Genomic DNA, 57671 nt, shown 5'->3' with positions numbered 1-57671 from the left:
GACGGCGTGCTTATTGATCCCCGTCTTCGCCTTCTTGCCCGGCAGCGTTTCAGGGGCACCGCGGCACACGGCCAGAATTTTCATCGCTCAATCGCCCCTTCCGTGATTCCGTTCTTGGGGCTTATGGGCTAAAAGCCTCCCATGGCAAAGCGAGTCACCGGCCCCGAAATCGAAAAACTCATCCAGCTTCTGGCGAAGGTGCCGGGCCTCGGGCCGCGCTCTGCGCGCCGCGCGGCGCTGCACCTGATCAAGAAAAAGGACCAACTGCTCGGGCCTCTCTCCCATGCCATGGGCGATGCCTATGACAAGGTGAAGATCTGCTCGCGCTGCGGCAATGTCGATACCGTCGACCCCTGCACTGTCTGCACCGACGATCGCCGCGACCAGTCCGTCATCATCGTCGTCGAGGACGTCTCCGATCTCTGGGCGCTGGAGCGATCAGGCGCGATGAACGCCGCCTACCATGTCCTCGGCGGCGTGCTATCGCCGCTCGATGGCGTCGGGCCTGATGGTCTCAACATTCGTGGGCTGATCGCGCGCGTCAGCGAAGGCGGCATTCGCGAGATCATCATCGCCGTCAATGCGACGGTCGAGGGGCAAACAACAGCGCACTATATAACCGACCAGCTTGATGGCCTCGAGGTTAAGATCACTCGCCTTGCCCATGGCGTGCCCGTCGGCGGCGAGCTCGATTATCTCGACGAAGGCACGCTGGCGGCGGCGCTGAGGGCGCGGACGGCGATTTGAGAGCCGCAACAAAGGAAAGAGTATGAGGAGAGTTTTTACCCCCCTCTGTCAGCTTTCGCTGACATCTCCCCCACAAGGGGGGAGATTGGTCGCTCGTAGCACCGTCTTCGACAAACAATTTGGCACTGCAATCGCAGAAACTTCAGACCTCCGGTATGGCGCAAAGCCCACCGCCAACAATCTCCCCCCTTGTGGGGGAGATGTCCCGAAAGGGGCAGAGGGGGGTATCTCGCGGCACGTTCTGCGACTGCTCATCCTCCTCCTCACCCTCCTTCCCCTCCCCGCGCTCGCCGCCTCCAAGGCCGATGTCGAAGCGCAGTTTCAAACCTGGATTCAGAAGGATCTCTGGCCGGAAGCGCGAAAGGCCGGGATTTCGGAAAAGACCTTCCAGGCCGCCTTTGCCGGCGTGATGCTGAACTGGGATCTGCCCGACCTCGAGCCGCCGGGTTTCCCGAAGCCGAAGGAGCAGGCACAGACACAGGCGGAATTCTCCTCGCCCGCCCCCTATTTCAACGAGGCACGGCTGCAGAAGCTCACCGCGACCGGGCGGAGCCTCGCCTCGCAATATGGGCCGGTGCTGCGGCGGATCGAGAAGACCTATGGCGTTCCGGGACCGATCCTGCTTGCGATTTGGGGCCGCGAAACCGGCTTCGGCGCCGCCAAGCTGCCGAATTCGGCGATGCAGGTGCTGGCGACCAAGGCCTTCATGTCGACGCGCAAGGATATGTTCCGCACCGAAGTGATCGCGGCACTGCGCATCCTCGACCATGGCGATGTGACGCCGGATCAGTTCAAGGGCTCGTGGGCCGGCGCGCTCGGCCAGCCGCAGTTCATGCCGACCAACTATCTGAAATATGCCGTCGATTTCGATGGCGACGGCCATCGCAACATCTGGACCTCAGTGCCGGACACTTTGGCCTCCATAGCCAACTATATGGTTCAGAAGGGCTGGCAGCGCGGCCGTGGCTGGGGATACGAAGTGACCATTCCGCAGAATGTGTCCTGCGCGCAGGAAGGACCTGATCTAGCGAAGCCGATCTCGCAATGGGCTTCGCTTGGGATCAAGCCGGTTTCCGGCAAGGCCTTCCCAGCGGACGAAATGCGCGCCAGCGGCATGATGTTGGTCCCGGCCGGCCGCGATGGACCTGAATTCATCGTCACGCCGAATTTCTACGTGATCAAGGAATACAACAATTCCGATCTCTACGGCCTCTATATTGGCAATCTTGCCGACCGCATTGCCAATGGCAGCGGCGCTTTTCAGGAAAAATGGGGCGATGTCGGCAAGATGCTGCGCTCGGATGTCGCCAATATGCAGAAGGTTCTGGAGCACAAGGGCTACGATGTCGGCGGCACGGACGGCCTGCCCGGCTACAAAACCCGGCGCTCGATCGGTCAATGGCAGGAAAAGAGCGGCATGAAGCCCACCTGCTATCCCGATAGCTCCATGCTCGGCGTGCTGAAATAGCTGCGGAAAAGGCTTTCGGCGCGAATGCCTTGCAATTTGCCGGAAAGAGGCTTATATCCGCATCAAATTCTTGATCGTGTGATGAAGAGTGGGCCGCAAGGACCCGCTCTTTTTTATTAGCGCGATCTCCCAATGCATGAACAATGCGGAGTGAATGCTTGTCGGACGTGACAAACGCAGACAATACCAATGAACCCCGGCTGATCGTCGAAACCGGCCTTGATCAGCGCGTCGCCGCGATCATCGAGCCCGTGCTTGTGGGCATGGGCTTCCGTCTGGTGCGCGTGCGCCTCCTCAATCTGAACGGCCTGACACTGCAGATCATGACCGAGCGCAACGACGGCACCATGACCGTCGAGGACTGCGAAGAGGTCTCCATGGCCATTTCTCCGGTCCTGGATGTGGAAGATCCGATCGATAAGGCGTATCATCTCGAAGTGTCTTCGCCGGGTATCGACCGCCCGATGGTGCGAAAGTCGGATTTTCAGCGCTGGATCGGCCATATCGTCAAGTGCGAAACCTCGATCCTCGTCGATAACCGCAAGCGTTTCCGCGGCAAGATCGCCGCCGTCGACAATGACGGCTTCACGATCGAACGCGACCAGGTCGCCTATGGCGAGGAGCCCAAGGTGACCATTCCGTTCAGCACGCTGGCCGAGGCCAAGCTGATCCTGACGGACGATCTCATCCGCGACGCGCTGCGCGCCGATAAGCTGGCGAAAGCCGAGGCAGCGAACCAGAACGAAGCGGACGACCAGGAATAACCGATCAACGAACCGCCTGACGGAACGGGAAACCTGAAGGCAGGAAGACGGAGACTAAGAACAATGGCAGTCAGTGCGAACCGGCTAGAACTTCTGCAGATCGCAGATGCAGTGGCGCGCGAAAAGGTCATCGACCGCGAGATCGTGCTTGCCGCAATGGCGGATGCGATCCAGAAGGCCGCGCGCTCGCGTTATGGCACGGAATCGAATATCCGCGCCGATATCAATCCGAAGACGGGTGAAATCCGCCTCCAGCGTCTGCTCGAAGTGGTCGAAAAGGCCGAAGACTATTCCACGCAGATCCCGCTGGAACTGGCCCGCGACCGCAACCCGGACGCAGCCCTCGGCGATTTTATCGCCGATCCGCTGCCGCCGATGGATTTCGGCCGCATCGCCGCCCAGTCGGCCAAGCAGGTCATCGTGCAGAAGGTGCGCGAAGCCGAGCGTGACCGCCAGTTCGACGAATTCAAGGACCGTGTCGGCGAAATCGTCAACGGCACCGTCAAGCGCGTCGAATACGGCAACGTCATCGTCGACCTCGGCCGTGGCGAAGGCATCATCCGCCGCGACGAAATGATCCCGCGTGAAAACTTCCGCTATGGCGACCGCGTCCGCGCCTATGTCTACGACGTGCGCCGCGAGCAACGCGGCCCACAGATCTTCCTGTCGCGCACGCATCCGCAGTTCATGGTCAAGCTCTTCACCATGGAAGTGCCCGAAATCTACGACGGCATCATCCAGGTGAAGTCGGTCGCCCGCGATCCGGGTTCGCGCGCCAAGATCGCCGTCATCTCGAACGACTCGTCGATCGATCCGGTCGGCGCCTGCGTCGGTATGCGCGGTTCGCGCGTTCAAGCCGTCGTCGGCGAACTGCAAGGCGAAAAGATCGACATCATTCCCTGGTCCAGCGAGCCGGCGAACTTCGTCGTCAACGCGCTGCAGCCGGCCGAAGTCGCCAAGGTCGTTCTCGACGAAGATGCAGAGCGCATCGAAGTCGTGGTGCCGGACGAGCAGCTTTCGCTCGCCATCGGCCGCCGCGGCCAGAACGTCCGCCTCGCTTCGCAGCTGACCGGCTGGGACATCGACATCATGACGGAAGCCGAGGAATCGGAACGCCGTCAGAAGGAATTCAACGAGCGCACCAACCTCTTCATGGACGCGCTCGACGTCGACGAAATGGTCGGCCAGGTTCTGGCTTCGGAAGGCTTTGCCGCCGTCGAGGAACTGGCTTACGTCGATCTCGACGAAATCTCCTCGATCGACGGTTTCGACGAAGACACCGCCCAGGAAATCCAGACGCGCGCCCGCGAATATCTCGAAAAGCTCGAAGCGGAGATGGACGAGAAGCGCAAGGCGCTCGGCGTTTCCGACGAGCTTCGCCAGATCAACGGCATGACCGCACAGATGATGGTCGCCCTCGGCGAGGACGGCATCAAGACGATCGAGGACTTTGCCGGCTGCGCCGCCGACGACCTCGTCGGCTGGAGCGAACGCAAGAACGGCGAAACGAAGAAGTTCGAAGGCCTGTTCTCCAAGCTCGAAGTCTCGCGCGTCGAAGCCGAACAGATGGTCGTGCAGGCCCGCCTGCTGGCCGGCTGGATCACCGAAGCCGATCTCGCCGCCGAAGCCGAAGAGGCATCGGAAGGTGAAGGCGAGGCCGAGCAGGAAGCATGATGAGCGCAGAGGGGCCGAAGGCCGCGCCCGAAGACAACGATCTTTCGGGTGACGGCGCAAATGGCCGTATGTGCATTGTAACACGCGAAAGCGGATCGCCGGATGAGCTGATCCGCTTCGTCGCCGCTCCGGACGGAACAGTCGTTCCGGATCTGAAGCGGCAGCTGCCGGGGCGCGGATGCTGGGTCAAGATCGACCGGGCGCTCGTGGACAAGGCAGTAGCAAAGAAGTTGTTCTCCCGCGCCCTGAAGGCGGAGGTGGCCGCGCCGAGCGATCTCGGCGCCACCGTCGACCGCCTTCTAGCGGCGCAACTGGCCGGGATGATGAACATGGCACGCAAGGCGGGCCAGTTCGTATCCGGCTCGTCGAAGGTGGATGGCGCCGTTCGCAACGGCTCGGCACTTGCCGTGTTCCATGCGATGAACGCCGCCGCCGATGGCGTGCGCAAGATCGATCAGGCAAGGAAGGCCTGGCATCTCGGCATGGAGACCGAAGCGGAAATACCGTCCTTCCGTGTCTTTACGGAGGCGGAAATGGACGAACTGATGGGCCAGAATGCTTTTATCCATGCCGCAGCGCTTGCAGGGCAGGCGGGTGAGGGTGTAGTGAAGCGCGCAAACCTGCTCGAACGGTACCGCAACGGCGGTCAGTCCCGGGCAACGGGCGGCGCTGGCCGGCGAAAACAATGACGCGGTCACCGGCCTTTGCCGGACGCCTCATTAAGGTACATGCATTGAACGACAGGGTCTGACGGACGTTTCCGTGCCCTGTCCGAAGGAACAGGAACGGAATGACCGACAATCAAGACGACAAGACGCTGAGTGTTTCGGGTAAGAAGACCCTCACCTTGAAGCCTTCAGGCGTAAACCAGGGCACCGTGCGCCAGGACATGGGCCGCGGTCGCACCAAGGCGGTCGTGGTTGAGACCCGTAAGCGCCGCCCGCTACGTCCTGAAGACGAAAAGCCAATCACGCCGGTAACGACATCGGCGCCCTCGGTGACGCGCGTCGCCGAACCGACGCCGCAGCCGCCGCGCCCGCCGCAGCCGGCTCCGCGCATTCATCAGCCTGGCGGCCAGCAGCAGCGGCCGGCACAATCCAACCAGGGCTATCAGCAGCGCCCGCAGCAGGAGCGCTCGTCGCGTCCGGTGGTTCTGAACCATCTGTCGGCCGACGAGATGGATGCTCGCCGCCGCGCGCTGGCTGACGCACAGGCCCGCGATGCGGCAGACGCCGTTCGTCGCGCCGAGGAAGAAGCTCGCCGCCGCCAGGAAGAAGAAGCACGCCGCGTCGCTGAACAGGCCGAAGCTGCCCGTCGTGCTGCAGAAGAGGCCGCTCGCGCCGCAGAAGCAGCCAAGGTCGCCGAACAGACCCCGGCAGCTCCGGTCGAGGCGAAGGTTGAAGCTCCGAAGCCGGCTACGCAGCCTGCTCCGGCGCCGGCCGTTGTGCGCCGTCCGGATGCTTCCGCTCCGCAGTCTGCCCGCCCCGGCGCAGCCGCCGCGGAAGCGCCGGCCAATCGCCGTCGCCCGGGCAACGAGGATGAGGAAGGCCGTGGCCCGTCCCGCGGTGCTCCGGTCCGTGGCAAGATCACCCGGCCTGAGCCGGCAAAGCCGGTCACCACGCGTCCGAAGACCGACGAAGAACGCCGCCGCGGCAAGCTGACGGTCACCACCGCCGATGTCGACGAAGACGGCAACGCACGCGGCCGCTCGCTTTCGGCCATGCGCCGCCGCCAGGAAAAGTTCCGCCGCAGCCAGATGCAGGAAACACGCGAAAAGATCTCGCGTGAAGTCGTGCTGCCCGAGACCATTACCATTCAGGAACTGTCGCAGCGCATGTCTGAGCGCGCCGTCGACGTCATCAAGTACCTGATGAAGGAAGGTCAGATGATGAAGCCGGGCGACGTCATCGACGCCGATCTGGCAGAACTCATCGCCGGCGAATTCGGCCACACGGTCAAGCGCGTTTCGGAATCCGACGTTGAACAGGGCATCTTCAATGTTGCCGACGAGGAAGGCGAACTGGTTTCGCGTCCGCCCGTCGTCACCATCATGGGCCACGTCGACCACGGCAAGACCTCGCTGCTCGACGCCATCCGCCATGCGAACGTGGTCGCCGGCGAAGCCGGTGGCATCACCCAGCATATCGGCGCCTATCAGGTCGAGCAGAACGGTCAGAAGATCACCTTCATCGACACGCCCGGCCACGCCGCCTTCACGGCGATGCGTGCTCGCGGCGCCCAGGCGACCGATATCGCGATCCTCGTGGTGGCGGCTGACGACAGCGTGATGCCGCAGACGATCGAATCGATCAACCACGCCAAGGCGGCGGGTGTTCCGATCATCGTGGCGATCAACAAGATCGATAAGCACGAAGCCAATCCGCAGAAGGTCCGCACGGAACTGCTGCAGCATGAAGTCTTCGTCGAATCGATGGGTGGTGAAGTGCTCGACGTGGAAGTCTCCGCGAAGAACCGCACCAACCTCGACAAGCTGCTCGAAGCCATCCTGTTGCAGGCGGAAATCCTTGACCTCAAGGCCAATCCGAACCGCACGGCGGAAGGCACGGTCATCGAAGCGCAGCTCGACCGCGGCCGCGGCTCCGTCGCCACCGTGCTCGTGCAAAAGGGTACGCTGCGTCCCGGCCAGATCGTCGTCGCCGGCGATCAGTGGGGCCGTGTTCGCGCGCTCGTCAACGACAAGGGCGAGCATGTGAAGGAAGCAGGGCCGGCCATGCCGGTCGAACTGCTCGGCCTTTCCGGTGCACCGCAGGCCGGTGACAAGTTCGCCGTCGTCGAAAGCGAAAGCCGCGCCCGCGAAATCTCGGAATACCGCCAGCGCCTCACCCGCGACAAGGCAGCCGCTCGCCAGTCCGGCCAGCGCGGCTCGCTGGAGCAGATGATGTCGCAGCTGCAGACCTCGGGCATCAAGGAGTTCCCGCTGGTTATCAAGGGCGACGTGCAGGGCTCGATCGAAGCCATTGCCGGCGCGCTGGAAAAGCTCGGCACCGACGAAGTGCGCGCCCGTATCGTCCATTCGGGCGTCGGCGGCGTGACCGAATCCGATATCTCGCTCGCCGGTGCATCCGACGCGGCGATCATCGGCTTCAACGTCCGTGCCAATGCTCAGGCCCGCACGCTGGCGGAGCGCGAAGGCATCGAGATCCGCTACTACAACATCATCTACGATCTGGTGGATGACGTGAAGGCAGCGATGTCGGGCCTGCTCTCTCCGGAACGCCGCGAAACCTTCCTCGGCAATGCCGAGATCCTCGAGGTGTTCAACATCACGAAGGTCGGCAAGGTCGCGGGTTGCCGCGTCACCGAAGGCAAGGTCGAGCGTGGTGTCGGCGTTCGCCTGGTTCGCGACAACGTCGTCATCCACGAAGGCAAGCTCAAGACGCTCAAGCGCTTCAAGGACGAAGTCTCGGAAGTCAACATGGGCCAGGAATGCGGTATGGCCTTCGAAAACTACGAAGACATCCGCGTCGGCGATACGATCGAATGCTTCCGCGTCGAGCACATCACGCGCACGCTGTAAGCAATCCTTCGATTTGCTAGATATCAAAACCGCCGGCCGAGACCGGCGGTTTTTTTTAGATGCCGCCGAATGGGGTATGCCATTGAGATGATGACAGAGCTTGCAGGCGATCAGTCCCTCACCGTCTTCTTCGTTCGCCAGCCCGCGGAACATGTCGCCGTGATGCGCCAGGCGGGACAGCGCTTTGCCCTTCGCCGCCCAAGGAACGCACAGAGCGAGACGGCCTGGTTCTTTGTGTCGGCGATCGTGGTCGGCGTAGCGCTTCCCGTCTTTTTCCATCTTCTTCGGGAATATGTTTTCATTCCCGTATTCGGGCTGTCGCGATCGATCGGCCTCGGTGAGATGGCGATCATTTGGCTCGTACCGACACTGATCTGCTACGCACTGATCTTGCTCTATTTTAGGTGGGCCACACGCCGACGCCTAAGGGTGATGCAATCGCGCCTGCGCCCTGATGTCATCGTCACTGTCACGATCACCCCCGAAGGTGCCGCCTGGAATTCGGCACAGACATCGATTTGGCTTGGCTGGAGCGAGATCTTGAATATCAGCCGCCGCAGCGGACGGATTGAATTCGATACCGAAACCTTTGTCACCTACATCCCGGCATCCGCCTTTGCCAATCAGGACGCTCAGGATGCCGCTTTTGCAAGGATTCTCGGCTTCTGGCAGGCCGCAAACTCTCTCCAGCCTTGACCTTTGCGCCGGATCGAGTCATTTGACCCGCTTTATCGCGTCCAGAGGACGCTGCTAACGGAACAACCATGACCAGACCAACTTCTTCCGCGCCTTCGCAGCGCATGCTTCGCGTGGGCGAGCAGGTGCGCTCAGCGATCACGCAGGTTCTGCAGCGCGGCGAAGTGCGCGACGACCTGATCGAGCGCACCGTGATCTCCATTTCCGAAGTGCGCATGTCGCCCGATCTGAAGATCGCGACCGCCTTCGTGACGCCGCTTGGCGTTTCCGACCACGGCGCCGTCATCGAAGCGCTGAACCGCCATGCGAAATATATCCGCGGCCGTCTCGGCCCGCAGCTTCGCCAGATGAAGTACATGCCGGAAGTCCGCTTCCGCGACGACACGAGCTTCGATAATTACAAGAAGATCGACGCGCTGCTGCGCTCGCCCGAGGTCAGCCGTGATCTCGACGACGATAACGACCAAGATCAATAACAGAGACAGAGAATGTCCAAGCCACGCAAGCCTAAGGGCCGTCCGATTTCGGGCTGGCTCATCCTCGACAAGCCGGTGGATTTCGGCTCGACCGAAGCCGTTTCCAAGATCAAGTGGCTGTTCAAGGCCCAGAAGGCCGGCCATGCCGGCACGCTCGATCCGCTCGCCTCCGGCATGCTGCCGATTGCGCTCGGCGATGCCACCAAGACGGTTCCCTACGTCATGGACGGCCGCAAGATCTATGAGTTCACCGTGACCTGGGGCGAGGAACGCGCTTCCGACGACCTTGAAGGCGAAGTTACCGCCACCTCCGACAAGCGTCCGAGCGAAGAAGATATTCGCGCGCTTCTGCCGAAATATACCGGCGTCATTCAGCAAATCCCGCCGCAATTCTCCGCCATCAAGATATCAGGCGAACGCGCCTATGACCTCGCCCGCGAAGGCGAGACGGTCGAGATCCCCTCGCGCGAAGTTGAGATTTTCCGCCTGACGCTGCTTGCCTGCCCGGATGCCAATACGGCGCATTTCGAGGTCGAATGCGGCAAGGGCACCTATGTGCGTGCGCTCGCCCGCGATTTCGGCCGTGATCTCGGCTGTTACGGCCATATTTCCGGCCTGCGCCGCAGCTTCGTCGCTCCCTTCGCCGAAGAGACGATGGTGCCGCTTGCCGATCTCGTGGCGCTGGAAGAGATCGAGGATGCGGACGAGCGACTTGCAGCCCTGGACGCACTGCTGATCGATACGGCCGAGGCGCTGTCTTCGCTGCCACATCTCGTCATCAGCGACGATCAGGCACACCGCCTGAAAATGGGTAACCCGATCCTCGTGCGCGGCCGCGATGCGCCGGTTGCCGAAACCGAGGCCTATGCCACGGCGCGCGGCAAGCTGATCGCGATCGGCGAGATCGGCCAGGGCGAGTTCCGTCCGAAGCGCGTGTTCGGGTGACCTCAATCAACCGCAAATAGCGGCTATTGCGGGTGATGGCTATGCGATATGCTCCCCGACGGGCCAGCATGGCCCGTTCAAAGGGGGCAAACATGCGCAGCGTTGCATTCGGAATAGTTGCATTCCTTTCTCTGTTCCTGACGGTGACGAACGCCCAATCCGCCGAACGGTGGGCCGGGCTACCGCCATTTCCGCCAATGCCGCAGCCGAAAGCGAGCGGCATGGCCGATGTCAACGACATCAAGATGTATTATGCCGAATATGGCGAAGGCGACCCGATCCTCTTCATTCATGGCGGTCTCGGGAATGCCGATGTTTGGGGCGCTCAGGTTGCCGATTTCGCGAGAGATCATCTCGTCATCGTCGCCGACAGCCGCGGGCATGGCCGCTCGACGCGCAGCCAGCAGCCTTTCGGCTACGATCTGATGACCTCGGATTACGCCGCGCTGCTCGACTATCTGAAGGTCGGCAAGGTGACGCTGGTTGGATGGTCCGATGGCGGCATCATCGGCATCGACATGGCGATGAAACATCCCGAAAAGCTGACGCGCGTGGTCGCCCAGGCCGCCAATGTCACCACCGACGGCGTGAAACCCGATGTCATGAGCAACAAGACTTTCAACGACTACATCAACGTCGCCGGCTACTATTACAGGAAGCTGTCGCCGACCCCGAACGAATATGACGCCTTCGTCAAACAGATCTCGAAGATGTGGGAGACGCAGCCGGCATGGATCGCAGCCGACCTCGGCAAGATCACGGTGCCGGTGACACTTGCCATCGGCGACCATGACGAAGCGGTGAAGCTGGACCATACCGAGATGATGGCGAAGGAGATCCCGGGCGCCAAGCTCGTCATCCTGAAGGATGCCAGCCATTTCGCCATGCTGCAGGATCCGGAAGGCTACAATGCCATGATCCGGGATGCCATGGCGGGGCGCTGAAAGGCGCCCCGGGGAGAACCCTCTTTCCATTGGCGCTCATTTGGTTTATAGGCAGCGCCAGCATCAGGCATGCCTGATTGCATTCGCGGCCAATGCTGGACGACATCCCGGCGTTTGGCGACTTCAATCTCCTCTCATAGAAAGGACCATCCGATGTCGATCACTGCTGAGCGCAAGGCTGCGCTGATCAAGGAATACGCTACCGCCGAAGGCGACACCGGTTCTCCGGAAGTCCAGGTTGCGATCCTGACCGAGCGCATCAACAACCTCACGGAACACTTCAAGGACCACAAGAAGGACAACCACTCCCGTCGTGGCCTTCTGACGATGGTTTCCAGCCGGCGCTCGCTTCTTGACTACCTCAAGAAGAAGGACGAAGGCCGTTATACCAAGCTGATCACCAGCCTCGGTATCCGCCGCTAACGGAATTTCCGGCGGGCGTTCACCTGAACGCCCGCCGGATGCTTATGAAGGGTATGAACCCTTGAGACCAGTTTCCCTCGCGCCTTACGCCGGTGCGATACGAAACCGCCGGCAGGCCGGATGGGCCGGTGCTGCCAACAACAACCGTTGACCTGTCATGGGGCAGGATTGCCGGATGCTTTCAGCCGAAGCTTCACGCTTCGGCCGACTTTCGAAAGCCTCTCGTTGTCTTGCCCGTGATGCGTCACATTTCGTGCGGTTGAAGATGTGCCCTGCCGAATTCGTCGGCCTCGGCGCCTTTTCCCGCATAGTGCAAGGACAAGATATGTTCGATATCCATACCGTCGAAATCGAGTGGGCAGGCCGCCCGCTGAAGCTCGAAACCGGCAAGATTGCCCGCCAGGCCGACGGCGCCGTTGTCGCCACCTACGGCGAGACCGTGGTGCTTGCGACCGTCGTTTCCGCCAAGGCGCCGAAGCCGGGCCAGGACTTCTTCCCGCTCACCGTCAACTATCAGGAAAAGACCTACGCAGCCGGCAAGATCCCCGGCGGTTACTTCAAGCGCGAGGGACGTCCGAGCGAAAACGAAACGCTCGTTTCCCGCCTGATCGACCGCCCGATCCGCCCGCTCTTCCCGGAAGGCTACAAGAACGACACGCAGGTTGTCGTCACCGTCATCCAGCATGACCTCGAAAACGATCCGGACATCCTGTCCATGGTCGCGACCTCTGCAGCCCTGACGCTCTCCGGTATCCCGTTCATGGGCCCGATCGGCGGCGCCCGCGTCGGCTACATCAACGGCGAATACGTGCTGAACCCGCATCTCGACGAGATGGACGAATCGAGCCTCGACCTCGTCGTCGCCGGCACGCAGGAAGCCGTTCTCATGGTTGAATCCGAGGCCAAGGAACTGCCTGAAGACATCATGCTCGGCGCCGTCATGTTCGGCCACCGCGGCTTCCAGCCCGTCATCGACGCGATCATCAAGCTCGCCGAAGTCGCCGCCAAGGAGCCCCGCGACTTCCAGCCGGAAGACTATTCCGAGCTCGAGAAGGAAATGCTCGGCCTCGCCGAAGCCGAACTGCGCGACGCCTACAAGATCACGCAGAAGGCCGATCGCTACGCCGCCGTCGACGCCGTCAAGGCGAAAGTGAAGGCACACTTCCTGCCGGAAGAAGGCGAAGCCAAGTACACGGCCGAAGAAGTCGGCGCCATCTTCAAGCACCTGCAGGCGAAGATCGTTCGCTGGAACATCCTCGACACGTCGAGCCGCATCGACGGCCGCGATCTGCAGACGGTTCGCCCGATCCTCGCCGAAGTCGGCCTGCTGCCGCGCACGCACGGTTCTGCGCTCTTCACCCGCGGTGAGACGCAGGCGATCGTCGTTGCCACGCTCGGCACCGGCGAAGATGAGCAGTATGTCGACAGCCTGACCGGCATGTACAAAGAAAACTTCATGCTGCACTACAACTTCCCGCCCTACTCGGTCGGCGAAACCGGTCGCATGGGTTCTCCGGGCCGCCGCGAGATCGGCCATGGCAAGCTCGCATGGCGCGCCATCCACCCGATGCTGCCGTCGGCTGAACAGTTCCCCTACACGCTGCGTGTCGTCTCCGAGATCACCGAGTCCAACGGCTCCTCCTCGATGGCGACCGTCTGCGGCACCTCGCTGGCGCTGATGGATGCCGGCGTGCCGCTGGCAAAGCCGGTTGCCGGCATCGCCATGGGCCTGATCAAGGAAGACGAGCGCTTTGCCGTTCTCTCCGACATCCTGGGTGACGAAGACCACCTCGGCGACATGGACTTCAAGGTTGCCGGCACGGAAGCAGGCATCACCTCGCTGCAGATGGACATCAAGATCGACGGCATCACCGAAGAGATCATGAAGGTCGCCCTGAACCAGGCGAAGGGCGGCCGTCTGCACATCCTCGGCGAAATGGCAAAGGCCATCTCCGAAAGCCGCGGCCAGCTCGGCGAATTCGCACCGCGCATCGAAGTCATGAACATCCCGGTCGACAAGATCCGCGAAGTCATCGGCTCCGGCGGCAAGGTCATCCGCGAAATCGTCGAAAAGACCGGCGCCAAGATCAACATCGAGGACGACGGCACCGTCAAGATCGCCTCCTCCTCCGGCAAGGAAATCGAAGCGGCCCGCAAGTGGATCCACTCGATCGTCGCTGAGCCGGAAGTCGGCCAGATCTACGAAGGTACTGTGGTCAAGACCGCCGACTTCGGCGCCTTCGTCAACTTCTTCGGCGCCCGCGACGGCCTCGTCCATATCTCGCAGCTCGCTTCCGAGCGCGTTGCCAAGACGCAGGACGTCGTCAAGGAAGGCGACAAGGTCTGGGTCAAGCTGCTCGGCTTCGACGAGCGCGGCAAGGTTCGCCTCTCCATGAAGGTCGTCGACCAGGCCACCGGCCAGGAAATCGTTGCCGAAAAGAAGAAGGACGACGCGGCCGAATAAGCCCGCGCCTTCATCCAAGCTCCGGGGCGCGGGATCTTTTCCGCGCCCTTTTTATATTATCGGTGCCGACCGTTTGTAGAAAATGGGTGCCCGGCCCCTCACCCTAGCCCTCTCCCCGCATGCGGAGAGAGGGCTAGGGTAAGGGGCAAGCCCAGAATACGACGATGGTGCATATCCGACAGACGAAACCCATTCCCATAACGAGACCACGCCCATGAGCCGCGATGCCCTGAAGACCCTGTTTCATCCCTTTGCCTCCGGCACCGTCGAGGCGCCCGGCGAGGGTCAGCGGATCCTGTTCCTCGGCGCCGAGGCGGGCTTTGCGCTGCCGGAGGGATTTGCTGCCGAGCTTTCCGCCGTCCAGGGCTTCCGTCCCTTTTATCGCCAGCTGCAGGCGCAGCGCATCAACGTGACGCCGGAGATCGAAGGCGAAGGCTATGACGGCGCGCTCGTGCTTTGCGGTAAGCACAAGGGCGAAAACGAGGATCATATCGCCGAAGCCCTGACGCGCGTGAGAGAAGGCGGCCTCATCGTCGTTGCCGGCGGCAAGGAAGATGGCATCCAGCCGTTGCGCAAGCGCGTCGAGGCCTTCGGTCTTGCGATCGAGCACATGCCGAAATATCACGGCGTTGCCTTCTGGTTTACCCGCCCCGCCGATATCAAGCTGCTGACGGCGCAGCTCGCAAAGCCGGCGACGCTCGTCGACGACAGCTTCACCACAGCGCCCGGCATGTTCTCCCACGACCGTATCGACGCCGGCTCCGAACTTCTTGCCTCGCGCCTGCCGACCGATTTTACCGGCGATGCTGCCGACTTCGGCGCCGGCTGGGGTTACCTCTCCGTCGAGCTGGCAATGAAGTCGCCGAGAATCGAACGCATCGACCTCTACGAGGCCCATTACGGCTCTCTGGAGGCCGCACGCGCCAATCTGCTGTCGCACTGCCCCAAGGTCGCCCAGCGCTTCTTCTGGCACGATCTGGCGAGCGAGCCGGTCAAGGACAAGTACGACCTGATCATCATGAACCCGCCCTTCCATGAGGGCCATGCCGCCGAACCTTCGCTCGGCCAGGCGATGATCAAGACCGCCGCTTCGGCATTGCGCGGCGGCGGACGGCTGATGCTGGTCGCCAATCGCGGCCTGCCCTACGAACCAGTGCTGGCGGAGAATTTCAAGGAGTTCGGCGAGACCTGCCGCAACGCCCGCTACAAGGTGCTTTGGGCGAAGAAGTAAGCAGAGAAGGCGGCCGTCGGCCGCCTTTCTTTTATGCGAGACTCAACCTGCGCCGCTTGGCGCCGCAGAGTACCCGCAGGACTCTTCCTCTACCGTCATCCTCGGGCTTGACCCGAGGATCCACGCACAAGCGTTCCAATCGGACGCATCCGGTTGAGCCACAGAAGAGAGTCCACCGCGGATCGTTGTTACAATGCCCGAGGACGCGGTAACGCATACGGGGCTTGTGTCTGGATCCTCGGGTCAAGCCCGAGGATGACGAAGTGTGGGTATGCTGCGTTGTTGGCGAACAGATCACGCCTCACGCGGCGCCCTCGCGGCCCATTCGCGGCTCAGCACGGCGTAGACGCATTCATCGCCCCAGACACCATTGAAGCGATCGTTTTCAATCAAAAGCGCCTCGCGGCGCAGGCCGAGCCGTTCGACGACACCGACCGAGCCGGCATTTTTCGCATCCAGCCGTGCAAAGATCCGGTGGAAGCCGAATTTTTCGAAACCGAGGGTAATCATGGCTTCCGCCGCCTCGGTGGCATATCCCTTCCTGGCATAGGCTGGGTTGGAGGTATAGCCGAGCTCGGCCTGAAGTGCGGCCTTGCTTGCGAATGTCAGGCTAACGTCACCCACCAAAGCGCCATCCTCCCGCCGTATGACAGCGCATAACAGCGTATCTCCGTCCTCGGAGAAAGGGGAGTTCAGGCGGATATCGAAACGCTCTCGCAACACCTCAGGCGAAGGTGGATCGCGATAAAGAAAACGATAGATCTCCGGCAGGGAGCGATAGGCGCTGTAGGCGACAAAATCCTCCGGCACAAAGCGGCGGAGGATAAGACGGCCGGTCGATGCCAAAGGTTCTGCGTCGTCGATGGACGTCATCGGGAATCCTCTGAAAGGATATCCGGAAATTGATCCTCCCGGCCAAAACCGGGAGGACACGACTGAGATCGGAGGCTTATTCCGTGTCTGCGCTCGACAGCGTTTCCAACGTTGGCATGGAAGTGATGTTGTAGCCAGCATCGACAAAATGGACTTCGCCGGTGACACCTGCTGCCAGATCCGACAGGAGGTAGAGCGACGACGAGCCGACCTGATCGATGGTGACGGACTTGCGCAGCGGCGCGTTGCGCTGGTTCCAAGAGAGGATGGCACGGGCGTCGGAAATGCCGGCGCCGGCGAGCGTGCGGATCGGACCGGCGGACACGGCGTTGACGCGGATGCCGCGCGGGCCGTAATCCGCAGCCAGATAGCGGACGGAAGCCTCGAGAGCCGCCTTGGCGACGCCCATGACATTGTAGTTCGGGATCACGCGCGTCGAACCATTATAGGTCAGTGTGAGCATGCTGCCGCCTTCCGTCATCAGTTCGGCGGCACGCTTGGCGACCTCGGTGAAGGAGAAGCAAGAAATCACCATGGTACGGGTGAAATTCTCTCGCGTGGTGTTGGCGTAGAGTCCCTTCAGTTCGTTCTTGTCGGAAAAGCCGATGGCGTGGACGATAAAGTCCAGCTTGCCCCAGCGCTCCTTGATGGCGTCGAAGACGGCATCGACCGAAGCGAGATCCTCGACATCGCACGGCAGAAGGAAATCCGAGCCGACTTCGCCTGCGAGCGGCTTCACCCGCTTGCCGAGCGCTTCGCCCTGAAAGGTGAAAGCCAGTTCCGCGCCTTCGGCGGCCAGCGCCTTTGAAATACCCCAGGCAATCGAATGGTTGTTTGCGACGCCCATAATGAGGCCGCGCTTACCCTGCATAATTCCCGTCATTGCCTTATCCGTTATAGCGCTGGAATACGAGCGTGGCGTTGGTGCCGCCGAAGCCGAAAGAGTTCGAAAGAGCGATATCGAACTTGGCGTTATCAATACGCTTGCGCACGATCGGCACGCCTTCGAATTCCGGATCGAGTTCGGTGATATGGGCGCTTTCGCCGATGAAGCGCTCCTGCATCATCAGGATCGAATAGATCGATTCCTGCACGCCCGCTGCGCCGAGCGAATGGCCCGTCAGCGACTTGGTCGACTGGATCGGCGGGATCCTGTCGCCGAAGACTTCGCGGATCGCGCCGATTTCCTTGCTGTCGCCCACCGGCGTAGAGGTGCCGTGGGTATTGATATAGTCAATATCGCCCTTCACGGTGGCGAGCGCCTGACGCATGCAGCGTACCGCGCCTTCGCCCGACGGCGCGACCATGTCGTAACCGTCGGAGGTGGCGCCGTAGCCGATGATTTCGGCATAGATCTTGGCGCCGCGGGCCTTGGCATGCTCAAGCTCTTCCAGAACCAGAACGCCGGCGCCGCCGGCGATGACGAAGCCGTCACGCTTGGCGTCATAGGCGCGCGAGGCGGTTTCCGGATGGTTCTCATTGAAGTCCGACGACATGGCGCCCATGGCGTCGAAGAGGTTCGACATGGTCCAGTCGAGATCCTCGTGGCCGCCGGCGAACATGACATCCTGCTTGCCCCACTGGATCATTTCAGCGGCATTGCCGATGCAATGCGCCGAGGTCGAGCAGGCGGACGAGATGGAGTAGTTGACGCCGTGGATCTTGAACCAGGTCGCAAGCGTGGCCGAGGCCGTCGACGACATCGACTTCGGCACGGCGAAGGGACCGATACGCTTCGGGCTGTTGTTCTTGCGGGTGATATCAGCCGCCTCGATCAGCGTGCGCGTCGACGGGCCGCCGGAGCCCATGATGATGCCGGTGCGCTCGTTGGTGATATCGCTTTCCTCAAGGCCGCTATCTGATATCGCCTGCTTCATGGCGACATGGTTCCAGGCGCCGCCCTGTGACAGGAAGCGCATGGCGCGGCGATCCACCAGGTCGGTCGTATCGATCTTCGGCGCGCCCCAAACCTGGCACTTGAAACCGTGCTCGGCGAAATCGGGGGAGAAGGAAATGCCGGATTTGGCGTCGCGCAGCGAGGCGGTCACTTCTTGAGCATTGTTTCCAATCGAAGAGACAATACCCAGACCCGTAACAACTACCCGTCTCATGTCGATGACCTTTTCTAAAACATCTGTCTTTGTGGAGGCGGCGGAGCCGCAGTTCAGGCAACCTTGTCCTTGGACAGGCCCACGCGCAGGTCCGTCGCCTGATAGATGGTCTCGCCATCGGCCTTCAGCCAGCCGTCGGCGGTGCCAAGGACGAGACGGCCGCGCATGACGCGCTTGAAGTCGATGCCGTATTCGAGAAGCTTCGTGTCCGGACGAACCATGCCCTTGAACTTCACTTCGCCAGTGGAAAGCGCCATGCCGCGGCCGGGCTCGCCGAGCCAGCCGAGGAAGAAGCCGGTCAGCTGCCACATGCCGTCGAGGCCGAGGCAGCCCGGCATGATGGGATTGCCGGCAAAATGGCAGGGGAAGTACCAATCATCGGGGCGCACGTCGTATTCGGCGCGAATATAGCCTTTGTCGAAGGCTCCGCCCGTTTCGGAAATATCTGTAATGCGATGGACCATCAGCATCGGTGGCAGGGGAAGCTGTGCGTTGCCCGGGCCGAACAGCTCGCCGCGGCCACAGGACAGGATTTCCTCGTAATTGAAGCTGGATTGTCTCGTCGTCATAAAAATTCCGTTTCCCCCGCATGAATGCCGATGGATGTGAAGCTTTAGTGCAAGATCGACAGAAAATGAAGCGTAACCATCACACTCTCATTCAGCCGTTCGATCGAACACAGTAGCTCCTATGTGGTGGTCGCATACAGGAACGCCAGAGCTGCTACCAGTGCCAAATGCGGCAAAAGCCCGATTTTTCCGGCTTTTGAGCACCTTCCCACCCCATGGAAACTATTGAAAGCAATCAAGGCAAAAGTTATATGGCTTAGTAAAGAATTATAGAGATCAGGAATCCGGAGTCCCTGAATGGCGGAAGAAGCCGAAATCGCGATCGAAACCAGGCTGCGCAATGTCGGCCTGAGACCGACCCGACAGCGGATCGCACTGGGAGACCTCCTCTTCGCCAAGGGCGACCGGCATCTGACGGTGGAAGAACTGCACGAGGAAGCCGTTGCCGCCGGCGTTCCGGTTTCGCTCGCGACCGTCTACAACACGCTGCATCAATTTACCGAGGCAGGCCTGATCCGCGTGCTCGCCGTCGAAAGCACCAAGACCTATTTCGACACCAACGTCTCCGACCACCATCACTTTTTCGTGGAAGGCCACAATGAGGTGCTGGATATCCCGATCAGCAACCTGACGATCGACAATCTGCCCGAACCGCCGCAGGGCATGGAAATCGCCCATGTCGACGTGGTGATCCGCCTGCGCCGCAAGCAGAGGCAATAGGCAATAGGCAATAGAATTGTTTCATAGCGTCCCGCTATTGCCCACTGCCCAATTCCTGATGCCTCGCGTCTACATCACATCGTCCGGATGCCGGCCTGGCTTGTGGTGATAGGTCGGAAAGGTCCAGCCGAACCAGAGCGCGCCGCCGCGCACTGCGAAGGCCGCGATCACGCCCAATCCCGCGGAGGCATAAAGCGGCAGCATCGTTGCATTGGCGGCGGTGAAGACGCCGGCGCCGACGATTGAGGCCGTCACATAGATTTCCGGGCGCAGCAGGACCGAAGGTTCATTCGCAAGCAGATCGCGCAGGATGCCGCCGAAGGTCGCCGTCAGCGCGCCGGTGACGATCGCGACGGTAGGCGAGCCCGTGGCCGCCATACCCTTGGCCGCTCCCATCACGCAGTAGGCCGATAGTCCCACGGCATCGAGCCAGATGAGCAGCCGATAGCGCGATTCGAACAGGTGCGCGGTGAAGAAGACCAGAACGCCGACCATGGCGCAGATAATAATATAGGTCGGATTCAGCACCCAGAAGACCGGCACCCGGCCAAGGACGATATCACGCAGCGTGCCGCCGCCGATACCGGTGACGGCCGCCAGGAACAGGAAGCCGATCAGATCGAGCTGCTTGCGCGAAGCCGCGAGCGCGCCGGTTGCGGCAAAAAGGGCGACGCCGGCATAATCAAGAAACGAGAGAAGCGACATCGAAAACTCCAACGGGAGGCCGGCAATTTTTTCGAAATGAATCACGACGGCAAGGGCCGCGCAAGCAGGCGCGTGCAAAGATGTCGCAGCGGCTGCGGCTGCTATCGTGGCCGTAACGGCGCTTCGAAAAGGAATCCCCCGTGAAATCCCTGCTGATCGTAATCCTCAACCTCTTCGCTCTCGTGATCATGCCTGCCGTGGCCGAGGCGCAGCAATCGATCCTGCAGGACCCCGTGGCCTTCGAGAAGGATCACTTCACCAAAAGCTGCGACGGCCAGGTGAGCTTCGGCGATCATTTCGCTACCCAGCAGGACATCAACAACGACAAGCTGATGGATATCGTCATTAATGAGGGCGAGATCACCTGCAAGGGCGAAAAAGGCCCCTACTGCACGGACGAAGGCTGCCCCTACAATTTCTACGTCCAAGTGGCCGAGGGCGGCTATCTGCTCGTCGCCACGGCGAAGATCTACGGCTACGATTTCATCCAGCGTTTCGGCAACATGGTGCTGGTCATGAAAATGCATCCGCGCTTCTGCGACCGCAAGGATGGCGAAGCCGCTTGCGAAATCACCGTCAGGGTGCGCGGCGTCAAATTCGTCACCATATCTCAGAAATAGAATTTACGGTGCGTGCACGTCATTCGGCCCGGACATGTGGCGACGGTCCGGCCACATAATATTATGGTCCGGGATAGAGTGCCGAGGTCCGGCCGACCGCGTAATAGCCGACCAGACCGACCCATTCGCGCAGGCCCGTCGCCAGCAGTTGGGCATTGCGTGATGGCTGGGTGAAATCGAGGCCGAGGCTTTCCTTGCCGGTGCTGCGGTAATCGACCGGCCAAGGTACGACATCGATGCCCTGTTTGCGGAAGATGCCCATCGAGCGCGGCATATGGAAGCCCGAGGTGATGAGCAGGCAATTCGAAAGACCGTTCTGCGCCAGCAGCTCCTTCGTATTGACGGCATTCTCGAAGGTCGTGCGTGACGTCTTGTCCTCGACCATGCGGCTTGTCGGAATGCCGAGCGCGGTGAAGAAACGCTCGGAAATCACGGCATCGCCCTCATAGGTGCCGCCGATCGAGCCATCGCCGCCCGAGATCACGATGCGTGACTGCGGGTATTTCTGCGCGAGACGTAGCGCTTCGATCAGCCGGTCGCCGGCCGAATCGAGCTCATAGCCGCCTCGGACCGTCGTCACTTCGTTTTGCGTGGCACCGCCGAGAACGATCATGCATTTGAGATCGGCGGGATCGGCTGCGGGGTGCGGAAAACGCTCTTCCAGCGCCTGAACAACATAAGCGCCGGCCGTCGTATACAGCGAGACGAACAGGATCAGCGCCGACAAGAGCGCCGAGATGATAACAGTAGCGCGCCAGCGCAGCAGAGCGGCAATGAATGCCAGCAGGACAAACAGAAAGGCCAGCGACAGCGGCTGACCGAAAATCCAGACAAGTTTCGAAAAAACGAACACGGCACATCCTTACGCTTGTCGGCAAAACGATTCGCTTACTCCCTAGCAGATTTTTGTGCACTGCAATGTGGCTATTTCGCCCGTCGCGCCGTCGGGGCCGCCGCCGCCAACCGCTGGCTGAAGTGGCACTGCAGTGGGCGAGGGATAAACAGAGTGATGAGCGCGACTATTGAAACCAGCGCCCCAAAGGTGCGGGCGAGGAGAGCTCCGATGACGGCGCATGATATCATGCCGCTCCAGGGCACGATCTGGTCATGGGAGATTCGGATGGGTTAAGGAGGATGCGAGGCTAGCATGAAGCTGGGGGATGAAGAGGATTATGACGCCGGTTTTAAATGAAGGGCATCTTTCCAAGCGCGGTTACAATCTCTTCTTGGCAAAGGCGCGACCCGATCCGGATTTGAGATATTTTTCAAACGCGAACGCCTGCGCCTCATCGGAAAAGCCGATATAGGTTTTGAGCGACCACGGCGCATATTTTGATGTATGAGGCACTTCTCTGGCATTATGCTTCGCCAGACGTGTTTTCAGGTCTCCAGTCACGCCGACATAGTAACGATCAGGAAAATCATGGCTTTGAAGGATATAAACATACTTCATACACAGCATGATAGCGCACAGAAGCACAAACACAATCATTGCGCTAATGCCAATAAACAGACAGTGTCTTAGAATTTAACTATTGGTGGGATTCGGGGAAGGTCCGCTTACGTTACTGCGTAACTTCAGCGCGACAGCCTTCGCCATCTTCTCGCCTTCGGATCACCAAGCCTGACGGCTTGCCGAGCCGAAGCTCGGAGAGCGAAGGCTGGTGGAGCTAAGCGGGATCGAACCGCTGACCTCTTGCATGCCATGCAAGCGCTCTCCCAGCTGAGCTATAGCCCCATCAAGATGGTGCCGGTTGACCGGCCCTGGGTCCCTTCCGAGCGCTTCGCCCGTCGGGGTGGCGGCTTATTACTTGTGGTTTTCACAGATAGCAAGCCGAAAAATTCGGCCCGGGAAAATTTTTCTTGAGACCCGGGCCGATTGTCTTTCAGATCACACGTCGTCTTCGTCGCCGGTGACGCCGATGATGTCGCTCATGTCGTCATCATCTTCATCTTCGTCTGCTTCGAGGAAGGTATCGTCGTCATCGTCGCCGATTTCGACATCGTCATCGCCAATATCCGGAATGTCGTCGCCGCCGGCAGCGTCGTCGGCATCCTCGAGCGAGACCAGTTCGACTTCCGTGTTTTCGGTATCGACTTCGGCCACTTCGTCTTCTTCCGGAACTTCCTTGGAAGCGGAGGTTTCCTCGAAGAAGGACAAGGGCCAGGACTTGCCGGTATAGGGCGAGACCACCGGATCCCGGTTCAGGTCATAGAACTTCTTGCCGGTATCGGGGTCGGTACGTTTTGTTCCAAGTTCCGCTTTCGCCACTGTCAAAGCCTCATGAATGGCCGAATGAAAATTCGGCAATGCCGGGGAAGCCGGCGTTTTAAGGGAAATATCAGCCGGTCCCCTTAATCGTTGCGGCCGTTTCTGTCAAAGCTAAAGTTCAAGCCGCCTCGCACGTGCTTTTTGCGCATGGCGGGATGACTGGGGAACGGGCCTGTGCTAACCAGCTGGCGTGAACCGCAGAACATCTGGCGCAAGAGCAACGCAGCCAGCACAGAATGCGGATGGAATACCGGCATCGCAAAGGAATTGCCCATGCCGCACGATACCCTTCCCCAACCAGCCGTGGCACGACGCTCGGCCGGCCTTTCCGGCACGATACGCATTCCCGGCGACAAATCCATTTCCCATCGCTCCCTCATGTTCGGCGGCCTTGCCGCGGGCGAAACCCGCATCACCGGCCTGCTCGAAGGCGAGGATGTGTTGAATACCGGCAAGGCCATGCAGGCTTTAGGCGCCACAATCCGCAAGATCGACGACGAATGGATTGTCCGCGGAACCGGCAATGGCGGGCTGCTGGCCCCGGAGGCACCGCTCGATTTCGGCAATGCCGGCACCGGTTGCCGCCTCACCATGGGCTTGGTCGGCTCCTACGATTTCAAAACAACCTTCGTCGGCGATGCTTCGCTGTCGAAACGGCCGATGGGCCGCATTCTCGATCCGCTGCGCCGCATGGGAACGCAGGTCAGCGCCGCTGCGGGCGACCGGCTGCCCGTCACCCTACATGGGCCAGGTGTAGCGAGCCCGCTGACCTATCGCGTACCGATGGCTTCGGCGCAGGCCAAATCGGCGGTGCTGCTGGCGGGCCTCAATGCGCCCGGCATAACAACAGTCATCGAACCGGTCATGACCCGCGACCACACGGAAAAAATGCTGGCCGGTTTCGGCGCAGCGCTTTCGGTCGAGACCGATGCGGCGGGCGTCCGCACCGTTCGCCTTGAGGGTCAGGGCAAGCTCACCGGCCGGACGATCGACGTTCCCGGCGATCCCTCCTCCGCCGCCTTCCCGCTGGTGGCGGCATTGATCGTGCCCGGCTCCGACATAACCATTCGAAATGTGCTGATGAACCCGACGCGCACAGGCCTCATCCTGACGCTGCAGGAGATGGGCGCGGATATAGAGATCCTCGACCGGCGCATGACGGGCGGCGAGGATGTCGCCGATCTCCGCGTGCGCTCCTCTGCGCTCAAGGGCATCACCGTGCCGGCCGAGCGTGCGCCGTCGATGATCGACGAATATCCCGTGCTGGCGGTCGCCGCTGCCTTTGCCGAGGGGACGACGATCATGCAGGGGCTGGACGAGCTGCGGGTGAAAGAATCCGACCGGCTTTCAGCCGTCGCCGAGGGGCTGAAGCTCAATGGCGTCGATTGCAGCGAAGGCAAGGATATGCTGACGGTACGAGGCAGACCTGACGGCAAGGGTCTCGGCAATACCGGCGGTGCCAAAGTGAGCACCCATCTCGATCATCGCATCGCCATGAGCTTTCTCATCATGGGACTTGCGGCCGAGCATCCCGTCACGATCGACGATTCCGCCATGATCGCCACCAGTTTTCCGGAATTTTTTGCCATGATGACAAGATTGGGCGCGACGATCGAAACTTAAGCCCGGTAGACCGCGCCATTGGCCATTCGAAGCCTTGTCACACAGGGTTTCCCGGCAGGGTTCCCTGGGAATGGCACAGCAAACGGACCGACACCATGTATCAGCCGCCCCATCACCGCGAAGACGACCTCCACACGCAGCACCAGCTGATCCGCGCGCATCCGCTGGGGCTGCTCATCACGGCTGGTGACGGCGGGCTGATCGCCAATGCCGTGCCATTTCACCTGAATGCGGAGCTCTCGCCGAAGGGCACGCTGCAGGCGCATGTGGCCAGGGCGAACAGCCAGTGGAAGGGGATTGCGGCCGGCGCGCCCGTGCTCGTCGTCTTCCAGGGCGCCGATACCTATATCACGCCCTCTTGGTATGCGACAAAGCGGGAGACCGGAAAAGTGGTGCCGACCTGGAACTATGCGATCGTGCAGGTGCGCGGGAGCGCGCGAACGATCGACGACCCCGCCTGGCTGCGCGCGCAGATCGGCGCGTTGACCGGCGAGAACGAGAGCGATCGTGCGCAGCCCTGGGCGGTGGAGGATGCGCCGCCAGAGTTCATTGCCGCCCAGCTGAAGGGCATTGTCGGCATCGAAATCGACATCGAGACGATTGACGGCAAATGGAAGGTGAGCCAGAACCGGCCGCTGGCTGACCGACAGGGCGTGGCCGAAGGTCTTGGCGCAATCGATCGAACGGATGCCGCCGAGATGGCCGATCTGGTGCGTCGCTACAGCAAATAACGAGATATCGGGTAGGGACGGAAGAAGACATGATCATCGCCATCGACGGACCAGCGGCTGCCGGCAAGGGAACTCTGGCACGTCGGATCGCCGAGGCCTATGGCTATCATCATCTCGATACCGGCCTCACCTATCGCGCCACCGCCAAGGCCTTGCTCGATGCCGGACTGCCGCTCGACGACGAAGCTATTGCCGAAGGCGTGGCGCGCAAAGTCGATCTCGCCGGGCTCAACCGGAGCATCCTCTCCCGCCACGAGATCGGCGAGGCCGCCTCCAAGATCGCCGTCATGCCGGCCGTGCGCCGCGCTCTGGTCGAAGCGCAGCGTCGTTTTGCGCAGAAGGAGCCGGGCGCCGTGCTCGACGGCCGTGATATCGGCACCGTGGTCTGCCCGGATGCGCCGGTAAAACTCTACGTGACGGCTTCGGTCGAAGTCCGGGCGAAGCGGCGCTACGAAGAGATCATCGAAGCCGGCGGCAGTGCCGATTACGATGCCATTTTCGAAGATGTGAAGCGGCGCGACGAGCGCGACATGGGCCGCACGGATAGCCCGTTGAAGCCGGCCGAAGAGGCATACTTGCTAGATACCTCAGAAATGAGTATAGAAGCGGCGTTTCAGACGGCAAAATCGATCATCGACGCCGCTCTGAGCCGAAATGCCTGAAAATTTGTGCGGTCTTCGCGCGCCTCGCGCCGGAAGCCGCCGATTTCAAGATAGCCTGACATTCCGTCCAAGCGCCGGATTGCTTCCCGAAGGGAGGCGGACTGGGGTCAGGCCTGTTCAACGCGAACCACCGGCGCATCAGTGTCCAGATTGCATGATCGGACACGCCAGGAGATTTTATGTCTGTAACTTCCCCCTCTCGCGAAGATTTCGCGGCCCTTCTCGAAGAATCCTTTGCCAAGAACGATCTGGCTGAAGGCTACGTCACCAAGGGCATCATCACCGCCATCGAAAAGGATGTCGCCGTTGTAGACGTCGGCCTCAAGGTCGAAGGCCGCATCGCGCTGAAGGAATTCGGTGCACGCGCCAAGGACGGCACGCTCAAGGTTGGCGATGAAGTCGAAGTCTATGTCGAGCGTATCGAAAACGCGCTTGGCGAAGCCGTTCTGTCGCGCGAAAAGGCTCGCCGCGAAGAAAGCTGGATCAAGCTCGAAGCCAAGTTCGAAGCTGGCGAGCGCGTCGAAGGCGTCATCTTCAACCAGGTCAAGGGCGGCTTCACCGTCGATCTCGACGGCGCTATCGCCTTCCTGCCGCGTTCGCAGGTCGACATCCGTCCGATCCGCGACGTCACCCCCCTGATGCACAACCCGCAGCCCTTCGAAATCCTCAAGATGGACAAGCGCCGCGGCAACATCGTCGTTTCGCGTCGTACGGTTCTGGAAGAGTCCCGTGCCGAGCAGCGTTCTGAAATCGTTCAGAATCTCGAAGAAGGCCAGGTTGTTGACGGCGTCGTCAAGAACATCACCGATTACGGTGCGTTCGTTGACCTCGGCGGCATCGACGGCCTGCTGCACGTCACCGACATGGCATGGCGCCGTGTGAACCATCCGTCGGAAATCCTGTCCATCGGCCAGCAGGTCAAGGTACAGATCATCCGCATCAACCAGGAAACCCACCGTATCTCGCTCGGCATGAAGCAGCTCGAGAGCGATCCGTGGGATGGCATCCAGGCCAAGTATCCGGAAGGCAAGAAGATTTCCGGTACCGTCACGAACATCACCGACTACGGTGCGTTCGTCGAGCTGGAGCCGGGCATCGAAGGCCTGATCCACATTTCGGAAATGTCCTGGACCAAGAAGAACGTTCACCCCGGCAAGATCCTGTCCACGAGCCAGGAAGTCGAAGTCGTCGTTCTCGAAGTCGATCCGACCAAGCGTCGTATCTCGCTCGGCCTGAAGCAGACGCTGGAAAATCCGTGGGCAGCATTCGCCCGCAACCATCCGGCTGGCACCGAAGTCGAAGGCGAAGTCAAGAACAAGACCGAATTCGGCCTGTTCATCGGCCTCGATGGCGATGTGGACGGCATGGTTCACCTCTCCGACCTCGACTGGAACCGTCCGGGCGAGCAGGTCATCGAAGAGTACAACAAGGGTGACGTCGTCAAGGCTGTCGTTCTCGACGTTGATGTCGAGAAGGAACGCATCTCGCTCGGCATCAAGCAGCTCGGCAAGGACTCGGTTGGTGAAGCTGCTGCTTCCGGCGACCTGCGCAAGAATGCAGTCGTTTCCTGCGAAGTCATCGCAGTCAACGACGGCGGCATCGAAGTGAAGCTCGTCAACCACGAAGACATCACCTCGTTCATCCGCCGCGCCGATCTGTCGCGAGACCGTGACGAACAGCGTCCGGAGCGTTTCTCGGTTGGTCAGGTTGTCGACGCTCGCGTCACCAACTTCTCCAAGAAGGACCGCAAGATCATGCTGTCGATCAAGGCTCTGGAAATCGCAGAAGAGAAGGAAGCCGTCGCTCAGTTCGGTTCTTCCGACTCGGGCGCTTCGCTCGGCGACATCCTGGGTGCGGCTCTGAAGAACCGCAACGCCGAATAATCCTCGGTCGAAGCCTGGAAACAAAAGACCCGCCGGAGCGATCCGGCGGGTTTTTCTTTGTCCGTTCTGCGGCGCCATACCGCCTGTCCGATGCGGCTCGACCTATTCCCAAGCCACCATGCGCCGATAGAAATCGAAGGCGTGGTCTTGAAGAGGGTCGCGCAGAGGCTGCGGCAAGGCAACGAGTTCCTGTCTGACGTTATCGTCCCCCGCAGAGGCCGGGCCAGCTTCCGCTTTGTCGGATGCCTCGCCCTCTGCCTGCGCCGACGATTCCTCCGCATGGGCCTGCTCTTCATCCTGATCTTGCGGGTTCTCCTCGTCCTGAGCTTGTCCGCCCTCCTCATCGCCGACGGGATCGACGCGATTGAGCAGCTTCGATTCGCTATTCTTGGCGGGAGTGTCGACCGGCAGATAGTTCGCCACGACGAAGGGAACGCCGAGCGGCAGGGGCGCCGACATCGTCGCCTGCTCCGCAGCCTCATATACCGCCACCGGCGTTGCAGGCGACGTCTGCGACGGCGGCTTGCCGGAAGCGATGGGAAGAGCACCGGATGTTTCGGGCCCTTCTGCCAATGACGCCGGCATGGCCGCCACTGCGACCGGGCGATTGGAGCCTTCGTTAACGATCGGCGGCTGCGTTGACGATGCCTGCGCCGCGCTATTGCCGGTCAACGCCTGGGCGATGATCTTCTCCACGGAAGAGGAGGGATTGTTGATGATCTGCAAAAGGTCGGGATCGGTCGCCATCGCAGGCGGACTGATGACGACCTGCAGGCCCTGTTTGATGTCGGCTTCTATCTGCTGGATATCGCGCGGCACCGGCGGCGGCGTCAGCGGCGACCGGATCAAAGCGACTTCAGTCGGGAGTTGGGCTTCGGCGGCGATTGCCGTCAGCAGCACGCTTGCAGTGAGATCATCGACAAGAGACGCGAGCGCGGAAGGCTCGACAGTAGCGGCCGTGACGACAGCGCTGCCGGCAGGTGCAGTTTGCGGGGCGGCGGCAACGTTTTGGGCGGCCGTCTGTGCTTGGGTCGGCTGTGCTTGGGCCGCTTGTGCGGAAGCCGGCGCGGATTGAGATTGTGCGGGGATGCCCACTTGCGGCGTCTGCTGCTCCGCAGGTGCTGGCTGCGCGGCGGGCTGGGCCGTCGTCGGAGTGGCCGCTGCAGGCCCAGGTGTCGGCATAGCGGAGGCCGGTTCTTCTGCTGCAGCGGCAAGCGCCGTTGCCAGGGCGGCTAGCTCGGCCGCCTTCTGCAGCGGGGCTGATACGGGTGCCTGGGAAGCTGGCGTTTCCACTTCGCCGGCGTTCTGCCCATAGGAATTGACGACGGCCTTCAGCACGGCATCCGGCTCGGTGGCCAATGCCTGCTCCAGGCTGAGAGCCAGCTGCACCGCCTGCGGACTTTCCGGGTCCTCCAATGCTGCTGCCAGAAGCGGCAATGGCACCGGCGTCCTCATCTGCCCATCCATACGCTGCTGCGCGGCGGCGAGCTGTGGCGGCGTCAGGCTGCGGATTGCGGCGGCAACACGCTGGGCATAGGCGGCATTGCTTTCATCCGGCTCACGGGAAACATTCACCACCTTGCTGGCGGCATCGATCGCGGAAAGCAGACTGTCGAGCATGCGTTCGCGAGCCGCGACCAGCAGCATGTTCAGCTTGCCCTCGACGCTGGCATTAACGGTACTCGACAGAACGGCGAGCGGCGTTGCCGTCGTCTGAAGCCCGGAGGTCTCGGCCGTTGCGGCGATCGGCTTCTCAATGGACACACCCACAGCGGACACGGCACCAACGGGAAGCAACATGACATGCTCCTTTGTCTGGCAAGGCGACGATGGAAGCGGGAAGCAGGTTCAATCGAGGTCCGCTCATGCGGCCTGTGGATTTCCTAGCGCCGAGTGGCCGAATTGGCGAGGCGCGAACGCGCAGACCTGGAAATCATCCGCAAAATAGCAGCCGAGTCCTTAACAGATCCCTAAATAAAGGAGCCGATGCCGCTTGTGCAGCACCGGCTCAGGAATTCCTGTCGCAAGCGAAGCAATCAGCTATGCGCGAAGATATCCGCCTCTTCCCAGCCGAGAAGGTCGAGCTTGGCGCGCGTCGGCAGGAAGGCGAAGCAATCATCCGCATAGTCCATGCGGCCGTCGCGCAACAGGCGTTGCGTCAGCTTCTCGCGCAACGCGTGGAGATAGAGTACGTCGGAGGCAGCATATTCGAGCTGCGCCGGGGACAGCGTTTCCGCGGCCCAGTCGGACGACTGCTGCGCCTTGGAGATATCGACGTCCAACATCTCCTTGAGATTGTCCTTCAGGCCGTGACGGTCGGTATAGGTACGGCAGAGGCGCGAGGCGATCTTGGTGCAGAAGACCGGGGTCGTGGTGACGCCAAACGTATGAAACAGGACGGCGATGTCGAAGCGGCCGTAATGAAAGATCTTCTGACGCGCAGGATCGGCGAGCATGGTAACGAGATTGGGCGCCTGCTTCTGGCCGGCGGCGATGCGGATGATATCGGCCGTGCCGTCGCCGGGCGAAAGCTGCACGAGGCAAAGCCGGTCACGACGTGGAACGAGGCCGAGGGTTTCGGTATCGATGGCAATGGCGCCGGTATAGCGGGCGGCATCCTCAGTGGATATATCGCCTTCGTGATAGCGGATGGTGGCAGCCATGAGATTCTCCCGGCTCTGTCCTTCTGAATTCACTTTTCGTCCGTTCTATAGAACAGACGGGATGAGAACCATACCGGCGCCTGTCAAAAAGTCGGCGGCGTATTGATCCAGAGCAATATGGTCTCACCATCATGGCGGTTGCGCCAGGAATGATAACGGCGGCTTTCGAAATAAAGGGAATCCCCCGGCAGGAGATCGAAGAATTGATCGCTGTCGAGCACCAGCTCCAGGCGACCGGCGAGAACATGGATGAATTCCTCGCCCTCGTGCCGATAGGCGCCTTCGCTTGTCGCACCTGGCGCGAGCACGAAGCGATGGCAATCCATCATCGTCCGCCCTTCGGCAAGAAGCTGGACAGTGACGCCTGGCGTCGTCGCTGGCCAGGAACGCCATTCGCCTGACCGGATGAGTGCGGGAACATCCTCGCGCTCCTCACCAGACAGGCGCGATACCGTTGTGCCATAATAATCCGCGAGGTCATGCAGCGTCTTGAAGCTGACACCCTGCGAGGTGCGTTCCAGGGTCGAGAGCGTCGACGACGTCATGCCCATGTCGGCGGCAACTTGCTCCAGCGTCTTGCCGGCGGCGTGGCGCAGCGAGCGAAGTCTGCGGCCGATATCCGAAGCGGCCAGTTGCTCGCCATTCTCAGATCCGGCGGCACCGCCTTCCTCCATCTCGAGCGCTTCGCGAATCGCCGCCGGATTGAGGCCGCGTTCGGCGCGGAACCAGGAGATGCGCTTCAGCCGCGCCACGTCGTCGGCGCTGTACTGGCGGTGCCCGGTCTCGGAGCGGGAGGGGACGACGAGCCCCTGGCTTTCCCATAGGCGCAGGGTGGAGGCCGATACGCCGGCAAGACGCGCCGCTTCCGCCACCTTGTAGCGCACGGGGTAGCGCTCCGGCTCGATGCTGCTCATTTGCCAATATCCCTGATTTTCGTCTTTCGATCCGTTTAGCATGGATGGCGCGGCTTAGCGCGCCTTAAAAGCCGCGCGGCGCTCCATGGGAGCCTTTCGCGCATTCTTGTCACCCGTACAAAATCCCGCTTGAAATCTTGCAGGAAAAATGTAGGAGTTTTCTAAATAACTTGCAGAACTTCTGCAAGATAATTCGAAAACGCCTTCCTGGGAGCCACTGCAATGATCCTGACCGAGCGGAAGAACGCCGCCATTTCCCGCGGCGTCGGCATGACGACGCAGATCTACGCCGACCGCGCTGAAAACGCCGAGATCTGGGACAAGGAAGGCAATCGCTATATCGATTTTGCCTCCGGCATCGCCGTGGTGAATACGGGCCATCGTCATCCCCGCGTCATTGCTGCCGTCAAGGAACAGCTCGATCGCTTCACGCATACCTGCCACCAGGTCGTACCCTATGAGAGCTATGTTCATCTGGCCGAGCGGCTGAACGCGATCGTCCCCGGCAATTTCGCCAAGAAGACGATCTTCGTGACGACAGGCGCGGAAGCGGTCGAAAACGCCGTGAAGATCGCCCGCGCCGCCACCGGCCGCTCCGCCATCATCGCTTTCGGCGGCGGCTTCCATGGCCGTACCTTCATGGGCATGGCGCTGACCGGCAAGGTCGCGCCCTACAAGATCGGCTTCGGCCCGATGCCGGGCGATGTCTTCCATGCGCCCTTCCCCGTGCCGCTGCACGGCATCAGTGTCGAGCAGTCGCTGGCGACGCTGAAAAAGCTCTTTGCAGCCGATGTCGATCCGCAGCGCGTGGCCGCGATCATCCTCGAGCCCGTCCAGGGCGAAGGCGGCTTCTATCCGGCGCCGTCAGCCTTCATGAAGGCGCTGCGCGAGATCTGCGACCAGCACGGCATTCTCCTGATCGCCGACGAGGTACAGACTGGCTTTGCGCGCACCGGCAAGATGTTCGCGATGGATCACCATGAGGTGGCGGCCGATCTCGTTACCATGGCAAAGAGCCTCGCCGGCGGCTTCCCGCTTGCCGCCGTCACCGGCCGCGCCGAGATCATGGATGCACCCGCTCCAGGCGGCCTTGGCGGCACCTATGGCGGCAATCCGCTCGGCATCGCCGCAGCCCATGCCGTGCTCGACGTTATCGCAGACGAGGGCCTGTGCGACCGCGCCAACCAGCTCGGCTCGCGCCTGAAACAGCGGCTGGAATCGCTGCGCGACAAGGTGCCTGAAATCGCCGATATCCGCGGCCCCGGCTTCATGAATGCGGTGGAATTCAATGATGCGGCGACCAAGCTGCCGAGCGCGGATTTTGCCAACAAGGTGCGGCTGATCGCGCTCGACAAGGGGCTGATCCTTTTGACCTGCGGCGTCTATGGCAATGTCATCCGCTTCCTGTCGCCGATCACCATTCAGGAAGGCATCTTCAGCGAAGCGCTCGACATTCTTGAGGCATCGCTGATCGAGGCAAGCGCCTCGCATTAACGAAGCCGACCCGCGTAGTTCCCTTATCCGCCTGCGGCCTGCCGGGCGAAACCTGTCGGAGTGCATAGCATGTCCTTTACAACAGCAATGACCAAGCATGTTCCCTTTTCCTCGCGCCTCCTGCGCGCCGCCGGCTATATCAACGGCACCTGGACGGGCGGCGGGGCGACGAAGACCTTCGATGTCATCAATCCCGCGACCGGCGAAGTGCTCGCCTCGCTTCCCGACATGGGCGCTGGCGAGACGACGGCTGCCATCGATGCCGCTTATATCGCCCAAGTCGCCTGGGCCGCCCGCCCGGCCAAGGAACGGGCCGCAATCTTGCGAAAATGGTTCGATCTCATGATCGCCAACGCCGATGAGCTGGCCGCCATCCTGACGGCCGAGATGGGCAAGCCGCTGCCGGAAGCCAGAGGCGAAATCCTCTACGCCGCCTCCTATGTCGAATGGTATGCGGAAGAGGCAAAGCGCATCTACGGCGAAACCATTCCCGCCCCCTCGAACGACAAGCGCATGGTCGTCATCAAGCAGCCGGTCGGCGTCGTCGGCACGATCACGCCATGGAACTTCCCGGCCGCCATGATCGCCCGCAAGATCGCGCCGGCCCTTGCCGTCGGCTGCACCGTCGTCTCGAAGCCCGCCGAGCAGACGCCACTGACGGCGATCGCGCTGGCCGTGCTTGCCGAAGAAGCGGGCATTCCCGCTGGCGTCCTCAACATCATCGTCGGCCTTGACGGCCCGGCCATCGGCCGCGAACTCTGCGGCAATGCGAAGGTGCGCAAGATCAGCTTCACTGGCTCGACGGAGGTCGGCCGCATCCTGATGCGCCAGTGCGCCGACCAGATCAAGAAGGTCAGCCTCGAGCTTGGCGGCAATGCGCCCTTCATCGTCTTCGATGACGCCGATCTCGACGCCGCCGTCGAGGGGGCCATGGCTTCGAAATACCGCAATGCCGGTCAGACCTGTGTCTGCGCCAACCGCATCTATGTGCAATCCAACGTCTACGACGCCTTTGCCGCCAAGCTTGCCGCGAAGGTCGGCGAACTTAACGTGGGCGACGGCTTCAAGCCGGGCGTGATCGTTGGGCCGCTGATCGACGAACAGGGTGTCGCCAAGGCCGAAGACCATGTTCGCGACGCCGTCTCGAAGGGTGCTCGCGTCGTGCTCGGCGGCAAGCGCATAGAAGGCACCGGCACATTCTTCGCTCCGACCATCCTGACCGGTGTCGACCGGAGCATGAAGGTTGCCCGCGAGGAAACATTCGGTCCAGTTGCACCGCTCTTCCGCTTCGACACCGCCGAGGATGTCATCGCACAAGCGAACGATACCGAATTCGGCCTCGCCGCCTATTTCTTCGCCGGCGACCTGAAGAAGGTGTGGCGCGTGGCGGAAGCGCTGGAATACGGCATGGTCGGCATCAATACCGGCCTGATGTCGTCGGAAACGGCACCCTTCGGCGGCATCAAGCAATCCGGTCTCGGCCGCGAAGGCTCGCGCCACGGCGCCGACGACTATCTGGAAATGAAATACCTCTGCATCGGCAATCTATAGCCGGCTATCAGGTTGAGGTGATGTGAATGCGGCCCTGCCACAGCCGGGCCGCGCTCAGCCGGTCGCTGTAAAAGGCGCCGGTATCGAGATTGAGCCTGAGACCATTGACTTCCGCCCGCTGGACCGGCGTGTGGCCGTGGATAATCAACTTCGGCAGCGGCTGTGCACTATCGTAGAAGCGGGAGCGGATGAAAACCAAATCGTCGTCTTGCTGGTCGGCAATGGACCGATCCGGATCGATGCCGGCATGGACGAACAAGGCCTGCGGCGTGTCCAGCAGGATCGGCAGGCGGCGCAGGAAATTGACATGATCGTCCGGCAGCCAGGTTCGGATGAACGTATCGAGCTTCTTCCGCTTGGGATATAACTGCTGCAGGCGAGGGATATCCACGCCATAGGAGGCGAGTGTCGCATCACCACCAAGCGCCACCCAATCCTCGAGCGATATCTCACCATCGACATAGGCCAGCATCGCCATCTCATGATTGCCGGTGAGGCATATGCGGTCGAAACCGTTCGGCGGCGGCGCCATCAAGCGGCCGACCACCTGCGCCGACGCGGGACCGCGATCGATGAAGTCCCCCAGCATGATGATGAGCTTTCGGCCGGGAAGCCCCGCCGCGTCTGCAAAAATCTTGCGCTCCAGTGCACTGAGGAGATCGTAACGGCCGTGGACATCACCGATGACGTAGGTGGGCATGTCGAGATGTTCGAGCCACTCCCGGCGCCGACGGTGGCCGAAGCCATTGGCCATTTTTTCGCGTATCCTGGATGCCGCCATGAAACTGCCTTTCGAGCGTACACCCCGGAACGCCTCAACTGTGTCTGCAAAAAGGACTCAAAAGCGACGATTCTTTGCCAGAAAGGCGGAAATCATCGCTGATGATGGTTCCACGGCAGACCTCGGCCTGCGGCACCAACCCGCCTTGCGGCAAAGCGTCCCGAACGGCGCCTTTATGCATGGAGAAAGTTGACAGTGCGTATCCGCAATCTTATCGCGCTGACCACGTTGGCGCGAGAAATTCCCGCCGTTCAACCCGAGAAAAACATGAGTGCCGGGCAGCTTCAGCATATTGGCTGCCGGATTGCCGACGCAAACAACATGCCTCAAACTGGAACGTCCCATTCATGGCGCCTGTAAACTTATCGTGAAACCCTGATGGAAACGACGACAGCGCTCCAACTCTGCCGCTTCCTGCATGACACGTCCCTGATATTTCTGTGGGGCTGCTGTGCCTATCTCTCTCTGTTCGTGCCGAGAGCGCTTGCCGACACCGTCTGGCGTATGGCTGCAAAACCGTTTTTGCTGATTGTTGCGATTGCGGTTTTAACGGCACTGGCCGCATTGCCGGTGACGACGGCGAATATCGGCAACGGCTGGAGCGATGCGCTCAATGCCGACATGATGCATGACGTGGTTTTCGAAACCACGGTCGGGATTGCATGGCAGGCACAAGTGCTGGCGGCCATCGTGATGGTTTGCACCTTGCTGTTGCCGCAGAGCCGGCGCCGCCATGGGCTGACCCTGGGCGCTGGCCTCGGGCTCGCCTCGCTGTCACTGACCGGGCATGCCTCGATGCTGGAAGGCTGGGCGCGGCAGGCGCACCGGGCCAATGATATCCTGCATGTGCTTGCAGGTGGCGGCTGGCTGGGGGCGCTGGTGCCGCTGATCCCTATCCTCAAGCTTCTCGGCCGGCCGGAATGCCGGGCGGAAGCGCAAGTGGCGTTGCGCCGGTTCTCCAATGCCGGGCACGTAGCAGTCGCGCTCGTCATCCTCTCCGGTATCGTCAATACGCTGCTGATCCTGAAACGCCTGCCGACGGACTGGTCTTCGTCCTATCAGAAGCTGCTTGCCATCAAGATCGCGCTGGTCGCCGTCATGGCGGTGCTGGCCATCATCAACCGTTACGTCTTCGTTCCCTGGATCGGCCGCAAGCCGGCTCGCGCATTGTTGGCCCTCCGGCTTGGAAGCATCGCCGAGATCGGCATCGGCATTGTCGTCATCGGGCTCGTTGCCGTCTTCGGCATGCTGGAGCCGGTCTAGAGCCGTTTCGCTTTTCTTCGAATCGCGAAAACGCTCTATCTCCTTGTTTTTACGCAATTCCTGACGGAAAACCGCTGCGCACTTTTCCTGGAATTGCTCTAACCGCCGAGCGATTTCACGACAGCGCGAACGGCTGCCGGATCCTGCGTCATCGGCTTGTATTCCAGACCCACCCTGCCACGATAGCCTTGGGCGTATAGCCAATCCAGCCGCTTCGTCAGATCGATATGGCCGGTGCCGGGGTCGTTACGGCCGGGATGATCGGCAACATGGAGATGGATGATGCGGTCGATGCGATCGCCGATCACCTGCTGCGTGTCTTCGCCCATGACAGCCGAATGATAGAGATCGTAGACGATGCCCACTTCCGGGCGGTCGACCTCATCGACCATATCGAGGCCTTCCACGGTCGAGGACAGATAGTAGCCGGCATGGTCTATCTTCGTGTTCAGCGGCTCGAGGCCGAGCCGGACGCCCGATCCTTCGAGAATATCGGCACCGGCGCTGAGGGCAGCGACGATGGCCGCCCTCTGGTCGGCACGAGAAAACTTCGCCAGATCATCGCCGGCCTGCGCAATCAGAACCGGCGCGCCGAGACGCTGGGCGACAGCAACGGACTCTCGCAACCCCTTCAGCCATGCCTCCTTGTTTGCCGGATTCGTCAGCGCGATCATCGGCTCGGCGACGATGCCGGACACAGCAATGCCGGTCTCGGCCACGGCAGCCGCGATCGCGTCCAGGTCCTTGTTGGTCCAGTGCCAGAACTCGACCGCATCGAGCCCCGCTTCATGCGCCAGCCGGATACGATCGGCAAAGGCATCGCCGTCGCGTGCAAACAACCATTCGATACAAGCTGAAAACTGCCGCATGAGATACTCCTCCCTCAATCGGTGAGGAGCAATGCGCGAGATCGCCCATGACTGCAAGTCTCACGAACGATAATGTTGCTGCGGCGGTCGATGCATCGAAGGCTTGATGGCTTCGACATTCATTGCCGATAGCACGCGCATGTCGCGGCGGAAATCGGAAGGCGTCATGCCGGCAATATGGCGGAAGGATTTGTTGAAGGCGCTGATCGAGCCGAAGCCGCTGTCCATCGCCACCTGCAGGACATTGGCGCCGTCCCGCATCAGCATCGCCTGGGCGCGCGACAGGCGCAGCAGGTTCACATATTTGGCCAACGTCATGCCGGTGGATTTCTTGAAGAGGTTCATCGCGTATTTCGGATGGAGATGCGCCGCCTTGGCGATATCGACGGTATCGATGTCGTGCAGAAAATTATCGGCGATGAAATCGCACATGCGCGCCAGGCTGCGCGAGGATTGCGGATGGGCCTGATCGTTGGTCAGATTTTCCTGCTTCTCCGGCACCATGCGATAGGGCTCGAAAGCGATGCGCTCCAGGCGCAGGAGAAGTTCCGCGACGGCATGTTCGGCCTTGGCGCCGTCCTCGGACATGACATAACGATGCCATCGCGCGAAATTTTCGTCGTCTGCGGCATCGGTCGCCGAGCTTATCAGCGCCTGCCCGCGAATGAGGCGGCCGGAAATATCGAGCGGCAGCCGCAGGCGGAAGAAATGCACAAGCGGCAGATGCGCGCCCGCATAGATCGAATCTTCCGACAGCTCGTCCAGCTGATGCGGCTGGCCACCCCAGAAAAGGCAGATCTCGCCGGCTCTCAAAGTAAGCTCGTGATCGCCGATGCGGTAATGCACGGTGCCGCGGACGATGTAATTGACTTCCACCTGCGCGTGCCAATGCGGCTTTGCCATCGGCAACGGGTGGTTATGAAACATCTGCAGGACGTTTGGGAGCCCTTCGACACTGCTCGCCCCCGGCTGATAAACCGCCCGTTGACCCACCTTACTTTTCGCCAAGTCGATGTTCCTTTTTTAGGAGACAGAAGCGTACCGACAGCTAGTTTAAGCGTGTTCTCTTGAGGACGGCAATTGAAAAGGGAGGATTTTCAATGCGTTTAAAACTTGCTGGAGCGACGGCCCTTGCTGCCCTGCTCGCTTCCGGTTCTGCCTTTGCTGAGCAAACCACCATTACGGTCTGGAGCTGGAACATCGCCGCATCGGCGCTGAAGTCCACAGTCGAGGGGTTCAACAAGAAATATCCTGACATCAAGGTCGAGGTTCAAGACATCGGCAACCCAGGGGTCTTCGACAAGATGCTGGCTGCCTGCGCCGCCGGCGGCGACGGCCTGCCCGACGTCATGTCGATCGAAAACCACAAGGCTTCGATCTTCTGGAACCGCTTTCCGGACTGCCTGACCGATCTCACGAAGCTCGGCTACAACGACGAGCTGAAGAAGCAGTTCCCGGATTTCAAGCGCGCCGAGCTTGAAGTCGGCGATGCCGCCTACGCCATGCCATGGGACTCCGGCCCGGTCACCATGTTCTATCGCCGCGACATGTATGAAAAGGCCGGCGTCGATCCGGCAACGATCAAGACCTGGGACGATTTCATCGCCGCCGGTAAGAAGATCTCCGCCGCCAATCCTGGTGTGGTCATGACGCAGGCCGATCTCAACGGCGACAGCGAATGGTTCCGCATGCTCGCCAACGAACAGGGTTGCGGCTATTTTTCGAGCGACAGCCAGAGCATCACCGTCAACCAACCGGCTTGCGTCAAGGCGCTGGACAAGGTGAAGGAGATCAAGGACGCGGGCCTGATGACCGCGGCGAACTGGAACGAGAAAATTCAGGCGAACACTGCAAGCAAGGTGGCATCGCAGCTCTATGGCGGCTGGTATGAAGGCACCGTCCGCTCCACCTCGCCGGACCTCGCCGGCAAATGGGGCGTCTATCCGATGCCGAGCATGACGGCTGACGGCCCGCATGCAGCCAATCTTGGCGGTTCCTCGCTCGCAATCGCCAGCGGCTCCAAGCACAAGGAAGCCGCCTGGAAATTCCTCGAATACACGCTTGGCACCAATGAGGGCCAGGTGACGATGCTGAAGTCCTTCGGTCTCGTGCCGTCGCTGTTGACGGCGGTCAAGGACCCCTTCGTCAACGAACCGCAGCCCTATTGGGGTGGGCAAAAGGTCTGGGCCGATATCCTCGCCACCCTGCCGAAGATCCACCCGAGCCCAGGTACCCAGTATTTCAGCGACGCCGATGAGATCATCAAAGCCGTTCAGACGAAATATCTTGCCGGCGGATATCCAAACGGCAAGGCTGCGCTCGACGACGCGGCCCAGCAGATCGCCTCGGCGACGGGCCTGCCGCTCGCGAAATGATTGACACCACCGGGCGTGCCTCCCAAGCCGCGCCCGGCATCCCCGCCGCTCTAGAATCAAAGAAGCAGAGCGCGGCGTCGTCCGAAAACCGCCTACACTTTTCGGCGTCACGCTTTAGAGGGCGGCGGGGATGGGATGTTACGCATCATTTTTCTGCGCATAAAGGAGAAGGCTTTCATGCGGTTGCGAAACCGGAGCGCCTATGCGTTCCTTGCACCCTATCTTCTGGTATTCGCCGCTTTCTGGGTCTGGCCGATCATCGATTCGTTTCTGATCTCGTTCCAGAATACCCGCGTTAATCCGTGGACCTTCAATCTGTCGCTCAATTGGGGGCGGCTGTTCGGTGATCCGGCATTCTACAACGCGCTTGAAAACACGTTGATAATCCTGATCGTCCAGGTGCCGGTCATGATCACGCTCGCCACGGTCATGGCGGTGCTGCTGAACTCACCGCTGTTGAAGGCCCGTGGCATTTTCCGCTTCGCTTTCTTCGCGCCCGTCGTCGTTGGAGAGGTCGCCTATGCCGCGGTCTTCCGCCTGATGTTCAACGTCGATTTCGGCATCATCAATAAGCTGCTCGGCAGTGTGAGCATCGCGCCGGTGTCGTGGTTCGCCGATTCCCACGCCGCCATGGTGCTCATCGTTATCGCCGTCACCTGGCGCTGGGCGGGTTACAACGCCATCATCATTCTGTCCGGGTTGCAATCGATCCCGGAGGATGTTTACGAGGCCGCAACCCTCGACCGCGTCAGCCGCTTCAAGCAGTTCATCCACATCACACTGCCGCTCCTGAAGCCGATCATTCTGTTCTGCGTGGTCCTGTCCGTCATCGGCACCATGCAGCTCTTCACCGAACCATATCTGATTACCAATAGAGGAGGCCCCGGCGGCGGGACGGAAACGCTCGGTCTGCTGCTCTATCGCCAGGCTTTCCAGTCGACCAACTTCGGCTATGCCTCGGCGATCGCCTATACGATGGCGGCGCTTGCGGTCGTCATCTCTCTTCTCAATCTCTGGGTGGGGCGCGAACCGAAATGAAATCAAAATCCAGATCCACTCTCATCCGCTCGATCGCCCTGCACGGCCTGCTGGCGCCGCTCGCCATCATCTGGCTGTTTCCGCTCTGGATGATGTTCGTCTTCTCCACCATGCCCGATTACGGCATTTTCAGTCCCGGCATCATCCTGACACCGTCGACTGGTTTCATGGACAACTTCCGGAACCTGCAGGCCGACACCAACTTCGTCGGCGCGATGACGATCTCCATCGTCGTTGCGGTCATCTACACCTTCCTGTCGGTGCTGCTGACATCGATGGCTGGATGGGCGCTGGCGCGCTATCAGTTCGCCGGCCGTTCGGGCGTCATCGGCATCATCCTCGGCACCATCACGCTGCCCTACTCCGTCGTCATCATTCCGCAATTCATCATGGTGGCACGCGATTTCGGGCTGGCGAACACATGGGTTGCGCTGATCGTGCCGCCGCTCTTCAACTCACTCGGCGTTCTCTTCATGCGTCAGGCTTTCTCGATGATGCCGGGCGAACTCTTTGATGCCGCCCGCGTTGAGGGCGTCAAGGAATGGCAGATCTTCCTGCGCATCGCCCTGCCGCTCGCGAGGCCGACCATGGCGGCACTCGCCATCATCCTGTTCCTGGCTTCCTGGAACAACTATCTCTGGCCGCTGCTCATCAACTCCCGGCCGGGGATGATGACAGCGCCTGTCGCGCTCGGAACGCTGATCGGCCTCACAAGGGTCTCCTGGGGCGGCATCATGGCCGGTGCCGTAATGCTGACGGCGCCGATCCTCATCATCTTCGTTCTCCTGCAACGCCACTTCATCGCCGGCATTGCCGCCGGCGCAATCAAATAATTCCGGGAGATCCGTATGGCTGAACTTTCTCTCACCAATATCGTCAAACGCTACGGTTCGCTGGAAATCATCCACGGCGCCAATCTCGATGTGAAAGACGGCGAATTCGTCGTCTTCGTCGGGCCGTCCGGATGCGGCAAGTCCACGCTTCTGCGCATGATCGCCGGGCTGGAGGATATTTCCGGCGGCGAGCTCAAGATCGGCGGCCGTGTCGTCAACGATGTGGAACCGGCCGATCGCGGCATCGCCATGGTCTTCCAGTCCTATGCCCTCTACCCGCATCTGACTGTCGAGCAGAACCTCAATTTCGGTCTGCGCATGAACGGCAACCCGAAGGCCGACACCGACCGCCGCGTCAAGCAGGCCGCCGAGATCCTGCAGATCACCGAGCTGATGCAGCGCCGGCCGAAGCAGCTTTCCGGCGGCCAGCGCCAGCGCGTCGCCATCGGCCGCGCCATCGTGCGCGAACCGCAGATCTTCCTGTTCGACGAGCCGCTGTCCAACCTCGACGCCGAACTGCGCGTGCAGATGCGTGTGGAAATCTCGCGCCTTCACAAGAAGCTCGGCACGACGATGATCTACGTCACCCACGACCAGACGGAAGCCATGACGCTTGCCGACAAGATCGTCGTGCTGCGCGGCGGCAATATCGAGCAGGTGGGCGCGCCGCTGGACCTTTACGACGACCCGGCCAACCAGTTCGTCGCAGGCTTCGTCGGCTCGCCGAAGATGAACTTCCTGCAGGCCGAAGTGGCTGACAATCAGCAGGGCCGCATCGCCGTCGTGCTCAAGGGCCAGCGCAACATCCGCCTGACATTGCCCGTCTCCTCGGCAAAGGTGGAGGTCGGCCAGCCGGTGACGCTCGGCGTCCGCCCGGAACATTTTCTCGAGACCGGACGCGGCGATGTGGACATGACCGTCGATGTCGACGTCGCAGAACATCTCGGCAATACCAGCTACATCTACGCCAATATCGAAGGCGGCGAGCAGATCGTCATCGAGCGCGAGGAATCCCGCAACACGGGCAACCGCGACAAGCTCACCGTGGCGCTCTCGGCGACAAAGACATTCCTGTTCGACAGCGCCGGCAACCGATTGCGATAGGCGCTGCCAATCCTCCCAAGACAGCATGCAGATTTAGAAAGGATCGTTCCATGACTACTGAGACACCAATCCGCTGGGGCATCATCGGCCCCGGCAGGATCGCACAGACTTTTGCCGATGGTATCGCCCATTCCCGCAGCGGCAAGCTGGTGGCCATCGCGAGCCGCAACCCGGACAAGCCGGGTCTCGGCGACGGTTTCCCGGGCGCGCGCATCGTCAACGGCTACGAAGCCCTGCTCGCCGACAAGGAAATCGACGCCGTCTATATCGCCACGCCGCATACCGGCCACGCCGAATGGGCGATCAAGGCGATCCGTGCCGGCAAGCATGTGCTCGTCGAAAAGCCGATCGCGCTTTCTGCCTTCGATGCCGAAGCTATCTATTACGAGGCCAAGAAGGCCGGTGTCTTCGCCGGCGAAGCCTTCATGTATCGCGTCCATCCGCAGACGGCGAAACTGATCGAGCTCGTCAAGAGCGGCGTGATTGGCGAGTTGCGCATCATCCGCACCTCCTTCGGTTTCAACATGGGTAAGGTCAATCCGGAACACCGGCTGTTTGCCAATGAGACTGCCGGCGGCGGCATTCTCGATGTCGGCGGCTATCCGGTCTCTATGGCCCGCCTGATTGCCGGCGCGGTCGACGGCAAGCCGTTCCTCGATCCGGAAAAGGTATCGGGCGTCGGCCATCTCGGTCAGACCGGCGTTGACGAATGGGCTTCCGCCGTCCTGAAGTTCCCGAACGACATCATTGCCGAAGTGTCCTGCTCCATCATGGCCAATCAGGACAACACGCTGCGCATCATCGGCTCCGAAGGCCGTATCGAAGTCAAGGACTTCTGGTTCGCCTCCGGTCACAAGGGCGGTGTCGGCAAGATCGACGTCATCAAGGGCGGCGAGACCCAGACGATCGAAGTCAAGGAAGATCGCTGGCTCTATTCCTTCGAAGTCGATGCGGCTGGCGATGCCATCCGCGCCGGAAACAAGGAATTCGCCTATCCCGGCATCAGCTGGGCCGATTCGATCGGCAACCTCAAGGTGCTCGACCAATGGCGCGCATCGATCGGCCTTGAATATAGCATCGAAAAGGCCGCGAAGCGGACGAAGAACATCGCCGGCGGGACCGTCACCAAGGGCAACAGCATTCCGAAGCGCAGCATTCCCGGCATCTCGAAGCCGGCATCGCTCGTAACGCTCGGCTTCGAATTTTTCCCGAATTTCGCAGCCGCCTCGCTGACGCTCGACGCCTTCTATGAAGCCGGCGGCAATGCTTTCGACACGGCCTATGTCTATGGTGGCGGCAAGACGGAGAGCATCTTCGGCGACTGGCACACCAGCCGCAACGTGCCGCGCGAGGAGATCGTGCTGATCGGCAAGGGTGCGCATTCACCACTCTGCTATCCGGATGTGATCGCCAAGCAGCTCGACCTGTCCCTCAACCGTCTAAAGACCGACTATGTCGACATCTATTTCATGCATCGCGACAATACCGACGTTCCGGTCGGCGAGTTCGTCGATGCCATGGATGCCGAGGTGAAAGCCGGCCGTATTCGCGGCATCTTCGGCGGCTCGAACTGGACGCGCGCCCGCTTCGACGAGGCGATCGCCTATGCCGAGAGGAACGGCAAGACGGCACCGGCTGCCCTTTCCAACAACTTCTCGCTGGCGGAAATGCTCGACCCGATCTGGGCCGGCTGCATCGCCGCCTCGGACGATGAGTGGAAGGCCTGGCTCAATGCCAAGCAGATCCCGAACTTCGCCTGGTCGAGCCAGGGCCGCGGCTTCTTTACGGACCGCGCCGGCCGCGACAAGCGCGACGACGAGGAATTGGTCCGCGTCTGGTATTCCGACCGCAATTTCGGCCGCCGCGATCGGGCGATCGAACTCGCGCAGAAGCTCGGCCGCAGCCCGATCCATATCGCGCTTGCCTATGTCGTCGCACAGCCCTTCCCTGTGATACCGCTGATCGGACCGCGCACGATCGCCGAGCTGGAAGACAGCCTCTCGGCGCTCGACATCAAGCTGACGCCGGAGCAGGTGAAGTGGCTCGAAGGCTGAGATAGCCTTGACGATCTCGGACGGGATTAAAACGAAAGGCCCATCCGGCTTCACGGATGGGCCTTTTCATGTCTGCCTGAATAACCGCGAAGGTCAGGCGGCAAAATCGAGTGTCTTCTCATCAGCCCCTTCGAGCCGCAGCAGATAGGCCTTGCGTTCGAGACCGCCGGCAAATCCTCGGAGATCGCCGGCCGATCCCACCACGCGATGGCAGGGTGCGATGATCGAGATCGGGTTGCGGCCATTGGCGGCACCGACGGCGCGGATCGCCTTTGCCGAGCCGATTTCGGTCGCGATCTGGCGGTAGCTGCGCGTTTCGCCAAAGGGGATGGCGAGCAGGGCCTGCCAGACCTTCTGCTGGAATTCAGTTCCGGCAAAATCGAGCGGCAGATCGAAAACCTGTCGTTCGCCGGCGAAATATTCGCGGAGCTGCCGCTCGGTTTCCAAGAGCACGGGATGGCTGTCATCTTCCGCCACGATCAGCAAGGGCACACGGCCTGGGCGATCATTGTCCCAGAGGATCGCGGCAAGCCCATCATCGCTGCCGACGAGCTTCAATGCGCCGACGGGCGAGTTCATGATCCGATAGACATACTGCTTTTCCGCATTTTTCGAGGCTTTGGTCATGCCGATATCCTTTCTTTGAATTGCGCTCATGGCATCGGGCGAGATTGCCTCTGATGGAGCGCTTATGTCCCCATTGGACCTCAAATGACCGTCGCCAACCACCCGAAAACGGACGGCAGGCAGGAAAATCCCGGCATTTTCCGATTCATGTGCTCAGCCGCAAGATGACGCAGCCACCATGTGCGCTTGGGGAATGGGCTGGAATTGTGTAGAATCACGGGGAGACAGATCGCCAGCTTGCGGAACCCGATATGACAGTTCGCCCGCCGCGCAATTTCAATCCATCGCAAACAAACGAAACCGGCCTTGGCATTCTCGAATATGAGATGATGTCGGAACGCGCCAGTACGCTCGGGCATCACGGCATGAAGGTGGAAGCGGCGCTTGCGGCCTTGCAGGAGGGCGAGGCCAAGGGCAAGCAGGGCATCGAGCACGAGCGGCTGGTGGATATTGCGGCGCAAGCCGTCTGGGCCATGTTCATCCATCGCGAGATCTGCGGCCTGCGCAACGGCCGTGACGTCATCCAGCGCTATGGCATTCCCAACAAAGTGCTTGCGCGCCTCGGGGCCAGCCCGCGGCATCCCTGATTTTCAATCTTACGACTTCAGAATCGCCTGGAAGCGCGGATCGAAGGCATGGCCGATCGGCTCTGCCGCCGCACCGCGCGCCACTGCCCAAGGATCGGTCATGCCGAGCTGCAGGCGCGGCAGCAATCGATCGGGACGATCGGCATTGGAGGGCAGGAGCGGCTGCATCGCGGCCATCAGCCTAGTTGCGAGCGCCGGGGGCGCGCCACCGCACAGAATCACGGTCTGCGGATCGAAGATGGTTTCGATGAGCTGCACGCTCCAGCGCAGGTCGATCGCCGCCCTTTCGATCCAGGCGAGAATATCAGGATCGTCGGCAGCGGCCCGTTTGTCTATCAGCGAATAGATATCCGGCGCCATCGGATCGAGGCCGAGGTGATCGTAGAGTGAAGCCAGTGATGCGCGATGCTCCAGCTGGGTCTGTTTCCCGCCTGATGTCAGCAGTGCCATGCCGATTTCGCCGGCATTGCCATGCGCACCGCTATAGAGCTCACCATCGAGGATGAGCCCGGCACCGATACCATAGCCGACATAGAGGCAGACGGCATGGTCGAGGCCATGTGCGGCGCCGACCATGCGCTCGGCGGTCGCGCAGGCGGCCGCGTCGTTCTGCAGGGTGACGTTGAGGCCAGTTCCGGCCGACAGCGTTTCCAGCAGCGGAAAGCGCTGCCAGGCGCCCATCATCCAGGGATTGTCGGCATCCTCCTGTTCGATACCAAACGGGCCTGGCATCGCGACACCGAGGCCGACGAGGCGCTTCTCCGCCTGAGCCGCTCGCTGCTTCAATTCGCTGCGCACGTCCTCCACGAGCTGCAAGACGACGGGCGTACCTGTCGCCGGTCCACCTCCCGGCAGGTTCGCTTCCTTGCAGATGAGGACATTGCCGACGAGATCGACGGCGATGGCACGGGTGATGTGGCGGTCGATCTGCAGACCGATAGCGAAAGCGCCCTCAGGCACGAGACCATACGGCGTCGAGGGTTGGCCGCGGCCGCGGCGCACGGTTTCCCTTGATGTGACGAGACCGTCGTTTTCCAGCTCCTCCATGATGTTGGAGACGGTCTGTTTCGTCAGGCGGGTGGCGCGCGCGAGATCTGCGCGGGAGAGCGCACCATTGAGCCGCAGGGCGTCGATGATCACCCGCCGGTTATGGGCGCTGGTGCCCTCGTGGTTCGTTCCGCTGGTAGCCCTGATCGGGCGAATATCGTTCATCCGCTTTTGCCCTCTTGACAGCAATAGAATATTGAAGAACAAATTAGTCAAGACAATTGACTTAAAAGAAACCACAGAGTTTCACCAGGGAACTTAAGCGACGCTCCGATCAATGTTCGGCAGCCAGCCCGGCCAATTGCCTGCTCGACAACCGATGGCGACGTCAGCCGCCTTTGGAAAATTGCGTGACTGTCAAAAACTGGAGGATGGAATGTTGAAATCATTGAACAAGACATTGCTGGGCGCAGCACTGATCGGCGTATCCTTTGCCTCGCACGCCTTTGCCGAAACCACGATCAATGCCCTCTTCATGGCGCAGGCTGCCTATAGCGAAGCCGATGTGCGCGCGATGACGGATGCCTTCTCCAAGGCCAATCCGGACATCAAGGTCAACCTCGAATTCGTCCCTTATGAAGGCCTGCACGACAAGACCGTGCTGGCGCAGGGTTCTGGCGGCGGCTACGACGTCGTGCTCTTCGACGTGATCTGGCCGGCCGAATACGCGACCAACAAGGTTCTGGTCGACGTTTCCTCGCGCATCTCCGACGAGACGAAGAAGAACGTGCTGCCGGGTGCATGGACGACGGTGCAGTATGACGGCAAGTACTACGGCATGCCGTGGATCCTCGACACCAAGTACCTGTTCTATAACAAGGAAGTCCTGGAAAAGGCCGGCATCAAGACGCCGCCGAAGACCTGGGACGAACTGAACGAACAGGCCAAGATCATCAAGGACAAGGGCCTTCTGGCAACGCCCATCGCCTGGAGCTGGTCGCAGGCAGAAGCCGCGATCTGCGACTACGCCACGCTCGTCAGCGCCTATAAAGGCGATTTCATCAAGGACGGCAAGCCGGACTTCCAGACCGGCGGCGGCCTTGATGCGCTGAAATACATGGTCACCAGCTACAAGTCCGGCCTCACCAATCCGAACTCCAAGGAATTCCTCGAGGAGGACGTCCGCAAGGTCTTCGAAAACGGCGATGCCGCCTTCGCACTGAACTGGACCTACATGTACAACATGGCGAACGACCCGAAGGACAGCAAGGTCGCGGGCAAGGTCGGCGTCGTGCCGGCACCGGGCGTTGCCGGCAAGAGCGAGGCTTCCGCCGTCAACGGCTCTATGGGCCTCGGCATCACCTCTGCCAGCAAGCATCCGGACGAAGCCTGGAAGTACATTTCCTTCATGACCTCGCAGGCAACGCAGAACCAGTATGCGAAGCTCAGCCTGCCGATCTGGGCATCGTCCTACAGTGATCCGGCCGTCACCAAGGGTCAGGAAGAACTGATCGCGGCCGCAAAGGTCGGCCTCGCTGCCATGTATCCGCGTCCGACGACGCCGAAATATCAGGAACTGTCAACCGCACTTCAGCAGGCGATCCAGGAATCGCTGCTCGGCCAGTCTTCTCCGGAAGACGCACTGAAGTCTGCTGCCGACAATAGCGGTCTCTGATAATCTCATCGGGCGGTGCCAGTCACCGCCCGCCTCTAATCTCCTCCATGAAGAATGAAAGAAGGGGCCTGCCATGTCCGGCACCTCCATGACAACTCGCGCCTGGCTTTTGATGCTGCCACTGCTTGTGGTGATGATCGCCGTCATCGGCTGGCCCCTCGTCGACACGGTCGGCCTTTCTTTCACCGATGCGAAGCTTGTGGGAACCGGCGGCAATTTCGTCGGTATCGACAATTACGCGAAGATGTTGGCGAACTCCAATTTTCAGCGCACCCTGATTACCACGGCGTGGTTCGCGATCGTCTCCGTTGCCGCCGAAATGGTGCTCGGCGTGCTGGCTGCCCTGCTGTTGAATCAGAATTTTAGGGGTCGCGGCGTGCTGCGTGCACTAATGATCCTGCCCTGGGCGTTGCCGACCGTCGTGAACGCGACGTTGTGGCGGCTGATCTACAATCCCGAATATGGCGCGCTCAACGCAGCCCTCACCCAGCTTGGCCTCATCGACGCCTACCGCTCCTGGCTCGGCGAACCGGGCACGGCGCTGACGGCACTCATCGTCGCCGACTGCTGGAAGAATTTCCCACTGGTGGCGCTCATTGCACTTGCCGCCCTGCAGGCGGTACCGCGCGATATCACCGCCGCGTCGCTGGTCGATGGCGCCGGCCCCTTCAAGCGCTTCCGCTTCGTCATCCTTCCCTATCTTGTGGGACCGCTGATGGTGGCGCTGGTGCTGCGCACCATTGAGGCTTTCAAGGTCTTCGATATCATCTGGGTGATGACACGCGGTGGGCCGGCAAACAGCACGCGCACTCTATCGATCCTCGTCTATCAGGAAGCCTTTTCCTTCCAGCGAGCGGGGTCGGGCGCATCGCTTGCCCTCATCGTCACGCTGCTGGTCACGCTGCTTGCCGCCGCCTATGCCGCCCTTGTCCGCAAAACCGCAGGGAGTGCCGCCTGATGGAACGCCAGAGCCCGCTCTTCACCTGCTTCATCTATGTCTGCGCCATCCTGCTCGCCGTCGTGATCCTGGCGCCAATCGCCTGGCTCTTCATCATGAGCATTTCGCCGGCTGCCGATCTCGCCGCCAAGCCGCTGCGCTGGTGGCCGCAGACGGCGGACTTCTCGCGCTATAAGCTGCTGCTGTCGACGCTGGAAAACAGTGAGGGTGCCGCCTTCACCTCATCGCTGCGCAACAGCATCGAGGTGGCCGGCATGGCGACCATCGCAGCCATTGCGCTCGCCATTCCTGCCGGCTGGGCCGTATCGCGCACGCCATCTGTCGGATGGTCGCTTTCTATGGTCATCGCCACCTATATGCTGCCGCCGGTGGCGCTTGCCGTGCCGCTCTATATGGGGCTTGCCCATCTCGGCATGCTCAACAACGTTTTCGGCCTGGCGCTTGTTTATCTGACGATTCTCGCGCCATTCACGACCTGGCTGATGAAATCCGGCTTCGATTCCATTCCGAAGGAGATCGAGGCTGCGGCAATGATCGATGGCGCCGGGCTGTTCCAGACGCTGCGAATCATCACGCTGCCGCTTGCCATGCCCGTGATGGCGACTTCGGCGCTTTTTGCCTTCCTGCTTGCCTGGGATGAATTCTTCTACGCGCTGCTCTTCACGTCAGACCAGCGCGCCAAGACCCTCACCGTCGCCATCGCGGATCTCGCCGGCGGTCGTGTCTCGGATTACGGACTGATCGCGACTGCCGGCGTGCTAGCCGCCCTGCCCCCGGTGCTGATCGGCCTTGTCATGCAACGTGCCCTTATCTCGGGCCTGACCAATGGCGGCGTAAAGGGATGACCATGACCACAGAGAAAACCCGCCCCGAAGGCCTTGCCGCCATCGACCACGAAATGGCGCGCCAGCATAGCGATGCGCTTGCCTCCTTCGAGGCTGCCGCCGACATGGCCGCCAAGGCCGCCGCCTCGCTGAAACGCACCGGCAGGCTGCTGCTGCTCGGCATGGGCGGTTTCCACGCGGTCAATCGCGCCGTCGAGCCGCTCTATCGCGCCGCCGGCATCGATGCGATCGCCCTGCCGCTTTCCGAACAGCTCGGCCAGCCGCTATCGCTGGAGGGCCGTACGATCTTCATGACATCGCAATCCGGCGAAAGCGCCGAAGTGCTGCGCTGGTTCAACGAGACGGGCGGCACTGCCGAGACCTTCGGCCTGACACTGGAGAGTAGCTCCTTCCTCGCCAAGACCGCGCCTTCTCTTGTCGGCGCCGGCGGCACGGAGCTTGCCTTTGCCGCTACACGCAGCCTCACGGTCACCTTCGCGCTGCATCTGGCTGTATTCGCCGCCCTCGGTCAGGATCCGGCGCCTGCGTTTTCCGTGCTTCGCGCGCCCGAAACGCTCGATATCAAGCCGGCGCTTGCGGCTCTCGCCAATGTGGCGACGGTTGTAACCTCCGGTCGGCGTCTACAAGGTATTGCCGAGGCTCTGGCGCTCGGACTTACCGAACTTTCGCGCCGCCCGTGCTTCTCGCTCGAAGGCGGCCAGCTGCGTCACGGTCCGATGGAAATGCTTGGCGCCTCGATCGGCGTGGTGCTGTTCCGCGGCAATGATGCGACCGCCGGTCTCGTGACGGCCATGGCCGCTTCCGCCGTCGAGACGGGTGCCCCAGTGATCATCTTCGACGGCTCCGGGGAAGAACCGGTTCCCGGTTGCGTCACCCTGCGCTTCAAGCCGGAAACCGGTCTTGCGGCCATCTTCCAGATGCTGCCTGTCGCCCAGTCGCTGATGATCGCCTTTGCCGACGAGCGGGTGGAGAATGCCGGCACGCCGGTGCGCTCCACCAAGATCACCCGGAGCGAATGAATGAAGCCGCTTTCAGTCATCGGCAACGTCAATATCGACCTGATCCTCGGGCCGGCAGCGCCGTGGCCGAAGGCCGGCACGGAGATCATTGTCGATCACGACGAGCTGCGCGTCGGCGGCCAGGCCGGCAATAGCGCGCTTGCCTGGGAGGGCCTCGGCGTCGATTACGAGATCGCGGCTAATGTCGGCAGCGATCAGTTCGGGCGCTGGCTTAGCGAAGCGTTCGGCGCGCGCAGCAGCAAGTGGCCCGTGCGACCGGAGGGCACGACGCTCTCGGTCGGCATTACCCATCCCGATGGCGAGCGCACCTTCTTCACCACGCGCGGCCACCTGCCACGCTTCAATCTCGATGACGTGTTTGCGGTTCTCGATGGCCAGAAGCTTGCCGGCGGCTATGCACTGCTCTGCGGCGCCTTTCTGACCGAAGATCTTACACGCGACTATGACGCGCTGTTCAACTGGGCCGACAAGCATGGAATCACAGTCGCGCTCGATACCGGTTGGCCGCTCGACGGCTGGACCAAGGAGAATTGCAATGCCACGCGGCGTTGGCTCTCCCGCTGCGGAATCGCGCTGATGAACGAAGTTGAAACGACGACCTTAGCCGGCATAGATGATCCCGCGGAGGCTGCGCGCGCGCTCCATGCACTGATGCCAGAAGGCGCGATCTTCGTCGTCAAGCGCGGTCCGGACGGCGCGATCGCCGTCGATGCCGACGGCGTGCTGGCTTCGGCCGCAGCACCAAAGGTCACCGTCGTCGACACGATCGGCGCCGGCGATGTCTTCAATGCCGGCTTCCTGGCCGCCCTTGCCCGCGGCGAGCCGCTTGCGGCCTGCCTTTCGGCCGGGACCGCGGTCGCGTCCCGCGCCATTTCCACATTGCCGCGCAGCTACGGCCCGGCTCAAGCATCCGAGGAGGCCGTTCAATGAGCGCGCTCGAAATCCAGAACATCCGCAAGAGCTACGGCGAAGTGGAGACGCTGAAAGGCATCGATATTTCGCTTGAAAGCGGCGAATTCCTGGTGCTGCTCGGCTCGTCTGGCTGCGGCAAGTCCACGCTTTTGAACATCATCGCCGGGCTCGCCGAGGCGACCAGCGGCGATATCCGCATTGGCGAACGTTCCGTGCTCGGTGTGCATCCGAAGGACCGCGACATCGCCATGGTGTTCCAGTCCTATGCGCTCTATCCGAACCTCTCGGTCCATCGCAACATCGGCTTCGGGCTGGAGATGCGCAAGGTGCCTGCGGCGGAACGCGACAAGGCAGTGCGCGAGGCGGCGAAGCTCTTGCAGATCGAGGCGCTGCTGGAGCGCAAGCCAAGCCAGCTTTCCGGCGGCCAGCGCCAGCGTGTGGCGATCGGCCGTGCCCTGGTGCGCAAGCCGGAAGTCTTCCTCTTCGACGAGCCGCTCTCCAACCTCGACGCCAAGCTGCGCATGGAGATGCGCACCGAGCTGAAGCGCCTGCACCAGATGCTGAAGACCACCGTCGTCTACGTGACGCACGACCAGATCGAAGCGATGACACTCGCAACCCGCATCGCCGTGATGCGGGACGGACGGATCGGACAGCTCGGCACGCCGGACGAAATCTACAATCATCCGGCAACACTCTATGTCGCGACCTTCGTCGGCGCGCCGCCGATGAACCTTTTGAACGCGACTGCCGATCAAGGTTTGCTGCGCATCGACGGAACATCGATCACGCTGCCGATGCCGGCGACGAAAGCTGGGATCAGCCAAGGACAGCAGCTGGTGATCGGTATCCGGCCGGAAACGCTGCGCCTCGAGGAAAGCGGCAAGCTTGAGGCCATCTGCGAGGTCGCGGAACTCACAGGCCCCGAGCTCATCGTGACGGCGCAAACCGGTTCGCAGCGGCTGATGGCCTGCCTGCCGCCGCGCACCGCGATTGCCGAAGGGCAGACGCTCAAGCTCGCCTTCGATGCCAGCGCGCTGCATCTCTTCGATCGCGCCACCGGCCAGCGTTGCGAGTAGACCTTTCGAATACAGATAATGGTCGCCGAGGATGGCGCCCGCGATCTCGGAGATGGTGCGATGGGGATTCCTATCATCAGCAGCATGGAAGGAGGCGGCATTGCGCATATCATGCCGATCTGCCCCATTTCGTCCGACATTTCGCGACGGTAGCCCTCAGGGCCGGACAGCATTCCATCCTTAAGGAATAATTAAGAAACCCTGCTCAACCCTATAAAAATATTCAATAATTTTTCAATATTTTCGAATCCTGCAATGTACCCGCAATTCTCACCGGCAAAATGACCAGCATCTCCTGACGTTGATCCGCTCTCAAGACGGACAGCACCGGAGAACAGCAGGAACCGATGTCCGGTTCTCCAACGCAAACAGAGACCTTGCGAGCGCCCAGGGATGGTGCACGGGTTTCGTATGGAGTTAGCAATGTCGCTCAGCGCAAAATCTATTCTGTTCGCGGCTCTGGCCATGACGGCCGCGTCCAACGCTTCCGCAGCCGATCTCACTACCTATCAGGCCCCGGATGCCGGCTATGACCGGCCGCCGGCTTTCCAGTGGAGCGGCGCCTATTTCGGCGCTCATGGCGGTATCGCCTCGCCGAAATTCAACCCTTTCGCCAGCGGCAAGGGCCTGACCGGTGGCGTGCAAGCCGGCTACAATTTCCAGGTGGGGCCAGGCATCGTCGGCGCCGAGCTGGAGGGCTCATACCTCGGAAACAACGAGATACGCGTACCAAATGGCAAGGTGGAAGAGCGCTTCCGGGGTGCTGCCAAGGCGAAGGCCGGTCTGACCTTCGATCGCACGCTCGTCTATGGCACGGCGGGTCTGACGATGACGAAGTTCGAAGGCGGCAGGGGCGTTTCCACCTCCGGCAGCTGGAAGCAGGGCTATCTCGTCGGCGGTGGCGTCGAACAGGGCTTCGGCGGCGGGCTGTCGGCCAAGATCGAATACAACTACGTCATGACCAACGACGTCTCCACGACGACATCGAGCGGTAAGTCGAAGACCGATCTGCGTGACCATGTCATCAAGGCCGGCCTGAACTATCGCTTCTGATCGCCGATTTGCAGAGGTCGGCACGCCTTTTCAAGCCAGGACGTGCCCGACGGAGAGCGGCGGAGGATGGTTGATCAAACCCCGAATCGGTCCCTTCGCCGCTCTTATTCATGAAAATCAGCCGCTTCATTCGCACGCAATCGAACCAGTCATAGTCACTGCGTCTCGCATGATCGGCGGCCTTGCCGTTGCTCGAAAGTTGACCAACAATGCTGGTGAAGAAGCACAGCGGAACGATGACCGCTCCGCCGAAGGATCGGCAGTATGAGAAACCGAGCCCCCTGGTTCCATGTCAAAGCATACGGCTACGGAGCCGGCCTGCCTTGCCGTTGGCAGGGTTGGATCGCGCTTGTTATCTATGCGCTGGTGCTGATGGCCATTATCTTCGTCGGTGGACCTCATGCGGATAGTCATCCAATCGGCTATGCCGCGGCAATCATCTTCCCGACTGCATTGCTGATTTCCGTTGCCTGGTGGAAAAGCGATGCCCCATGGCGTTGGCGATGGGGCAAAATTGACAAACCAGGCCGGGATTGAGTTGACCCCTTGCGAGCAGCGGAATCATCCGACTTCCACAAGGCAGCCAGAGGGGTTTATTCGCATTCGAGCGAAGGTTGGCGAAAACTCGTCACATACCAATCGGAACCGGAGCCTCGGGTATAGAAGGTGTAGAAACATTCCGTATGCTCGACATAGCCCGGCGTTTCGGTAACTTCATAACGCTTGCCGCGACGCGTATCCCGGATTTCGCCGCTGGATTGGCCTGGCACCACCTGCGTCTTCTGCTTGCGCCACTGATAGGCACGCGCACCCGGCCCCAGATCATAGACATTATCCGGCGGACCGTAATCCAGCATCACGCTGCTGATCGGCGCGCCAATATAGCTCTTCATGATCTGCGAGGCACAGGCCGACAGGATCAGGAGGACTGCAAGCGCAACAATCCCGTAAGGGAGCCGCTTCATGCGAATGGCAATCATTAGAACGTCCTTTGCAACTGAAGGGAGATGCAAGGCAGGGGTACGTCTCAGGGATTACGGCAGCATTGCGCTTTGCCGCATCAGCCGCTTTTTGTCGGGCGCCCAAGGATCTGGCGGATGCCTTCCTTGCGGAAAGGCTGCGCCAGTTGGCCGAGAAAGCTTTTCGCGATCTCGCCGCGAATGCCGATATCCGTCGAAGATGGTCGATCGGGATTGAAATAGGTGCCGAACAGCAGATCGAAGAACACGACATTTTCGCCGTAGTTCGTATTGCCCTCGCGCATATCTTTGGAATGATGCCAGCGATGCAGACGCGGCGTGCTGAAGATATAATCGAAGGCACCGGTTCGCATATCGACGTTGCAGTGGGTGAGAATGCCCACGAATGCCGTGACCGCGCCAAGCCACCAAAAGACCTGCAGCGGAGCTCCCATCAGATAGAGCGGAAGCTGGCTGAGGGCGACCTTGAACAGCGAATCGGCGATGTGGAAACGTCCTGTGTTGACGACCCATAGCCTGATAACGCTATGATGCAACGCATGAAAGCGCCAGAAGAACAGCCGTTCATGAGCGATCCGGTGCGACCAGTAGAGGCCGAATTCCGCGATGACAACAGCCATTGCTATCTGAAAAGGCATCGGCAGCCCTGTCGGCCACAGATCGAACCGGGCGCCGGCGAACGGTTGCAGCACCATCGCCGCAAACATCGGGAAAACAGCGCCAGCTAGCGCAAACAGCTGCACCAACCCCTTGGTCAGCAGCGTATGGGCGATATTATTTGCCGTTTCGCCATCCGGGAGCAGCCAGCGCCGTTCATAGGGGATATAGCGTTCGAGCAGCAGGAGCAGGAGCACCTCGCCGGCATAGACAAGCGCAAAACCAAGCATCGGCCGTTCGCTCTCGAAGGCGAAGTGGGTGAGAATGAGGCCCGAGAAGAACACCAAAGGCCAGGACGACAGTGAGAGGACTGTTTTCACTGCGAATCCAGCCAATCCAGCAGCTCCCGGCAGGATCGGGGTCGGCCATCGTTAAAACGCCCGTTCGTACATGGATTGATAGAGGATCGCCGTGCACGGCTGTATTCTGCTTCCGGCCAGTCGCGCCATCGATCATGCCGCCAGGCACGCCGCAACTCCTCGCAACTGTGTGCCCGACCATCGCTCACGCGACCATCGGTACATGGGTCATATCTATATGAGTCATATCGATATTGAACGAGGAGAGGGTACCGATTGCCGCGCTCCGAACCGCGTTCGGCGGCCGATAGACAGGAGCTGTCGAGTGCCAGCATACAGGCCACAAGAAGAAAAAAACGCATAGCCACCCGCCTTTGATTGGTCTGATGCACGGATGGTCTGCGAAGCAGATTACGGGAGCATTGCGTTATTTCGGAAAAAGTGCAGCAGGCCGAGGATGTGCGCTTGGCCCAGAGGTTTATGTCTTTGCGCCATTGCTATTATGTGTATTGGGGAACGCTTGGTTCCGTGTTGCTGCATTGTTTGGGTTGTTGCGTGGGGCTTGCTGTTGGTTTGGAGGCATGAGGCGTTGGCAAGACGCAAAAAGCCCGCGGGAAGCGGGCGTTGTGGGTAATATTGGTTGCGGGGGCAGGATTTGAACCTGCGGCCTTCAGGTTATGAGCCTGACGAGCTACCGGGCTGCTCCACCCCGCGCCATCGCAAACCGCTGCGCGGTTTGTCGCGAGTAGCAAGCCGGCGGAGCCGACTTGCGTCATCCACGTAAACCGCGGAGCGGTTTATCGTGTGTTTCCAGCGTAAACCCGAGGGGTTTATCGCGTGTTAGGTGGGCACCTTTTGGAGCGCACCTGCTTTCGAGATGCCTGTTATTCCAGGTTCTCGAAGAAGAAGTCGTTA

Annotated in this window: 55 protein-coding genes and 2 tRNA genes (1 of these 57 running past the window's edge); 36 read left to right on the top strand and 21 right to left on the bottom strand. The window is 61.0% G+C overall.

The window, feature by feature from the left end; genetic code table 11:
* Positions 1-84 carry the 5' portion of an MOSC domain-containing protein gene (locus tag AC13QY_RS30685; RefSeq protein WP_488494435.1) on the bottom strand. 540 nt of this gene lie to the left of the window's left edge, so only the first 84 of its 624 coding nucleotides appear in the window; it begins with the start codon at positions 82-84; the stop codon falls past the left edge of the window.
* A 57-nt stretch (positions 85-141) separates the two neighbouring features.
* Here AC13QY_RS30685 and recR point away from each other — a divergent pair, with 57 nt between their 5' ends.
* The 13 genes from recR to AC13QY_RS30620 all read left to right on the top strand — a co-directional run bounded on the left by recR (position 142) and on the right by AC13QY_RS30620 (position 15370).
* Complete coding sequence (gene recR / locus AC13QY_RS30680) at positions 142-747, top strand: recombination mediator RecR (protein WP_488494434.1); 606 nt, start codon at positions 142-144, stop codon at positions 745-747.
* 85 nt (positions 748-832) lie between these two features.
* Positions 833-2215 carry a lytic murein transglycosylase gene (locus AC13QY_RS30675; RefSeq protein ID WP_488494433.1) on the top strand — a complete coding sequence of 461 codons (1383 nt, stop codon included), beginning with the start codon at positions 833-835 and terminating at the stop codon, positions 2213-2215.
* A 158-nt stretch (positions 2216-2373) separates the two neighbouring features.
* The gene (gene rimP, locus AC13QY_RS30670) at positions 2374-2979 is read left to right on the top strand and encodes a ribosome maturation factor RimP (RefSeq protein ID WP_113330935.1); all 606 of its coding nucleotides are present in this window, start codon (positions 2374-2376) and stop codon (positions 2977-2979) included.
* Between the two features lie 63 nt (positions 2980-3042).
* Positions 3043-4653, top strand: a complete 1611-nt coding sequence (nusA, locus tag AC13QY_RS30665; RefSeq protein ID WP_069613595.1) for a transcription termination factor NusA — start codon at positions 3043-3045, stop codon at positions 4651-4653.
* A complete protein-coding gene (locus AC13QY_RS30660) occupies positions 4650-5342 on the top strand; it encodes an RNA-binding protein (protein WP_145324199.1) in 693 nt (230 codons plus the stop codon). The genes nusA and AC13QY_RS30660 overlap by 4 nt, the downstream gene beginning before the upstream one ends.
* Positions 5343-5443: 101 nt before the next feature.
* Positions 5444-8191 carry a translation initiation factor IF-2 gene (gene infB, locus AC13QY_RS30655; protein ID WP_113330938.1) on the top strand — a complete coding sequence of 916 codons (2748 nt, stop codon included), beginning with the start codon at positions 5444-5446 and terminating at the stop codon, positions 8189-8191.
* Between the two features lie 69 nt (positions 8192-8260).
* Positions 8261-8887, top strand: coding sequence for a hypothetical protein (locus AC13QY_RS30650; RefSeq protein ID WP_488494432.1), 627 nt, complete (start codon positions 8261-8263; stop codon positions 8885-8887).
* Between the two features lie 68 nt (positions 8888-8955).
* Positions 8956-9363, top strand: a complete 408-nt coding sequence (gene rbfA, locus AC13QY_RS30645; RefSeq protein ID WP_069613592.1) for a 30S ribosome-binding factor RbfA — start codon at positions 8956-8958, stop codon at positions 9361-9363.
* 12 nt (positions 9364-9375) lie between these two features.
* Positions 9376-10308 carry a tRNA pseudouridine(55) synthase TruB gene (truB, locus tag AC13QY_RS30640; RefSeq protein ID WP_069613591.1) on the top strand — a complete coding sequence of 311 codons (933 nt, stop codon included), beginning with the start codon at positions 9376-9378 and terminating at the stop codon, positions 10306-10308.
* 92 nt (positions 10309-10400) lie between these two features.
* Entirely contained in the window at positions 10401-11252 is an 852-nt protein-coding gene (locus AC13QY_RS30635) for an alpha/beta fold hydrolase (RefSeq protein ID WP_488494431.1), read from the top strand.
* Positions 11253-11405: 153 nt separating this feature from the next.
* Complete coding sequence (rpsO, locus tag AC13QY_RS30630) at positions 11406-11675, top strand: 30S ribosomal protein S15 (RefSeq protein ID WP_069613589.1); 270 nt, start codon at positions 11406-11408, stop codon at positions 11673-11675.
* A 325-nt stretch (positions 11676-12000) separates the two neighbouring features.
* The gene (pnp, locus tag AC13QY_RS30625; protein ID WP_472516154.1) at positions 12001-14139 is read left to right on the top strand and encodes a polyribonucleotide nucleotidyltransferase; all 2139 of its coding nucleotides are present in this window, start codon (positions 12001-12003) and stop codon (positions 14137-14139) included.
* 214 nt (positions 14140-14353) lie between these two features.
* Positions 14354-15370, top strand: a complete 1017-nt coding sequence (locus tag AC13QY_RS30620) for a class I SAM-dependent methyltransferase (protein WP_488494430.1) — start codon at positions 14354-14356, stop codon at positions 15368-15370.
* 294 nt (positions 15371-15664) lie between these two features.
* On the opposite strand, the gene AC13QY_RS30615 is transcribed toward AC13QY_RS30620, so the two are convergent.
* The 4 genes from AC13QY_RS30615 to fabA form a co-directional block, all read right to left on the bottom strand.
* Positions 15665-16243 (bottom strand): GNAT family N-acetyltransferase, encoded by a 579-nt coding sequence (locus tag AC13QY_RS30615; protein ID WP_488494429.1) that lies wholly within the window; start codon positions 16241-16243, stop codon positions 15665-15667.
* A 76-nt stretch (positions 16244-16319) separates the two neighbouring features.
* Positions 16320-17126 carry an enoyl-ACP reductase FabI gene (gene fabI, locus AC13QY_RS30610; protein ID WP_113332403.1) on the bottom strand — a complete coding sequence of 269 codons (807 nt, stop codon included), beginning with the start codon at positions 17124-17126 and terminating at the stop codon, positions 16320-16322.
* Positions 17127-17130: 4 nt separating this feature from the next.
* Entirely contained in the window at positions 17131-18354 is a 1224-nt protein-coding gene (fabB, locus tag AC13QY_RS30605) for a beta-ketoacyl-ACP synthase I (protein ID WP_488494428.1), read from the bottom strand.
* 53 nt (positions 18355-18407) lie between these two features.
* Positions 18408-18923 (bottom strand): 3-hydroxyacyl-[acyl-carrier-protein] dehydratase FabA, encoded by a 516-nt coding sequence (gene fabA, locus AC13QY_RS30600; protein ID WP_015338264.1) that lies wholly within the window; start codon positions 18921-18923, stop codon positions 18408-18410.
* A gap of 297 nt (positions 18924-19220) precedes the next feature.
* On the opposite strand from fabA, the gene irrA reads away from it, so the two are divergent.
* Positions 19221-19643 (top strand): iron response transcriptional regulator IrrA, encoded by a 423-nt coding sequence (irrA, locus tag AC13QY_RS30595; RefSeq protein ID WP_113332404.1) that lies wholly within the window; start codon positions 19221-19223, stop codon positions 19641-19643.
* 69 nt (positions 19644-19712) lie between these two features.
* On the opposite strand, the gene AC13QY_RS30590 is transcribed toward irrA, so the two are convergent.
* Entirely contained in the window at positions 19713-20348 is a 636-nt protein-coding gene (locus tag AC13QY_RS30590; RefSeq protein ID WP_069615392.1) for a trimeric intracellular cation channel family protein, read from the bottom strand.
* Between the two features lie 140 nt (positions 20349-20488).
* On the opposite strand from AC13QY_RS30590, the gene AC13QY_RS30585 reads away from it, so the two are divergent.
* Positions 20489-20968, top strand: coding sequence for a hypothetical protein (locus AC13QY_RS30585; protein WP_113332405.1), 480 nt, complete (start codon positions 20489-20491; stop codon positions 20966-20968).
* 61 nt (positions 20969-21029) lie between these two features.
* Here AC13QY_RS30585 and AC13QY_RS30580 read toward each other — a convergent pair whose 3' ends face one another.
* The 4 genes from AC13QY_RS30580 to AC13QY_RS30565 form a co-directional block, all read right to left on the bottom strand.
* Positions 21030-21821: a YdcF family protein gene (locus tag AC13QY_RS30580; protein ID WP_488494427.1), complete on the bottom strand. Its 792-nt coding sequence runs from the start codon at positions 21819-21821 to the stop codon at positions 21030-21032.
* Between the two features lie 360 nt (positions 21822-22181).
* A complete protein-coding gene (locus AC13QY_RS30575) occupies positions 22182-22421 on the bottom strand; it encodes a GIY-YIG nuclease family protein (protein ID WP_183814392.1) in 240 nt (79 codons plus the stop codon).
* 209 nt (positions 22422-22630) lie between these two features.
* Positions 22631-22706 (bottom strand) — tRNA-Ala (locus tag AC13QY_RS30570).
* Between the two features lie 153 nt (positions 22707-22859).
* A complete protein-coding gene (locus tag AC13QY_RS30565; RefSeq protein ID WP_095436113.1) occupies positions 22860-23240 on the bottom strand; it encodes a TIGR02300 family protein in 381 nt (126 codons plus the stop codon).
* A gap of 273 nt (positions 23241-23513) precedes the next feature.
* Here AC13QY_RS30565 and aroA point away from each other — a divergent pair, with 273 nt between their 5' ends.
* The 4 genes from aroA (at position 23514) to rpsA (ending at position 28139) form a co-directional block, all read left to right on the top strand.
* A complete protein-coding gene (gene aroA, locus AC13QY_RS30560; protein ID WP_488494426.1) occupies positions 23514-24863 on the top strand; it encodes a 3-phosphoshikimate 1-carboxyvinyltransferase in 1350 nt (449 codons plus the stop codon).
* 95 nt (positions 24864-24958) lie between these two features.
* On the top strand, positions 24959-25594 hold the full coding sequence (locus tag AC13QY_RS30555; RefSeq protein ID WP_488494425.1) for an FMN-binding negative transcriptional regulator: 636 nt from the start codon (positions 24959-24961) through the stop codon (positions 25592-25594).
* Positions 25595-25623: 29 nt separating this feature from the next.
* A complete protein-coding gene (gene cmk / locus AC13QY_RS30550) occupies positions 25624-26256 on the top strand; it encodes a (d)CMP kinase (protein ID WP_488494424.1) in 633 nt (210 codons plus the stop codon).
* Positions 26257-26435: 179 nt separating this feature from the next.
* Positions 26436-28139 (top strand): 30S ribosomal protein S1, encoded by a 1704-nt coding sequence (gene rpsA / locus AC13QY_RS30545; protein ID WP_112722941.1) that lies wholly within the window; start codon positions 26436-26438, stop codon positions 28137-28139.
* A 102-nt stretch (positions 28140-28241) separates the two neighbouring features.
* On the opposite strand, the gene AC13QY_RS30540 is transcribed toward rpsA, so the two are convergent.
* From AC13QY_RS30540 to AC13QY_RS30530, 3 genes are all read right to left on the bottom strand, one after another.
* Positions 28242-29939: a hypothetical protein gene (locus AC13QY_RS30540; RefSeq protein ID WP_488494423.1), complete on the bottom strand. Its 1698-nt coding sequence runs from the start codon at positions 29937-29939 to the stop codon at positions 28242-28244.
* Positions 29940-30175: 236 nt separating this feature from the next.
* Positions 30176-30802 carry a ribonuclease D gene (locus AC13QY_RS30535; RefSeq protein ID WP_113332413.1) on the bottom strand — a complete coding sequence of 209 codons (627 nt, stop codon included), beginning with the start codon at positions 30800-30802 and terminating at the stop codon, positions 30176-30178.
* An 83-nt stretch (positions 30803-30885) separates the two neighbouring features.
* Entirely contained in the window at positions 30886-31716 is an 831-nt protein-coding gene (locus AC13QY_RS30530) for a MerR family transcriptional regulator (RefSeq protein ID WP_488494422.1), read from the bottom strand.
* Between the two features lie 222 nt (positions 31717-31938).
* On the opposite strand from AC13QY_RS30530, the gene AC13QY_RS30525 reads away from it, so the two are divergent.
* Positions 31939-33210: a 4-aminobutyrate--2-oxoglutarate transaminase gene (locus AC13QY_RS30525; protein ID WP_488494421.1), complete on the top strand. Its 1272-nt coding sequence runs from the start codon at positions 31939-31941 to the stop codon at positions 33208-33210.
* Positions 33211-33279: 69 nt separating this feature from the next.
* On the top strand, positions 33280-34761 hold the full coding sequence (locus tag AC13QY_RS30520) for an NAD-dependent succinate-semialdehyde dehydrogenase (protein ID WP_488494420.1): 1482 nt from the start codon (positions 33280-33282) through the stop codon (positions 34759-34761).
* Between the two features lie 7 nt (positions 34762-34768).
* On the opposite strand, the gene AC13QY_RS30515 is transcribed toward AC13QY_RS30520, so the two are convergent.
* Entirely contained in the window at positions 34769-35542 is a 774-nt protein-coding gene (locus tag AC13QY_RS30515) for a metallophosphoesterase (protein ID WP_488494419.1), read from the bottom strand.
* A gap of 378 nt (positions 35543-35920) precedes the next feature.
* On the opposite strand from AC13QY_RS30515, the gene copD reads away from it, so the two are divergent.
* Positions 35921-36805: a copper homeostasis membrane protein CopD gene (copD, locus tag AC13QY_RS30510; protein ID WP_488494418.1), complete on the top strand. Its 885-nt coding sequence runs from the start codon at positions 35921-35923 to the stop codon at positions 36803-36805.
* A 98-nt stretch (positions 36806-36903) separates the two neighbouring features.
* Here the strand turns inward: copD and AC13QY_RS30505 are convergent, their stop codons facing one another.
* Together AC13QY_RS30505 and AC13QY_RS30500 are read right to left on the bottom strand one after the other, a co-directional pair.
* Positions 36904-37674: a TIM barrel protein gene (locus AC13QY_RS30505; protein WP_488494417.1), complete on the bottom strand. Its 771-nt coding sequence runs from the start codon at positions 37672-37674 to the stop codon at positions 36904-36906.
* 60 nt (positions 37675-37734) lie between these two features.
* Positions 37735-38688: a helix-turn-helix domain-containing protein gene (locus AC13QY_RS30500; RefSeq protein WP_233788792.1), complete on the bottom strand. Its 954-nt coding sequence runs from the start codon at positions 38686-38688 to the stop codon at positions 37735-37737.
* Between the two features lie 86 nt (positions 38689-38774).
* On the opposite strand from AC13QY_RS30500, the gene AC13QY_RS30495 reads away from it, so the two are divergent.
* The 5 genes from AC13QY_RS30495 (at position 38775) to AC13QY_RS30475 (ending at position 45078) form a co-directional block, all read left to right on the top strand.
* Positions 38775-40049: an ABC transporter substrate-binding protein gene (locus AC13QY_RS30495; RefSeq protein WP_488494416.1), complete on the top strand. Its 1275-nt coding sequence runs from the start codon at positions 38775-38777 to the stop codon at positions 40047-40049.
* Between the two features lie 177 nt (positions 40050-40226).
* Positions 40227-41087, top strand: a complete 861-nt coding sequence (locus tag AC13QY_RS30490) for a carbohydrate ABC transporter permease (protein ID WP_113389945.1) — start codon at positions 40227-40229, stop codon at positions 41085-41087.
* The gene (locus tag AC13QY_RS30485) at positions 41084-41920 is read left to right on the top strand and encodes a carbohydrate ABC transporter permease (RefSeq protein WP_069615353.1); all 837 of its coding nucleotides are present in this window, start codon (positions 41084-41086) and stop codon (positions 41918-41920) included. Before AC13QY_RS30490 ends, AC13QY_RS30485 begins: the two co-directional genes overlap by 4 nt.
* 15 nt (positions 41921-41935) lie before the next feature.
* Positions 41936-43024, top strand: a complete 1089-nt coding sequence (locus tag AC13QY_RS30480) for an ABC transporter ATP-binding protein (protein ID WP_488494415.1) — start codon at positions 41936-41938, stop codon at positions 43022-43024.
* Positions 43025-43074: 50 nt separating this feature from the next.
* Positions 43075-45078, top strand: a complete 2004-nt coding sequence (locus tag AC13QY_RS30475; protein WP_488494414.1) for an aldo/keto reductase — start codon at positions 43075-43077, stop codon at positions 45076-45078.
* A 93-nt stretch (positions 45079-45171) separates the two neighbouring features.
* On the opposite strand, the gene AC13QY_RS30470 is transcribed toward AC13QY_RS30475, so the two are convergent.
* Complete coding sequence (locus AC13QY_RS30470; RefSeq protein WP_488494413.1) at positions 45172-45705, bottom strand: methylated-DNA--[protein]-cysteine S-methyltransferase; 534 nt, start codon at positions 45703-45705, stop codon at positions 45172-45174.
* Positions 45706-45956: 251 nt separating this feature from the next.
* On the opposite strand from AC13QY_RS30470, the gene AC13QY_RS30465 reads away from it, so the two are divergent.
* Positions 45957-46292, top strand: a complete 336-nt coding sequence (locus AC13QY_RS30465; RefSeq protein ID WP_488494412.1) for a DUF6665 family protein — start codon at positions 45957-45959, stop codon at positions 46290-46292.
* 9 nt (positions 46293-46301) lie between these two features.
* Here the strand turns inward: AC13QY_RS30465 and AC13QY_RS30460 are convergent, their stop codons facing one another.
* Positions 46302-47504 (bottom strand): ROK family transcriptional regulator, encoded by a 1203-nt coding sequence (locus tag AC13QY_RS30460; RefSeq protein WP_488494411.1) that lies wholly within the window; start codon positions 47502-47504, stop codon positions 46302-46304.
* A gap of 211 nt (positions 47505-47715) precedes the next feature.
* Between AC13QY_RS30460 and AC13QY_RS30455 the strand changes: the two genes are divergently transcribed.
* From AC13QY_RS30455 to AC13QY_RS30420, 8 genes are all read left to right on the top strand, one after another.
* Positions 47716-48954 (top strand): extracellular solute-binding protein, encoded by a 1239-nt coding sequence (locus AC13QY_RS30455; protein WP_488494410.1) that lies wholly within the window; start codon positions 47716-47718, stop codon positions 48952-48954.
* Between the two features lie 73 nt (positions 48955-49027).
* Positions 49028-49912, top strand: a complete 885-nt coding sequence (locus tag AC13QY_RS30450) for a carbohydrate ABC transporter permease (protein WP_069615347.1) — start codon at positions 49028-49030, stop codon at positions 49910-49912.
* Entirely contained in the window at positions 49912-50757 is an 846-nt protein-coding gene (locus AC13QY_RS30445; protein WP_113332426.1) for a carbohydrate ABC transporter permease, read from the top strand. The genes AC13QY_RS30450 and AC13QY_RS30445 overlap by 1 nt, the downstream gene beginning before the upstream one ends.
* Positions 50754-51776 (top strand): SIS domain-containing protein, encoded by a 1023-nt coding sequence (locus AC13QY_RS30440; RefSeq protein WP_488494409.1) that lies wholly within the window; start codon positions 50754-50756, stop codon positions 51774-51776. Before AC13QY_RS30445 ends, AC13QY_RS30440 begins: the two co-directional genes overlap by 4 nt.
* A complete protein-coding gene (locus AC13QY_RS30435; RefSeq protein ID WP_488494408.1) occupies positions 51777-52706 on the top strand; it encodes a PfkB family carbohydrate kinase in 930 nt (309 codons plus the stop codon).
* Complete coding sequence (locus tag AC13QY_RS30430; RefSeq protein ID WP_488494407.1) at positions 52703-53767, top strand: ABC transporter ATP-binding protein; 1065 nt, start codon at positions 52703-52705, stop codon at positions 53765-53767. Before AC13QY_RS30435 ends, AC13QY_RS30430 begins: the two co-directional genes overlap by 4 nt.
* Positions 53768-54190: 423 nt before the next feature.
* Positions 54191-54820, top strand: coding sequence for an outer membrane protein (locus AC13QY_RS30425; RefSeq protein ID WP_488494406.1), 630 nt, complete (start codon positions 54191-54193; stop codon positions 54818-54820).
* 264 nt (positions 54821-55084) lie between these two features.
* Positions 55085-55357, top strand: a complete 273-nt coding sequence (locus tag AC13QY_RS30420; RefSeq protein ID WP_113332431.1) for a hypothetical protein — start codon at positions 55085-55087, stop codon at positions 55355-55357.
* A 56-nt stretch (positions 55358-55413) separates the two neighbouring features.
* On the opposite strand, the gene AC13QY_RS30415 is transcribed toward AC13QY_RS30420, so the two are convergent.
* The 3 genes from AC13QY_RS30415 to AC13QY_RS30405 form a co-directional block, all read right to left on the bottom strand.
* The gene (locus AC13QY_RS30415) at positions 55414-55800 is read right to left on the bottom strand and encodes a hypothetical protein (protein WP_488494405.1); all 387 of its coding nucleotides are present in this window, start codon (positions 55798-55800) and stop codon (positions 55414-55416) included.
* An 80-nt stretch (positions 55801-55880) separates the two neighbouring features.
* The gene (gene olsE, locus AC13QY_RS30410) at positions 55881-56777 is read right to left on the bottom strand and encodes an ornithine lipid hydroxylase OlsE (protein WP_488494404.1); all 897 of its coding nucleotides are present in this window, start codon (positions 56775-56777) and stop codon (positions 55881-55883) included.
* A gap of 616 nt (positions 56778-57393) precedes the next feature.
* Positions 57394-57470, bottom strand: a tRNA-Met gene (locus AC13QY_RS30405).
* Positions 57471-57671 lie beyond the last annotated feature (201 nt).

The sequence above is a fragment of the Martinezella sp. CNPSo 3795 genome (assembly GCF_057784475.1).
Note: the sequence above shows the minus strand (reverse complement) of the source record. Positions and strands in the feature narration are given on the sequence as shown.

Coding starts and splice junctions, on each gene's coding strand:
- infB (WP_113330938.1), top strand. CDS start 5,444: ATGACCGACAATCAAGACGACAAGACGCTGAGTGTTTCGGGTAAGAAG.
- AC13QY_RS30530 (WP_488494422.1), bottom strand. CDS start 31,716: ATGAGCAGCATCGAGCCGGAGCGCTACCCCGTGCGCTACAAGGTGGCG.
- recR (WP_488494434.1), top strand. CDS start 142: ATGGCAAAGCGAGTCACCGGCCCCGAAATCGAAAAACTCATCCAGCTT.
- AC13QY_RS30415 (WP_488494405.1), bottom strand. CDS start 55,800: ATGATTGCCATTCGCATGAAGCGGCTCCCTTACGGGATTGTTGCGCTT.
- AC13QY_RS30455 (WP_488494410.1), top strand. CDS start 47,716: ATGTTGAAATCATTGAACAAGACATTGCTGGGCGCAGCACTGATCGGC.
- AC13QY_RS30425 (WP_488494406.1), top strand. CDS start 54,191: ATGTCGCTCAGCGCAAAATCTATTCTGTTCGCGGCTCTGGCCATGACG.
- copD (WP_488494418.1), top strand. CDS start 35,921: ATGGAAACGACGACAGCGCTCCAACTCTGCCGCTTCCTGCATGACACG.
- AC13QY_RS30650 (WP_488494432.1), top strand. CDS start 8,261: ATGGGGTATGCCATTGAGATGATGACAGAGCTTGCAGGCGATCAGTCC.
- AC13QY_RS30460 (WP_488494411.1), bottom strand. CDS start 47,504: ATGAACGATATTCGCCCGATCAGGGCTACCAGCGGAACGAACCACGAG.
- AC13QY_RS30495 (WP_488494416.1), top strand. CDS start 38,775: ATGCGTTTAAAACTTGCTGGAGCGACGGCCCTTGCTGCCCTGCTCGCT.
- aroA (WP_488494426.1), top strand. CDS start 23,514: ATGCCGCACGATACCCTTCCCCAACCAGCCGTGGCACGACGCTCGGCC.
- AC13QY_RS30435 (WP_488494408.1), top strand. CDS start 51,777: ATGAAGCCGCTTTCAGTCATCGGCAACGTCAATATCGACCTGATCCTC.
- nusA (WP_069613595.1), top strand. CDS start 3,043: ATGGCAGTCAGTGCGAACCGGCTAGAACTTCTGCAGATCGCAGATGCA.
- AC13QY_RS30555 (WP_488494425.1), top strand. CDS start 24,959: ATGTATCAGCCGCCCCATCACCGCGAAGACGACCTCCACACGCAGCAC.
- AC13QY_RS30485 (WP_069615353.1), top strand. CDS start 41,084: ATGAAATCAAAATCCAGATCCACTCTCATCCGCTCGATCGCCCTGCAC.
- AC13QY_RS30615 (WP_488494429.1), bottom strand. CDS start 16,243: ATGACGTCCATCGACGACGCAGAACCTTTGGCATCGACCGGCCGTCTT.
- cmk (WP_488494424.1), top strand. CDS start 25,624: ATGATCATCGCCATCGACGGACCAGCGGCTGCCGGCAAGGGAACTCTG.
- AC13QY_RS30470 (WP_488494413.1), bottom strand. CDS start 45,705: ATGACCAAAGCCTCGAAAAATGCGGAAAAGCAGTATGTCTATCGGATC.
- AC13QY_RS30620 (WP_488494430.1), top strand. CDS start 14,354: ATGAGCCGCGATGCCCTGAAGACCCTGTTTCATCCCTTTGCCTCCGGC.
- rbfA (WP_069613592.1), top strand. CDS start 8,956: ATGACCAGACCAACTTCTTCCGCGCCTTCGCAGCGCATGCTTCGCGTG.
- AC13QY_RS30445 (WP_113332426.1), top strand. CDS start 49,912: ATGGAACGCCAGAGCCCGCTCTTCACCTGCTTCATCTATGTCTGCGCC.
- AC13QY_RS30590 (WP_069615392.1), bottom strand. CDS start 20,348: ATGTCGCTTCTCTCGTTTCTTGATTATGCCGGCGTCGCCCTTTTTGCC.
- rpsO (WP_069613589.1), top strand. CDS start 11,406: ATGTCGATCACTGCTGAGCGCAAGGCTGCGCTGATCAAGGAATACGCT.
- AC13QY_RS30635 (WP_488494431.1), top strand. CDS start 10,401: ATGCGCAGCGTTGCATTCGGAATAGTTGCATTCCTTTCTCTGTTCCTG.
- AC13QY_RS30465 (WP_488494412.1), top strand. CDS start 45,957: ATGACAGTTCGCCCGCCGCGCAATTTCAATCCATCGCAAACAAACGAA.
- AC13QY_RS30540 (WP_488494423.1), bottom strand. CDS start 29,939: ATGTTGCTTCCCGTTGGTGCCGTGTCCGCTGTGGGTGTGTCCATTGAG.
- AC13QY_RS30660 (WP_145324199.1), top strand. CDS start 4,650: ATGATGAGCGCAGAGGGGCCGAAGGCCGCGCCCGAAGACAACGATCTT.
- AC13QY_RS30475 (WP_488494414.1), top strand. CDS start 43,075: ATGACTACTGAGACACCAATCCGCTGGGGCATCATCGGCCCCGGCAGG.
- AC13QY_RS30420 (WP_113332431.1), top strand. CDS start 55,085: ATGAGAAACCGAGCCCCCTGGTTCCATGTCAAAGCATACGGCTACGGA.
- truB (WP_069613591.1), top strand. CDS start 9,376: ATGTCCAAGCCACGCAAGCCTAAGGGCCGTCCGATTTCGGGCTGGCTC.
- fabI (WP_113332403.1), bottom strand. CDS start 17,126: ATGACGGGAATTATGCAGGGTAAGCGCGGCCTCATTATGGGCGTCGCA.
- fabA (WP_015338264.1), bottom strand. CDS start 18,923: ATGACGACGAGACAATCCAGCTTCAATTACGAGGAAATCCTGTCCTGT.
- pnp (WP_472516154.1), top strand. CDS start 12,001: ATGTTCGATATCCATACCGTCGAAATCGAGTGGGCAGGCCGCCCGCTG.
- AC13QY_RS30505 (WP_488494417.1), bottom strand. CDS start 37,674: ATGCGGCAGTTTTCAGCTTGTATCGAATGGTTGTTTGCACGCGACGGC.
- irrA (WP_113332404.1), top strand. CDS start 19,221: ATGGCGGAAGAAGCCGAAATCGCGATCGAAACCAGGCTGCGCAATGTC.
- AC13QY_RS30520 (WP_488494420.1), top strand. CDS start 33,280: ATGTCCTTTACAACAGCAATGACCAAGCATGTTCCCTTTTCCTCGCGC.
- AC13QY_RS30525 (WP_488494421.1), top strand. CDS start 31,939: ATGATCCTGACCGAGCGGAAGAACGCCGCCATTTCCCGCGGCGTCGGC.
- fabB (WP_488494428.1), bottom strand. CDS start 18,354: ATGAGACGGGTAGTTGTTACGGGTCTGGGTATTGTCTCTTCGATTGGA.
- AC13QY_RS30490 (WP_113389945.1), top strand. CDS start 40,227: ATGCGGTTGCGAAACCGGAGCGCCTATGCGTTCCTTGCACCCTATCTT.
- AC13QY_RS30450 (WP_069615347.1), top strand. CDS start 49,028: ATGTCCGGCACCTCCATGACAACTCGCGCCTGGCTTTTGATGCTGCCA.
- AC13QY_RS30440 (WP_488494409.1), top strand. CDS start 50,754: ATGACCATGACCACAGAGAAAACCCGCCCCGAAGGCCTTGCCGCCATC.
- AC13QY_RS30535 (WP_113332413.1), bottom strand. CDS start 30,802: ATGGCTGCCACCATCCGCTATCACGAAGGCGATATATCCACTGAGGAT.
- AC13QY_RS30515 (WP_488494419.1), bottom strand. CDS start 35,542: ATGGCGGCATCCAGGATACGCGAAAAAATGGCCAATGGCTTCGGCCAC.
- rpsA (WP_112722941.1), top strand. CDS start 26,436: ATGTCTGTAACTTCCCCCTCTCGCGAAGATTTCGCGGCCCTTCTCGAA.
- AC13QY_RS30480 (WP_488494415.1), top strand. CDS start 41,936: ATGGCTGAACTTTCTCTCACCAATATCGTCAAACGCTACGGTTCGCTG.
- AC13QY_RS30575 (WP_183814392.1), bottom strand. CDS start 22,421: ATGAAGTATGTTTATATCCTTCAAAGCCATGATTTTCCTGATCGTTAC.
- AC13QY_RS30430 (WP_488494407.1), top strand. CDS start 52,703: ATGAGCGCGCTCGAAATCCAGAACATCCGCAAGAGCTACGGCGAAGTG.